The sequence below is a fragment of the Flavobacterium kochi genome (genome assembly GCF_048286715.1).
In the GTDB taxonomy this organism is placed as follows: Bacteria; Bacteroidota; Bacteroidia; order Flavobacteriales; family Flavobacteriaceae; genus Flavobacterium.
This window is the reverse complement of sequence record NZ_JBLVPW010000029.1, coordinates 1-47,434: the sequence shown is the minus strand read 5'-3', so window position 1 is coordinate 47,434 and position 47,434 is coordinate 1. Positions and strand designations below refer to the sequence as shown.

The 47,434-nt window shown below is 39.2% G+C and carries 24 protein-coding genes; 2 read left to right on the top strand and 22 right to left on the bottom strand.

Translation table 11 applies throughout. From position 1 onward, the window contains the following. The 15 genes from ACNQGH_RS18975 to ACNQGH_RS18905 all read right to left on the bottom strand — a co-directional run. Window positions 1-517, bottom strand: a 517-nt coding sequence (locus ACNQGH_RS18975; protein WP_417957595.1) for a glycoside hydrolase family 20 zincin-like fold domain-containing protein, incomplete at its 3' end; no start/stop codon positions are given. Between the two features lie 85 nt (window positions 518-602). After that, window positions 603-1,940 carry a vanadium-dependent haloperoxidase gene (locus ACNQGH_RS18970; protein WP_417957594.1) on the bottom strand — a complete coding sequence of 446 codons (1,338 nt, stop codon included), beginning with the start codon at window positions 1,938-1,940 and terminating at the stop codon, window positions 603-605. 10 nt (window positions 1,941-1,950) lie between these two features. Further along, a complete protein-coding gene (locus ACNQGH_RS18965; protein WP_417957593.1) occupies window positions 1,951-5,244 on the bottom strand; it encodes a VCBS repeat-containing protein in 3,294 nt (1,097 codons plus the stop codon). 111 nt (window positions 5,245-5,355) lie between these two features. Continuing rightward, the gene (locus ACNQGH_RS18960; protein WP_417957592.1) at window positions 5,356-6,228 is read right to left on the bottom strand and encodes a sialidase family protein; all 873 of its coding nucleotides are present in this window, start codon (window positions 6,226-6,228) and stop codon (window positions 5,356-5,358) included. 289 nt (window positions 6,229-6,517) lie between these two features. Continuing rightward, entirely contained in the window at window positions 6,518-7,849 is a 1,332-nt protein-coding gene (locus tag ACNQGH_RS18955) for a sugar MFS transporter (protein WP_417957591.1), read from the bottom strand. A 414-nt stretch (window positions 7,850-8,263) separates the two neighbouring features. After that, the gene (locus tag ACNQGH_RS18950; RefSeq protein ID WP_417957590.1) at window positions 8,264-9,859 is read right to left on the bottom strand and encodes a SusD/RagB family nutrient-binding outer membrane lipoprotein; all 1,596 of its coding nucleotides are present in this window, start codon (window positions 9,857-9,859) and stop codon (window positions 8,264-8,266) included. A 2-nt stretch (window positions 9,860-9,861) separates the two neighbouring features. After that, window positions 9,862-12,921, bottom strand: a complete 3,060-nt coding sequence (locus tag ACNQGH_RS18945) for a SusC/RagA family TonB-linked outer membrane protein (RefSeq protein WP_417957589.1) — start codon at window positions 12,919-12,921, stop codon at window positions 9,862-9,864. Between the two features lie 203 nt (window positions 12,922-13,124). Then, window positions 13,125-15,785 (bottom strand): glycoside hydrolase family 3 N-terminal domain-containing protein, encoded by a 2,661-nt coding sequence (locus tag ACNQGH_RS18940; protein ID WP_417957588.1) that lies wholly within the window; start codon window positions 15,783-15,785, stop codon window positions 13,125-13,127. Window positions 15,786-15,798: 13 nt separating this feature from the next. Beyond that, the gene (locus ACNQGH_RS18935; protein WP_417957587.1) at window positions 15,799-18,045 is read right to left on the bottom strand and encodes a GH92 family glycosyl hydrolase; all 2,247 of its coding nucleotides are present in this window, start codon (window positions 18,043-18,045) and stop codon (window positions 15,799-15,801) included. Between the two features lie 14 nt (window positions 18,046-18,059). Next, window positions 18,060-19,544, bottom strand: coding sequence for an alpha-L-fucosidase (locus ACNQGH_RS18930; RefSeq protein WP_417957586.1), 1,485 nt, complete (start codon window positions 19,542-19,544; stop codon window positions 18,060-18,062). A 111-nt stretch (window positions 19,545-19,655) separates the two neighbouring features. Continuing rightward, a complete protein-coding gene (locus tag ACNQGH_RS18925) occupies window positions 19,656-20,771 on the bottom strand; it encodes a family 10 glycosylhydrolase (RefSeq protein WP_417957585.1) in 1,116 nt (371 codons plus the stop codon). A gap of 7 nt (window positions 20,772-20,778) precedes the next feature. After that, on the bottom strand, window positions 20,779-21,846 hold the full coding sequence (locus ACNQGH_RS18920; protein ID WP_417957584.1) for a carbohydrate-binding family 9-like protein: 1,068 nt from the start codon (window positions 21,844-21,846) through the stop codon (window positions 20,779-20,781). 7 nt (window positions 21,847-21,853) lie between these two features. Beyond that, a complete protein-coding gene (locus ACNQGH_RS18915; protein ID WP_417957583.1) occupies window positions 21,854-22,819 on the bottom strand; it encodes a glycoside hydrolase family 130 protein in 966 nt (321 codons plus the stop codon). Window positions 22,820-22,891: 72 nt separating this feature from the next. Then, window positions 22,892-24,769, bottom strand: a complete 1,878-nt coding sequence (locus ACNQGH_RS18910; protein ID WP_417957582.1) for a sodium:solute symporter family protein — start codon at window positions 24,767-24,769, stop codon at window positions 22,892-22,894. 33 nt (window positions 24,770-24,802) lie between these two features. Then, a complete protein-coding gene (locus ACNQGH_RS18905; RefSeq protein WP_417957581.1) occupies window positions 24,803-27,046 on the bottom strand; it encodes a GH92 family glycosyl hydrolase in 2,244 nt (747 codons plus the stop codon). A gap of 384 nt (window positions 27,047-27,430) precedes the next feature. Between ACNQGH_RS18905 and ACNQGH_RS18900 the strand changes: the two genes are divergently transcribed. After that, entirely contained in the window at window positions 27,431-28,231 is an 801-nt protein-coding gene (locus tag ACNQGH_RS18900) for a sensor histidine kinase (protein ID WP_417957580.1), read from the top strand. Window positions 28,232-28,297: 66 nt separating this feature from the next. Continuing rightward, window positions 28,298-29,011, top strand: a complete 714-nt coding sequence (locus tag ACNQGH_RS18895) for a LytR/AlgR family response regulator transcription factor (protein ID WP_417957579.1) — start codon at window positions 28,298-28,300, stop codon at window positions 29,009-29,011. Window positions 29,012-29,262: 251 nt separating this feature from the next. On the opposite strand, the gene nagB is transcribed toward ACNQGH_RS18895, so the two are convergent. The 7 genes from nagB to ACNQGH_RS18860 form a co-directional block, all read right to left on the bottom strand. After that, the gene (gene nagB, locus ACNQGH_RS18890) at window positions 29,263-31,176 is read right to left on the bottom strand and encodes a glucosamine-6-phosphate deaminase (protein WP_417957596.1); all 1,914 of its coding nucleotides are present in this window, start codon (window positions 31,174-31,176) and stop codon (window positions 29,263-29,265) included. Between the two features lie 369 nt (window positions 31,177-31,545). After that, window positions 31,546-32,454, bottom strand: a complete 909-nt coding sequence (locus ACNQGH_RS18885) for a PorP/SprF family type IX secretion system membrane protein (protein ID WP_417957578.1) — start codon at window positions 32,452-32,454, stop codon at window positions 31,546-31,548. Window positions 32,455-32,473: 19 nt separating this feature from the next. Next, the gene (locus ACNQGH_RS18880) at window positions 32,474-33,232 is read right to left on the bottom strand and encodes a gliding motility-associated C-terminal domain-containing protein (RefSeq protein ID WP_417957577.1); all 759 of its coding nucleotides are present in this window, start codon (window positions 33,230-33,232) and stop codon (window positions 32,474-32,476) included. Window positions 33,233-33,372: 140 nt separating this feature from the next. Next, window positions 33,373-34,845, bottom strand: a complete 1,473-nt coding sequence (locus ACNQGH_RS18875) for a TlpA family protein disulfide reductase (RefSeq protein WP_417957576.1) — start codon at window positions 34,843-34,845, stop codon at window positions 33,373-33,375. Between the two features lie 41 nt (window positions 34,846-34,886). After that, on the bottom strand, window positions 34,887-35,648 hold the full coding sequence (locus ACNQGH_RS18870) for a fibrobacter succinogenes major paralogous domain-containing protein (protein ID WP_417957575.1): 762 nt from the start codon (window positions 35,646-35,648) through the stop codon (window positions 34,887-34,889). Next, a complete protein-coding gene (locus tag ACNQGH_RS18865; protein WP_417957574.1) occupies window positions 35,582-44,596 on the bottom strand; it encodes a beta strand repeat-containing protein in 9,015 nt (3,004 codons plus the stop codon). The genes ACNQGH_RS18870 and ACNQGH_RS18865 overlap by 67 nt, the downstream gene beginning before the upstream one ends. Before the next feature lie 152 nt (window positions 44,597-44,748). Then, window positions 44,749-47,434 (bottom strand): tail fiber domain-containing protein (locus ACNQGH_RS18860; protein ID WP_417957573.1); only part of this gene is annotated, 2,686 nt, incomplete at its 5' end.

The window sequence follows — 47,434 nt, the reverse complement described above, 5'->3', positions numbered from 1 at the left end:
CGATGTATTTTTTAACGAATGAAACCGGAAAGAAATGACGCCCGACATCCAGCATCGCTCCTCTATAAGCAAAACGAGGCTCATCCTTTACCGCAACCGATGCAATTTTAAGACTGGCACTTCTTGCTGTTGGAAGCAATTGAATAAGGGTCTGCATGCCGTAAAAAGTTCCAATAGCAGAATTTCCTATTATTAAAACACCGTCTTTCGCTGATTTTAAACTGTATCCTTCGCTTTTAAGTCCGTCAATTTTTTCAAGGCTTTTGAAGGTAATGCTGTTTTTCGTTGCTTTTTTAACGATTGGCAATGCGAACCCATAGTAATCCAATAAATATTTATTTAAAAAAGTAACAGTGGCGTCATCCTGCTTATTGGCAACCACCAAACTTGTTTTAGGGCTAATGACAAAACTGCCCGTATTTGTAATGACCTGCACCGGCTGTGGAATAATCTGCACCTGCTGCGCAAAGGATAATGCGCTGCATAAAAGAAGAGAAAAGAAAAATGATCGTATCATATTTTACGTTTTTAATTATTTATTGTTTTTTTTATTTCAAAATTACAGACCGATTATTGGCACCGCCAGGTAAATGGTAGGCGCACTAATTTTTAAAAGTAAAATTACCTTCATTAGATTTTCCAATTTTTTTTCCAATGAACGTTCCAATTTGCGCTCCCTGTAACACACCATTATCAATAGCATCCCTGTAATGAATCCCACCATATAATCTAGAAATGGCAGCTTCCTGTGCAGCCTGCAAAAAGGATTTAAATTTTCTTTCAGGTAAACCAAATTCTAACTCCGTATTGTCTGTAAAAGAAAAATCATCGCCTAAAATTTGAGTGAGTACAGTAGCAGCTGCTGTTGATATAACACTGTGCCCGGAAGTATATTCCGGGAAGGGAGGCGTTTGCAATAATGATCTCCATCGCTTATCAATACATTTATTGATTGCCGTTTCGGGCCTAATCCTGTTACTTCTATACTTTTCATCCCAACATGAAACAAAAGCATCAGACAATGTAATGGCAACCGCTGCATGAATGAAAACAGTTTGTTGTAAAGTTGTTTCTTTTTTTAAACAAGCAATACCAGTAATCCCTATCCAATGCCCACCGGGAGAAATTTTTTTCAAACCAAATTCAACATGTCCAATCTGTTGCAAAGTGAAAGGGTTGCAATCCCAAAAACTGGCAATTGCTTTTTCTTTTTTTGTTAACTTGTTCCCAATGGTATAAACCTCAACCATTTGTTTGTAAAAGGCTGACGTTTTGGTAGTATCAAAAGAGGTGGGTGCTTTTGGCTTAAATTGCTGTGCCGAATCAAGCAAAAAAGTTCTTACCCGATACCATTGCGGTTCCAGCGCCTGCATATATCCGGGCCCGGTTGGTTGCCAATATCCATCGCCGTCCAAGGGAGTATACTTCTTATAACTACTGAGCTTACTAAAACCATCCGCTTTTACGTACTGCATTATTTGATTTACTGCAACTTGAACCAACCTGGATGTATTTCTGACCTGTTCTTCAGGGATTCCTTTTTTTATCGCTAAATCCGTTAGAGAATCAGCTTTGGCTGCAACCTTGTAACCAGATGGTAAAAGTTTTTCTGCCATTTTAAAAACGGTAAATACGGTGGCAAAAGAAGCATCACTTTTTGCAATTAATGTATCGGATACCTGTACCTTTCCAAAATGCCTCAGCGATTGGGAAAAAGAATTTACAGGCACTTGAAATAATGACGCTACTTCATTTGAAGCAAGAGTAACATAAGCATAATACCTGGCCGCTGCCACTGGTGAGGCAACATCACTTACCATCACATCGGTTACTTTTTTTAAAGCGGAGACATAGTCTTTTGAAGAGAATTTTTCTGAATTTTGGGAATAGCATTTACCCCCTATAAAAAGTACACACAGAACGATATAGATTTTTCTCATAGTGATTGTGTTAATAGTTGTACATGACAGGTCGCTGATTATTTACAGAAAAAACAACTCTTTTTTTACCCTTAAGTGGTAAAGAAATGATATCCTTTACACAGCCGTTAATATTCAGACCAGAATTTAACTGTGGCATATAACTAAAATCCCCTTTCCCGTCTCCGGTCAATAAAACGCCATAACTAGCATCTATCTTGCCAATTTTTATTCTTGTTTTCTCTATATTACCACCCAATAAAATATCAACTTTGCCATCATTATTGTAATCATTTATTCCAATGGCATATACAGGAGTATAATTAGCCTGAATAGGTAAACTGTGTTTAATAAAGACCCCATTCTTATTTTCAAACCAAACGGTTTCAAAAGTACTGGCCTTTAATTGCTTTGCTGACTGCAATTGATCTGCCGATAAAATCTCATTAATGGTTACTTCTGAATACGATTCATAGTTGGGAAATCGTTGCCTAAAACTAACAATCTGGTCTGTTAATTCATCTCTGCTGGCCATTGGATATGATTTTCCCTGAATGTAGCAGGAAACAAATGGATCTGTGGAACCATTCTTGTCAAAATCACCATAGCAAAGTGTTACCGGTTCTGTCTCGTTAGCATGAATTTGACTATTAGTGCCCCAATTGGCTGCAACCAAATCAAGATCTCCATCACTATCCAAATCAGCTGTAGCCAATCGGTTCCACCACCCTTCCAAGGAATCTGGAAAATATTTTTGAGTGGCATCGGAAAGCTTTCCGTTTTTATTTTCAAAACAACTGACTTTCATCCATTCACCACAAACAATCAATTCGGGTTGGCCATCTTTGTTGATATCCAGCCACAAAGCATCGGTAACCATTCCGATTTGTTGCAAGGCCGGAGCCAATGAGGCAATTTGATTGGTAAATATTCCTTTACCGTTATTTATTAACAACAAACTCTCAGGAGTTTCAGGATAAAGGCCCGGAACTACACGACTTCCTATAAATAAGTCAAGATTTCCATCACCATTGCTATCTGCTGCCCTTACGCAGGAACCGCTTTTTGTTTCTATGGGCAAAGCATCCAGACTTTTTTCAAATAATCCGCCGTTATTTATATAAAGCCTGTCTTGTAATGCAGCGTCTTTTTCGCCAAAAGCATAGCCTCCACTTACAACATACAAATCCATATCTCCATCATTGTCTGCGTCAAAAAACAAAGCATCGACATCTTCTGATGCACGGTCCTGATCAAATCCTTTTTGGACAGAAGGCACAAAGTCACCGTTGGGCTGCTGCAATAAAAGCTGACCTACCTGCCCTCTGGACCCACCAATAAAAATATCTTCCAATCCATCTTTGTTAACATCTGCTTTTGCGATATGTGGTCCGCTATAGGAAAGCATAGTAGTCATCAGCGGCTGTACCTTGAAATCATTCGTTTCTTCTTCTATATGCCGGAAAGGAATAGCAGTCGCAGCCGAAGAAAAAACGGTTTTCTTACTTACCTCCGGAACAACTAAACTAAGATTGGCTTTTTCGTATATCACTTTACTATATTTATTGACCGCGATATCCTTTTTTATCGTCTCCATTTTTCCATCTGGCCAATAGACTGCAATCGAATCTATGGTCGCTGAAGGCAAACCAAAATGCATTGGTTGCTGCATGGAACTTTGAAAACCATGAACGGGATAATTTTCCTGGGTAACTGTACCATTAGGAGTAAACACTTTTACTTTAGCTCCCAAAGCATTTTTATTTTGTCCCGGCATTTGCAATTCCAAGTTAATATAATTGCCACCATTCCCTGTCTCAACAGCATTATTCTTATATACAGCTGCAACCTGATTCATTCGGTTTATTACCAAATCCAGATCTCCGTCATTGTCAAGATCCGCATAAACGGATCCATGCGAAAAATTTTCATCTTCGAGTCCCCATTCCATTGAACAGTCCTTAAACTGAAGATTTCCCTTATTTTCAAAAATATAATTATGAAGCGGTGTTGCTGGTATTCCCTGCAACATTTCAAACATTTTGTCTTGGGTTTCACCATGCAAATGCTTCAATCTCTCATTAGCATAAAATTTGACAAAATCTCGATTAATCATGTCCCTGCCATACCCATTCGAAACAAATAAATCTTTGTTGCCATCATTGTTAAAATCCGCAAATAAAGCAGACCAACTCCAATCAGTATTAGAGATACCACTTAACTGTCCGGTTTCACTAAAGGTATTGTTACCATTATTCACCTGTAACATATTACGCATTAACTGATGGTAAAATCCATTGTTTAAAGTATTATTATAGAGTTCATAGTTGTCCGGAGCATACAATAGTTTTTGCCTTTTATTATCCGCAGGAAGCATGTCAAGCGTATAAATATCAGGCCAGCCATCGTTATTAATATCTGCTATATCCGCTCCCATAGAAAAATTAGAAATATGGCCGATTTGATCTTTCAAATTATCTGTAAAAGTTCCATCTCCATTATTGATGTACAGATAATCTTCTTCTACATAATCATTGGACACATATAAATCTGCCCAACCATCATTATTTATGTCACTTACAATAACAGATAGTCCATATCCTAAAGGATTAGAAATAATACCTGCCTGCACAGTAACATCTGTAAAATGATTGTTATCATTGCGATAAAGACGGTCACCCGCACCGGGATCTACCATTTTTTTTACAAAAGAAGCATCAAAATTACGAAGTGCTTTGATATTGTGATTCAGCACAAAAAGATCCAAATCGCCATCCTTATCATAATCAAAAAAAGCGGATTGTGTGGAGTACCCTTCATCAGCAACTCCCATTTCCAGCGCTTTATCTTTGAATGTAATTTCCCCCGATGATGAAGGTCCATTATTGATAAACAATTGATTTCTTCTTTTTTCGGGTTCGAGGTCTCCAGAATAACTAACATAAATATCCAGCCAACCATCGCTATTTATATCCACAACACTTACCCCTGTTTTCCAACCTTTACACCCTTCTACACCTGATTTTCTCGTAACATCTTCAAAACTCAGATTTCCTTTATTGAGATACATTTTATTAGGCTGAAGGTTCGAAGTAAAATACAAATCGATCCATCCATCGTTATTAAAATCACCAGTCGCCACTCCACCACCGTTATAAAAGTATTCATACGTAATAATATTAAGCTGAGGAGATTCCGGAAGGCGATTATTAAAAGTAATTCCAGTTTTTTCGGCAGAGAGTAAAGAAAATAATTTTGTCTGTTGCGAAAAAACAGAGGATAAAGCCAGTAAACTTGCCCCTATAAATAACCCAATTTTTTTCATGTTTTTTGTTTGTTAAAAATGAATTGTCATGACCGGTACGACTATCTTCTTACTTGTAAATCACAAAAAGTTAAACTTAAAAATTTAAACAAGCGTTACTTTGAGATTAATTTATATACTAAATGTCACATGCTTAATGTATTTTCGATTGTAAGTGTATACAATATGAATTTTTCCGTCTACAGTCTGAATTATAGCTGGATAGCTAAATTCTCCTTCACTTTGATTTTCAAGATCCAAAAGCTTTTCCCAATGTACCCCGTCATTGGAGTATGCTACCTCAAGGACATTGCGTCCATTAAACCAGTCTTTACCTTGTGGTAATGGATTATTGACCAATAAGAAGGATTTTTCAGATAAAGTTACCGCATCAATCCCTGAGTTTGAGTTTACGACTTGCAGGCTATCTGTATGATTCCATTTTTTACCTTTATCTTTAGACCAACTGCTAATGAGCTTACCATGCCTGCTTCTGGATAACATCTGAATCGTATTATTAGAATGAATAAGAAATGTGGGTTGAATAATATCAAATCCCTTTTTATTTTCAACAGCTGACTTCTCCCAACTGTCCGTTGCTTCTGTATACGCTTCTACATGTACTCGCCATTGCTTATTATCTGTACTTTCTGTACTGCTACCGCACAAAATCACACCGGGAGTTACCTCAATAGGCTTGTTTTTAATAGGGCCAAGTATTCCTTTAGGTAAGTATTTGGGATCACTCCATGTAGCTCCGTTATCTTTTGATACTATCATAGCTCCAAACCATTCTCTGGGATTTTTTCCAACCTTGTAAAACAAGTATAAACTTTGGCTTTTACTTTTGAATAATACTGGGTTCCAGCAAGGCAACGTATCCCTTGGAGTGATTACGGGTCTAATAAGATTATGAGGATCAGACCAGATTTTTCCATTATAAGTAGCTAAATAAATACCAACATCTTTAGCACCTTCATATTTTCCACCAAACCATGCTGACATCAGTTGGTTCGGCTTAAACTCTACTAGGGTTGCCGCGTGGCTATTGCCAGTTATTGGTTGATTAACTAAATAACTAGCAGTGATAGTACCTGTTTTTGGCTTCTTTGCTATCGAAGCACAGGAAAAACACATTAAAACCAATAAAATTCCAAGATAATTTAGTTTTAAATTCATGGCTTATTAGAAGCGTAAATAAAATTATTTAAATCGTTTTTGTCCTCCAACAGATTCCGGGCCTTAATAAAAAAATAAAAGCTGTATTGCGGGGCAAGCTTGATTTCAGCTACAATTAATTTTTCTTCAACCCTAACTTATGTCCTGCTATGGCATAGTAAAGTATAATGATATAACACGGTAATAAAATCCAATAGCCCTTTGTTGAAGCATTTGCTGTTGCCAATGCCTCTCCCATTCCCTGGGCAATAAAGTCTGTTTTATTTGAATCAACCAATTTCCCATATAAAGGAGGAATTATTGCTCCTCCAGAAATAGCCATAATCAACAATGCAGAAGCTGTCTTAGTAAATTTACCTAAACCTTTTAAAGTCAAAGGCCATATTGCTGGCCATACCAAAGCATTTGCCATCCCTAACACTGCTACAAATAAAATAGATGTAAATCCGGAAGAAAACACGATACAAAACGACAATACAATTCCTAAAACTGCACTTACTTTTAAAGCAAAAGCCTGGCTAATGTATTTTGGAATTAAAAATACCCCAAGACCATAGGTTGCTACCATAGCCATTAATGTAAATGTGGTAAAAAACTTAGCCTCTGCAACAGGAAAGTTTAGAGAAATACCATAAGCTATGATGGTATCTCCGGCAATAACCTCAACACCTACATACATAAAGAGAGTTACTACTCCTAACCATAAATGCGGAAATTGAAAAATACTCGTTTTTGTTGTTTCACCCTCTTTTGGTATTTCTATCGGCTCGGCTTCCACATCTGGCAAAGGCGCTTTTCGTATTAGAAGACCTAAAACAAATAAAACAATTGCCATTATTACATACGGCCACACTACACTATCAGCCATAGTATCTAATAATTGTGCCTTTTCTACAGCATCAACGGCATTTAATTTTTCTTTAATCTCATCGATTCCAGACAATAAAAGGGCTCCAAAAATAAGAGATCCTAAAGCTCCGGCTACCTTATTGGCAATACCCATAATCGCTATGCGTTTAGCAGCACTATCAATAGGTCCTAAAATCGTAATATAAGGATTTGAAGCGGTTTGCAATAAGGTCATTCCGGTACCTTGAATAAAAATACCAGTTAAAAACATCCAATAGGTTCTTGCCTCGGCGGCGGGTATAAAAACTAAAGCTCCTAATCCCATTATAAACAATCCTAAAGACATTCCTTTTTTAAAGCCAATCTGTGCCAAAATGTAAGAAGCCGGCAAGGCCATAACTACAAAAGAAATATAGGAAGCTGAAGCCACTAAAAGCGATTGAGCCGATGTCAATTCATTTATTGTTTTCATAAATGGAATTAAAGCTCCGTTAATCCAGGTTACAAACCCAAAAATGAAAAAGAGTCCCGCTATAATTATAATTGGAATTAATGTGTCGTTTTTTGTTTGAGTCAATGACGGGTTGCTAGTATTCATAATTTTTATTTTTTATGATTTGATTGTTATCTGCTAATCCAGATTAATCACATCAGTCGTAAAAGTTTAATTCCTAATAGTGGCAGCGATTAAAATTGCATTTTGATCCCTTTTAACGCTTAGTATTTAAACAAATACTGTTGATATAATAGATTTAATTTATTGTAATCGGAATGAACAATACTACGTTGATCTCGCATTGTTTGATATTATTATAAAAATGCTGTAACCGAACCTCTTTTCTTTATTAATACAAAATGTATCTATCCACAATGGTATATCAATTACCCTGGCAATAAGCGCAGTAACCCTATTCCTTTTTTCATTATAAATAGCGTGGGAATAATTCAGTTAAAAGGAGTGTTTCCGCTCCTTTTAACTGAATTATTAATCAAAGACTAAACCTTTAGGTTCCTATTTGTCCCACCAAACTTTAGTAATCCAGGTATCGCCGCCCATATTGGAAACAGCCTGAGTATAACTGGCAGTGTTAAGACTTCCCTCAGAAGAAGGGTATACTTGTCTTGTAGGGATTTTTCCTGAGCTAAAATTTCCGGTATAATTAACAGGAGTAAGTGCAGGATAATCCGATCTTTTCCAATTATTCCAAGCTTCAACCCAGTTACCAGTCAATCCGGTAGTAGCCCATATTTGCTCATTGATCATTTTTAATGCTGCTGCCGTAGAGCTTATATCTAAAGGATGGGCAGCTGCATAAATAGTTGCATCACCGGAAGCAATTTGAGTACCTCCAAATTTATTCAATGTAGTCATAGCGCCAATAAGTCCATTTTTATAGAATTGAGCTGCTGTACCTGATACAGCATAACCTCGTATTGCTGCTTCTGCCAGTAAAAATTGTACCTGAGCATACGTAAGAACAAAAACGGGTGTCGTTCTATTTCTATACATAGGTGTGGGTCTGGAATATTTACCAATTGCAGCTACATCTGATCCTGATCCTGAAGCCCCTGGATAATTCGGCTCTAAGCTAACATCAGTTGCTCCTCCTTTGGTATCATAACCATTAGGAAATCCTATTTGATTGGCTGGATTTGTATTCCCTCCTGTATACAATTTATTGGCAGCAAGCCCATCTCCAGGAACCTCCGCAATAACAGGAAGGCGCAAATCATTAGTAGCTTTTAAATAATCAATCAAGACTTTTGACCAGCGTACTTCATACACATCTGCTGCAACCGTGAACGAAGCTCCATTACCATTATCAAAACCGGTAGCGTCTTGGGTTGGAGAAATTGCCTCATCAGCAACAGAAGCAAATACGCCACCTGCGGCAGCTTTTTCTACATATGATTTTGCAGTAACAGCATCGGCTGCTGTCAATCTCATTGCCATTTTCAGCATTAATGAATACCCAAAAGAACGCCATTTAGCGATATCACCGTTGTAATAAATATCGCTGGAGGGTTTATCACCCGAGACATCCAGGGATTTTACAGCCGCATCTAATTCAGCTAACATTGCAGGATAAAGATCCTGTTGCTTGTCATACTTTGGTTGAGAAATATTCGCATCCAACAACAGTGCCTCACTGTAAGGAACATCTCCGTACACATCAGAGATGTAGGAAACACACATTATTTTCACTATAGTACCGATCGCAGCTAAATTAGGCAGCTGTTTTTTAGTGGCTAATTTAGACATTTGATTAGCCGTTGATGCCGCTGTATAGACACCATTCCAAATTCTTTGGACATAATCAAAAGTACCTCCGGTGGTAACATATTTATCCCCGCCATCATAATAATTAGCTCCGCCTGTTGAAGGAGAGGCTAAAAGCTGTACCCACATACTTTGAAATAAGATGGGACCTTCATAACCGACCGTTCGCTGTCCATAGTCATAAAGAGCTCTAGGTAAAAGAAGATTGGGATCAAATGTAGCTTCACCTGATTTATTTGGATCGGTATTAATCTCTTCGAAATCACCATCGCATGAAGTTAGAAAACAACTAACAACAACAAACAATATTTTTATATATTTAGTCATAATTATTTTATTTTAAAGTTAACATTTAGACCAAAAGACCTGGTTGAAGGCAAACTGGTCCCTTCAATACCATAATATCTTATATTAGAACCAAAACTACTTTCCGGATCAATATTATCTGCTTTACGCATTAATATGGCAAGATTTCTTGCAACAAAAGAAACATCGATTCCTTCCAAAAATGAAATTTTGCCCATTAGGTTTTTTGGAAATGAATAACCGAAAGATAATTGTCTAAATTTTATAAAATCACCATCAACAACACTGGTACTGGTAATGTTTCGTGCTTCAGCCTGATAGTAGCTCTCTGCTGTGGCTGTAACTCCTCCATTAGCAACTCCCGATTCTCTGCCTACTAATGTTGCTTGATTTAATCCTCGCAAACGAGAATAGTATTCTGTTGCAGAAAGCACTTTGTTACCATAATTAAAATCAATTAAAAATGAAAGATTAAAGTTTTTATACGAAAACTCATTATTCCATCCCCCATAAAAAGTCGGCATTACAGAACCAAAATTTTTAAATTCTCCTTTTACCGGCAAACCTGCCGCATCCACTTGAATACTTCCATCTGAATTATACGCATAATCATACGCCCTAATTTGCGGACCAGCTTCACCTACGACAAAAGCAGTAACCGCATTTCCTAATGTTCCCCGATTGCTTCCTAAGGAAATTGGAGTACCTTCTTCATTAGTAGCCAATACTTTGTTTTTAATGGAACTCATATTCAATGAAGATGTCCATGAAAAATTATTTGTTTTAATCGGTACACCCGTTAGTAAGATCTCTAAACCTTTGTTCTCTATGGAAGAGGTTGCAACAACTCCTTCAGAAAATCCACTAGCCCTGGTATAACTTGCTTTTTGAATTTCATCATGAGTAGTTTTCTTAAAGTAAGCGATATCTAAACCTAATCTATTTTTGAAAAACTTAAGATCTAAACCAAATTCTAACTCATCAGTAGTAAATGGTTTTAAAAATAAATTCGGAAGCGACCCTGGAATAGAACCTGTAGTATACCCATTTAATGAATTTCCGGAATCGTAATAAAAACTAGTTTGATATTCTTCAAAGGGTTCTCCACTTGTTACAGCATATGACATACGGAATTTTCCAAAATCTAATGCATCTACCTTTAAGAAATCATCAAAAATAAATGCTGCTGAAACTGATGGTGAAAAAATATCATTATTATTTATTGGCAAGGTAGAGTACACATCGTAACGACCTGTAGTTGTTAATGTTAAAAAGTCCTTATAACTAAAATCTAAAGAATAAAATGCGGAATGACTCTCTCTTTCTTTAAATTCATAGTCTCTATTTATATTAGCGACATTTTTTGGAGAATATAAATAAGGCAATACAAATGGGCCTCCGCCAATTTTTACTTTTTCATACTGATTTTTTCTTAAATTGGCACCTGCCAATGCATCTACATCAATGTTTTTAGCAACAGTAAACTTAGCACCAAAAAGTCCGTCAAGGTTTAACTCAGAGCGTGTAGCTTGTGCTTTGCTATCCAAACTTCCATGCTTCGCTGTAGTATAATCAAGCCCCCAGGGATTTACACTAAATTCTGTATCATTGGAAGCATCATTCCCTAATCTTACCAAAGCATACATTTTATCTGTAAAGCTATATTTAGAAGAAAGTACAGAAATAGTTCTTTTTCTTGTAGGATCTTCCACTCCCTGATTTACTATGAAATAAGGATTGGTCACATAGTTATCGTCACTAAACACAAGTTCTGCACCGGTAACCGGATCGTAACCTGGGCTAAAAATATTGTGATCTACGTTAGGCGCCAATAATAAAAAGTTATTTGGGTTTTTAGGACCATCACTTAAAAAAGGTCTGTTATTAGACCGTTCATCTGTATAGTTTACAGAAGCGGCCACATTTAATTTACTGGTAATGTTTTGATCTGCACTTAAATTAAATGTGGTACGTTTAAGACCACTGTTTGGCACAATCGATTTAGAATCTAAATTAGATACAGACAAACGAAATGCGCCATCTCCTACCCCTTTGGAAACAGACAAACTATTTGTAAAGTTTGTCCCGGTATTATAAAAGTCGATATAACTTTCTTTTGCTTTACTGTATACATATTGTTTACCGTCAAAACCGATAACAGCACTACCATCTAATTTAGCACCCCACGCACTTCTGTTAGAACTTAACGCAGCACTGGTAGTTAAAGGTTTCGCTCCACCGGTACCCTGACCATATTGACTTTGAAAATCAGTATAATCAACCGGCGCATCAGCCATAAAGTTGGTATTGTAATTAATGGCATAATCTTGCCCTTTTTTGGCTTTTTTAGTGGTTATTATGATAACCCCATTAGAAGCTCTGGATCCATAAAGAGCAGATGCAGATTGCCCTTTAAGTACCGTCATTTTCTCAATATCGTCTGGATTAATATTACCAATCCCATCTCCCTGGTCAGATCCACCCCATTCTCCGGCAGAACCTCTTTGCGTATTATCAATTGGAATTCCATCAATAACAAACAATGGAGATCCCGAACCGCTAATACTAGGAATACCTCTTAAAAGAACTTTTGATGTCCCTCCCGGACCACTACTGGTTCCTTTAACCACCAGACCTGCAACTCTACCGGACAGCGAATTTGCTACATTGGTTTCTCTGGCTTTGTTCAATTGATCCCCACCAACTGTTGTTACAGAATATCCCACTTTACGCTGACTTTTTGTAACGCCTAAAGCGGTTACCACTACTTCACCTAATTCTTTGACATCTTCTGACAAAGAGATATTTATTGTACCTGATCCAGAAACAGCAACTTCTTTTGCTTTATACCCTACAAAAGAAAATACTAAAATTGCTGACCGATCTGAAACACTGATGCTATAGTTTCCATCAAAATTTGACAACACAGATTTTGTCGTCCCTTTAACAATAACAGTTGCCCCTGGTAGTGGAATTCCACTGATCGCATCTGTTATTGCTCCTGTTACTGTAGTTTGCGCTTGAACATTTTGAAAACCGAACAAACAAATTACAAACAGTAGTTTTAATACCTTTTGAATCATAAAATTATTTTTAGAGTTAATAACATGTTAAATTTATGAAGACCTTCTGTTATTAAATTATTATTTCGACAAATAACAATTTTGAAAAGGTGTTGGGGAAACTTTAACATTATAACGACTCAAAACAAGATATTTTATAGACAAAAGGGGTGTTTTTTACTGTATAAAAGCAGCTGTAAACTACTGTTTTGGCAGTAACAACCTCAATTTAAAACGGTGAAATTTACCTTAAGTAAATCAACAGAATTGCCTCCGACCATTACTTCAAACTCACCGGGTTCAACCACTCTTTTCATTTCCCGATTCCAGATTGCCAATTCATCAGGAGTCAATGTGAATTCGATGTGTTTTGTTTCGCTTTTCTTAATAAACACTCTTTTAAAACCCTTTAATGTTTTTAATGGTGTGGTGACACTACTATACACGTCATGAATGTATAATTGCACCACTTCATCACCATCATAATCTCCGGTATTTTTCACGTCCACACTAACTTTTACTGCTCCATCGGCATTAATTTCTTTGGCGCTTATTGAAAGATTAGAATATTCAAAGGTGGTATAACTTAAACCATGTCCAAAAGTGTACAATGGATTTTCACTTTCGGTCACATATCGGTGTATGGCGGAAGGTTTCTGATTGTAATAAATAGGCAACTGCCCAACCGATTTAGGAAAAGTAATGGGAAGCCTTCCTCCCGGATTGTAATCCCCAAATAAAACATCTGCAACCGCCTTTCCTCCTGCTTCTCCAGGAAACCAAGCCTCTACAATAGCAGGAATTTTTTCATTGATCCAATTTACGGAAAGCGGACGGCCATTTAACAATACGCAAACTACCGGAGTACCTGTTTGTTGAATGGCTTCAATAAGTTCTTGTTGCATACCATGTAAATCCAAAGTAGCCACATCTCTATTTTCTTCCACCAATTCATTGGATTCCCCTAAAACAACAATGGCTACATCGGCTTTTTTGGCAATATCAATCGCTGGCTGGAAATTTATTTTTTCTAAGTTCCAACGCAAATGAGCTCTGGCGCCCCAGCCGCCTTCCCACATTTCTATACGAACTTTGTATTGCTTACCTGCCTCAATCTGCTTTGGAGTAGTTACCATATTGGTACTGCCTTTTGTCCAATTATCTATAACCAATTGATCATCGACCCACATTCTGATCCCATCATCAGAACTTAAACCTAACCAACCATCAAATGCCTTTTCTGATTTTATATAACCGGTCCAACGAATAGAGAAATCATCATCAGTAACGCCATCACCCGGTGACCATGGCCAATCGAATTCCAATTGATTGTCAATACGTGTTAATGCAGGATTTCCTTCCAAATTTCTATTGTTAAAATATTCCCCTTTTAATCCGTTTTGTGATCCGTCGGGTGTAAATAAAAATTTTGATGGAATAACCTGCCCCTTAACAATTAAAGACACTCCTTCTTCATAAAGCACCTTTGTTTTGGTACCAACAGCTTGTTGAATCCCTTCTAAAACAGTAGTTCCGACTTTATTTTTTACGGAATACCCACCCAATCGTGAAGCGTTGGCATTGGGACCAATAACTGCAATTGTCTTTACATCCTTACTTAACGGCAAAATACTATTCTGATTTTTTAATAAAACAATAGATTTACGACCTGCTTCCAATGCTAAATCCTGATTTTCTTTCGAATGAAAACGTTCTTTTATCAGCTGCTTATCGGTGTATGGATTTTCAAATAATCCCAATAAAAACTTAAGCCTCAAAACACCGCCTGCAGCACGGTCTATCTGCGCCATCGTCAGTTTTTTTTCAGTAACAAGATCAATGATGGTTTGTTGCCAAAATTCATTTGTGAAATCATAAAATTGCATATCAACGCCTGCTGACACCGCTTGTCTAATACTTTCTTTTGGAGAATCCGCAACGTGGTGTGTGGTTTGAAGGTATTTGATAGCTCCTAAATCAGAAACCACAATCCCTTTAAAACCCCATTCTTTTCGAAGGACATCGGTCAACAACCAGTGATTTGCAGCACAGGGAATCCCGTCCAATTCTGAATAAGCACACATTGTTCCTAAGGCGCCTCCTTTTTTAAACGCTTTTTCAAATGAGGGTAAAAAATCTTCACGAGCACTACGCTCCCCTACCAATACCGGTGATGAATTTCCTCCAGCCTGCGGAATACCATGTACTGCAAAATGCTTTGGTTCTGCAATAATGGAATGGTCCGAAGCTAGGTCATCACCCTGCATTCCTTTTACCATAGCCAAGCCAATTTCGCCTGTCAAATAAACGTCTTCCCCAAAGGTCTCGGCAACCCTTCCCCAGCGTGGTTCGCGGCCTACATCAAGATTGGGTCCCAAACCAAAATGAACGCCATGGGCCCTGGCTTCCTTTCCAATTACGCTCCCGACTTTACCCATTAGATTCGTATCCCAAGTCGCTCCCAAACCGATACTCATCGGAAAAGCGGTGCTTCCTTCATCTAAATAGCCATGTAGCATTTCACACATAATAAGTGCCGGAACACCCCATCGACTGTATTTAATAACTTCTCTCTGAAGATCATTAATCATTTTTGCCGAACGCGGATAAATGTCATGAATAGCTCCTATTCCAAGATTTCCAATTTTAGCATCCGCTTTAGTTTTAGAAAAATCTTCCTTCTCTTTAAAGTATTCACCTTTGTACATATCCATTTGACGTACTTTTTCCTCCAGACTCATTCTGCTTAGCAAGTCGGTTAGCCTCTCTTCAACAGCTAATTTAGGATTTTGATACGGATATTTTTTTTGCGCAAAGCCCTGGTTAAAAAAACCTAAGGTCATGACGAAAATAAGGACTGTCTTTTTCATTCTTAATTGTAACATAAGGGTATGGTTTTTAATTTTGAATCACTTTTAGTGTTGTTCCGTTGACAAGATCATCATGAGAAATAAAATAACGATCATGCGTTTTCCCGTCCAGTTCTATTTTTTTAATGCTGCCATTATTGTTGGCTTCTCGTTCAATTACGATACTTTTATTTTTGTAGTATTTTGGGTCTAACTGAATCCTTATCTTATCAAACATGGGCGTGGTGATAGCATAAATTGGGTCACCGGGGGATACAGGATATATTCCCATCATAGCATACACGAGCCAGGCGGACATGGTTCCTGTGTCATCATTTCCAGGCAACCCATTTGGTTTATTTTGAAAATAGTGTTGCACCAGTTTTTTAACTAATTCCTGACTTTTCCATTCTTCTCCTTTTATATAATTAAACAAAAAAGGATAGGCAATATCTGGCTCATTTGCCATATCAAATTGCTTGGTATCGAATACTTTTTGCAATTGATTACTAAAAGAGGTATTGCCTCCCATGAGTTTTATAAGTCCCTTGATATCATGCGACACCATAAAGACATATTGCCAGGCGTTCCCTTCGATAAAACCAACATTTTCTTCAAAATTAGCTCCTGATTCGGGATCAAATGGTTCGTACCATTTCCCGTTGGCTGTCCTTGGTCGTAGCAATTTTAAATCTTTATCAAATAATTTACGATAGGAAAGGGAACGATCTTTAAAACGCTTGTAATCTGCGGTTTTACCCAATGCTTTCGCTAAAAGTGAAATGGAATAGTCCGCAGCATTGTATTCTTGTGTTGTAGCAACAGCTCCTCGATTCTTGGTTGTCAAAAATCCTTTTTCGATGTAATCCTGAAGTCCGGGGCGCAGCGGATTATTTTCAATTTGATCGGCTCCTTTCAGCATGGCTTTGTACGCTTTTTGCACATCAAAATCATGAATCCCTTTTAAGTACGTATCTGCAATCACAATACTTGCAGGATCGCCAACCATAGTGAAGGTCTCAGTTGAATTTAATTCCCATTTTGGTAACCAGCCATTTTCATCATACATTTCCAACATGCTCTTAATCACATTGGATTGTTGCTGCGGATAGGCCAATGCCATCAATTGATGTAAATTTCTGTAGGTGTCCCAAAGCGAAAATACCGTATATCGTGTCCCCGTTGTTGTACCAACTTTACCTCTTTTTATTTCAGGATATTCTCCATTAAAATCATTTAACGTATTGGGATGAATTAAGGTATGATACAAGGCAGTGTAAAAAACAGTCTTTTCGTCTTTGGAACCGCCTTCGACTAAAATTTTAGAAAGTAATTCATTCCACTGGTTATACGTCTCTTTATAAACGGCTTCAAAGGTTTTGTTACCGGTTTCTTTTTCTAAATTTTCACGCGCATTTTCGATACTTACATAAGAAACCCCGATTTTTACTTCAACCGTTTCTGTCTTATCGGATTGATAGGAAAAATAACTGCCGATGCTGTCCCCTACAACCATTTTGGTGGTATTATCCATCATTCTGGTTTTTCCATTATAGCCCATCCATTGAGCTTCGGTACCCTCCTGTTTTGATGGTTTTTTCCAAACTCCAAATGCAGTTGCCGGTTTTGAAAATTTGGCAACAAAATATACGGGATACGCTTCTTCCGGGCTATTATAACAAAAAGAGCCTACAGAACGCATTCCTTCAATTTCGGTTGAAGACACGACTTTTACCATTGCGCCTTCTTCATTGGTTAAACCCAAACCAAGGTTTATTAAAATATTGGATTGCCCTTTAGGAAAGGTAAATCTACTGACTCCTACTCTTTTGGATGCGGTAAACTCTGCTTTAATAGCATACTTATTAATTTTTGAACTGTAATAAGCCGTTTTTGCCACCTCATCAGAATAGGCAGAACCATACTTCAAATGATTGGTTTCAACAGCTCCGGTTGTTGGCATGACTAGAATTACGCCTAATTCCGGGCACCCTACACCGCTTAAATTTACCTGACTGAATCCCGTCAGAAAAGTATTTTCATTTACGTACGAATTCGACAACCAGCGGCTGTCTTTTTCTAATGGTAAATTTTGAGGTCCCGCCACGTTAAACGGGCTGATGCTTGCCATCCCTCTTGGTGCAACGGGACCGGGATAGACCGCTCCATAATTTGAAGTCCCAATAAATGGATTTACAAAATCTGCCGGCTGTTGTCCATAAATAATTCCACCACCAAAAACCAGCATCAAAGAAAAAAGCGCTGATGGTATTGTTATCCTGTTATTTAAAAACATACATTGTCATTTTTCTATCTGTTAATCGCTACAATTTTTAATGTCCATGCTTCTTTTGCCGGCAAATTATTTCGTAATTGTTCTGGAATTATGACTTTAAAACCTTCCTTTTCTTTTGCCCATTTCAATGGTGTATTAGAACCCAGCATCGAGATTTTTGTTCCTTTTTTTGGACTGATCGATTGTACAGCAACTTCGGAAGGAATTTTATTTTCTCCCTCTTTAGCCAAATAAAACAAGAAAACATTTCCTGCTTTATTTTGTGTCATACAGATATTATTTTCTTTGTAAGGAGCTATTGGTTTTGTATTGTAAATAGCACTACTATTTACTTTCATCCAGGCACCATATTCTGCCAGTAAATCATAAGCCCCTTGTTGCCATTCGCCGTCTGGCCCTGGAGCCACATTCAATAATAAGTTCCCTCCTTTGGCAACCACATCGATCAGCATATGAATTCCTTGTCTGCCGGTCAGGTATTTAGCATCCGGAGTATAAGACCACCCGCCACCTGAGGTAATACAAGATTCCCAAGGATAAGGCAATGTTTTTTCAGGAATACGGTTTTCCGGCGTTAAATAATTTTGATTTTTACCGTGAACTGCCCGATCCACCACAATTAATCCGGGTTGTTTTTGGCGTGCTTCCACAACCAGATCATCCATTTTAATGTCCTGATCAACTACTCTGTGTTTTAAAAATCCATTACCGGATTCGTTCTCTGTAAACTTCTCATTGTAGGCTGTTTTTATTTCTTTTGGACCTTTTTTTGCAACCCAGCCTCCATCTAACCATAAAATATCTACTTTACCATAGTCTGTCAGTAATTCTAAAATTTGGTTGTGTGTAAAGTTGACATACTTTTTCCATTTTTCCGGATAGGCAATCGGATCATAATTTACATTCCTGTCAAAAGCAGGAAAGTAAGGATTCCAATAATTTTCATTGTGCCAATCGGGTTTAGAAAAATAAGTACCAATCCATAATTTTTCATTTCTAAACGCACTAAAAACTTCTTTTGCAATGTTTGCTCTTGGATTCTTGCTAAAAGCACAGGCTGTATCTGTCACTTTATAATCCGTATATTTGGAATCGAACATCGAAAATCCATCATGGTGTTTTGTGGTAAATACCATGTATTTCATTCCTGCATTTTTAGCCGCTTTTGCCCATTTTTCAGGGTTAAATTTGACTGGATTGAATGATTTTTTCAACCCTTCATACTCCTTTACATACTGATTATAATTGGCCGGATCGCTTCCTCTTGTTCGCTCACACCAACCATAATCTTCAGGACATATTGACCAGGATTCAACAATTCCCCATTGACTGTAAGTACCCCAGTGCATTAACAAACCAAACTTTTTACCCTGCCATTCATCTAATTTTTTTAATACCAATGGATCTGTTTCCGGCACATAGCGTTCATCTTCATAAATGGCTTGAGAAAATAGTTGGACTGAAAATAAAATAGCGAGTATGAATATTCCTTTTTTCATTTTTAATTGGTTTATAATTTTTAATATAGTTGGTTTTTTTTACTAATTCTTATTTCATTACGTAAAGAATAGGGCACATTTTCTGGTTTGCTTCCAATACTGTTTTATTATTTATTTTAAACTTGCTTTGGTTTCTTTAATCGTTTGCAACTGATCCGCAGTTAACGCAGGGCCATCAAAAAAAGTAACACCTATAGCCCCGTTTTCTTTAGCTAATACAATTGCTTCCTTCAATTCCTTTCCAGATTTAAATGCGGGTACATACACTCCTGTATTCAACTTTGTTGGTTTCCCTTTTAAGTCGCTGACTCCTTGTTTGGTCGCATAGCCAACCCAGTCCACTTCTTCGTTATAAAAACCATGATAAATCATGGGATATACTTCATCTATATCCCATTTGTCCCAACGCTGACGAACCATATGATCTGCCATTTCCGGATAAGGAAATACAGCTGCCGTTAAGTTTTTATGGTATTTGTGTACAATTTTATAGGCATCATCAACCACTGCTTTTATAGCATTCAATCTGAAATTTTTCCATTCCATATCAATAGCTGTATTGTGACTCTCTTTTGGATTCTTATGATGTAATTTTTCAAAAGCTTTGATACAGATATCACAATAACAAAAATCATACTGAGGTAACTCTTCGTCCTGAACTAAATTATATTTAGGAAGCATGCCTATTGGTAAGAAAATGTCAGAAAAACGAATGTAGTCTAAATGCACGCTTTCGATGCCCTCTACTTTCGCCAATTCTTCCACCAAACCTAAGACGTGATTTCTGGATGCTGTTCGTATTGGACACAACCACTGGTAGTAGTCTACATACGGACGCGTAGTAAAACAAGATTTCCCTTCTTTACTGACTGCATACCAGTCCGGGTGTTGAAGCGCTATTGAGTCGCCCGGTCTGTTCATTGCCATGATCCAGGCATGTACTTTTAATCCTTTTTGTCTGGCTATAGGCACTAATCGTTTTAAAAGTTTTGGGTCTGTTCCTGTATTTATTAAAACCTCATCAATACCGGCACTTTTGTATTTTTCAAATTCCAAGGCATAGTTTTCATTTGATCTTTTGGCATCGGCGGTAATCCAGACCCCAAATTTGAAAGGCATTTTTGCTACTGTTGTAGCAGTGTGATACTCCGTTTTATTTTCCTCTTTGCTTACCCATGAAATGAAAGTCAGTGCCAGTACAACACCAAATAGTTTTGTTAGTTTCATTGCTATTTTAGTTTGATATAATTTTGCCATCTTGTCTAATAATTAATGTTTTATTTGAAAAAGGACTTTTTACCGAAATATTAAATCCTGTTGCATGATTTTCTAAAACAGGTACTACCGTATTGCGATCAACACTAATAGGCTGCTTAACTAAACTCTTTAAGGATTTGGCCCATTCTTTGTGTTTTTGAAAATACTCTTTTTGTGCTCTGTATAAAGTATACAGCTCCCATTTTAGATTTTCTTCCTGCGGAATTATAAAACTGTCCATTACTTCTTTGGATGAGAAATAAACATAACCCCATTTTTCAGGTTCGTGCATGTTTATAACACCCATAGGAGACCACACCCAATTGTACTCTGGCAAAAATTTTCCTTCAGGGTTTTTCTTGCGCTGGTAACGGTCATTTTTTACCGTATGTTGCCAATTTACCCGCGAAAAATTTACTCTCCAAAAGTTATCTGCCGGCACATTATTCTCAGAATAGGACTTTTTATAAGCTGCCCAGGGAATTGCCATTTCCAGCACCCAACCTTCATCAGTATCCTTTGGATTATTAAGCGTTCCATTAATTTTAACAGCTGATTGTAAACCTGTAATGTTCCAATCGTTTAAAATAACATTATCATTTTCCCTATATGGTTTTGACAAAAACAGGTCCCAGACCGTATTTAAAGCATTTATTTCCAATTCGGTATAATTAAAGGTATCCCCGTCGGGATCAATAAAAACTTCAAAATCATTGTTGTTAAAAATAATGGTGTCGCGTTGCCTCAGGTTTGCCCAAACATGTGGCTCATCCAGCTTCGCTAAGATATAAAAGTTAGTTTTATCCCAAAGCATTTTTACTTTTGTTGCATACTTTGGTTTTTCAACACCTTCTATATCAATAAAAGGGTCAGACCAATCCACTTTAGCCCATGAAGCATCAGACTCGTCTCCATCGATTACAATTTTATCTGCCGTTTTATACGCCACATAGGTTTTGGGTGTAATTTCTTTTTTGGATTGTGCATAACCCATAATGGAAAGAAAACCTAAAGCTACCGATACCCATTTTAATTTTTCACGCATGCTTTTTTTATAAACTATTATCTTTTGTATACTGAACTACTTCACTTAATTTACCAAATGCCATCGCAACCACAGTATCTGCTGCCCCATAATATACCGCTAATTTATCTGCTGCTGTATCGTGTAAAGCAGCACAGGGAAATACCACATTAGACACATCTCCCACTTGCTCATAAATCTCAGCTGGCCCTAATAAATAAGGTTGTGTTCTATACTTTACATTTTCCGGCGCAGCTGTTTCTAAAATCGCTGCTCCCATCGCATAGCGGAATCCGTTACAAGTATTGATAACTCCATGATACAACATCAGCCACCCCTCATCAGTAAGAATAGGAATGGGTCCTGCTCCAATTTTGGTACACTGCCAGGCACTGTCTTCAAAAGGAGTTGCTTTCATGACGCAACGGTGTTCTCCCCAATATTTCATATCTGGACTGTAGCTGATGTAAATATCGCCAAAAGGAGTATGTCCATTATCACTCGGTCGACTTAACATCGCATATTTTCCATTTATTTTTTGTGGAAACAATACACCATTTCTATTAAAAGGTAAAAAAGCATTTTCACATTGGAAAAATTCTTTAAAATCGAACGTATAACCAATACCAATTGTTGGCCCATGATACCCATTACACCACGTAATCCAATAACGGTCTTCAATAAAAACAACACGTGGATCATATTTATAATCTGATGCTATCATTTCGGTGTTACCCGCCTGCATTACAATAGGGTCATGATTGATATCCCAATCGATACCATTTTTACTGAACCCCGCAAAAATATTCATTTGTACGGCTTTGTTATCACATCTAAAAACACCTGCAAATCCGTCACCAAAAGAGACAACCGCACTGTTAAAAATACTATTGGAAGAGGGTATCGCATACCGGTCTATAATTGGATTGTCTGAATATCTCCAAATTACTTCATTGCTGTTTTCTGGTCTATCTTGCCAAGGAATTGTACTCACTTTTTATCTTTATTAAAAGTTAAACTCTATTTTAATTTTCTTTATTCTTGTTTAAAAAATGCTCCTTTAGTATTAATCTGTAATTTTTTTTACTTTGTCCAGCCACGTAAATTTTAAAATGGTTGAAGTCACCAAAAACACTACCAATGAAACTATTGCTTTTGGATAATCTCTAATTATAAAAAATATAGGAAGTACAATCATGCTCGATTGCCAAACTATTCCAATAAGACAGTTCAGCATGTCTCTTGTAAAATCATTATTTTTTTCAAAAGTCTGGTCTTCACTTTTTAATACTTTGTAAACCGGTTTCCACCAACCCCAAGGTCGTACATTGGTATAAAACGATTTTAGCACTTCAATATCGGTTGGCTTACTGAGGAAAGTTCCTAAAATACACCCCAAACTGGAAAAAACAAGAATGATTGGAAACAGGTATATCGCTTGTACTCTTGATAAATCACAGAGTACTGTTCCTTCGGTAAAGTGCGCTTTATTTTGGTCCAGAACGAACTGTAAAGAGGCCACTATAAGTCCTGAAAACATTCCCCAAAAATAGCCCCAGCCATTAAAACGCCACCAAACCCATTTTAAAAAGTTGGCTGCTACATAACCTCCAAACAAAGCACTTGTTATCCATAAGGTTAAGGAATTAATAGAATCTGCGAAGAATCCCATGAAAACACCTAAGCCCACCACTAAAAAGGAAGCCATCTGACTTATTTTAATATAGTGCGCATTAGTAGCGTTTGGTTTAAAATATTTTTTATAAATGTCATTCACAATATAAGCAGGACCTGCATTGACAAATGCTGAAAAAGTTGACATGAATGCCGCTAACAAACCTGCCAACAATAAACCTTTAATTCCTACCGGAATATGAAGATTAATAACGTTCGGCATTAATACTTCGAAATCAGCTCCACTCAGATTAGGGTCAGCATTCATTTGAGGCGCTAAAGTGACCAGGCCTATCACCACAATTCCTGTTATTAATAAATACCTGGGAATAAATAAAATTAAATTAGTAAAACCACTCATGTAAGCAGCCTCTTTTACCGATTTAGTGGAAAGAATTCGTTGTAAATCGTAACTTGGTGTGGGACCCGCTATACTTGCAAAAAAACCTTTAAATAAAGTCATTCCTATTAAGGCACCAAACATTTTATAGCCTTCAGAATCTATTAAATTATTAAAAGCCTGATATTTATCGCTCCATTGCGGACCCAGTTCCCATCCAAAAAACACATTCTTCCATTCTTCCGTAATTACTGAAGTTATTTGAATATCCGTATAATTCACAAAAGTATAACCTGCAACCAGTACACTTGCGAAAATCATAATCAGGTATTGCAATACTTCTGTGGCCACTACAGAAAACATTCCTCCTTTAATGGTATAAATTGTGGTTAAAAAGATAACCAGTAAAGAGTAGGATTGCTCAGAATCCAACAGTATTGTATTTCCAAATTGAAGCGTTAGGTCCCAGGGTAAAATGATGGTGATGAATTTACCAATGCCTTCAAAAAAATAAGCTATAAAACCTATAGTAGAAATAATAGCAAAAATAGCGACAATAATATGTGATGCTTTTCCTGACCTATCGTTTCCAAAACGTGTTAAAATCCATTCGGAACCGGTCATTACTTTTGATTTCCTGATCCAGACCGCTAAAAACATCATAACAAAAATTTGGTTCCAAATGGGCCATAGCCACATAAACATGAAACTTTTAACGCCATATAAAAATAAGATCCCCACCATCCATGCCGTTCCGGAAACATCAAACATCCCTGAGCCGTTACTTAAACCTAAGAAATACCACTTAATGGATTTTCCTCCCAGAAAATATTCATCTAAACCTTTTGAAGCTTTTCTGGAACTCCAGATACCAACGCTTATGGTTAGCAGTACGTAAAACACAACTATTGAGACATCAATACTATTCATTATTTTATTTATTATTATGTATTAGTTAATTGGTTAGTTGGTTAAACCCCAGTTTTTATTTGGTTCAGGTCCCATAACAAAATGTAAAATGCCGCCCTGCATGATTTGTTGATGTGAGATTGCTGTTTTATTAAATGCAATACCGTTAAGAGTTGCCGATTGGATATAAAAATTTTTGTCTGAAACGTTTTCTGCTTCAATTACAAAAGATTTTTTATCTTGAAGATGGATCGTTGCTTTTTCGAAAATAGGACTTCCGATTTCGTACTCTCCCGAAGCAGGATTCATAGGATACAAGCCCATTGAACTAAATATATACCAGGCAGACATTTGTCCGCAATCTTCGTTACCGCTTAATCCATTGGGTGTTGTATTGTATTGTGTATTTAAAATATGACGTACCCAATACTGTGTTCTCCATGGTTTAGCGGCATGATTAAACAGATAAGCAATATGATGACTTGGCTCGTTACCATGAGCATATTGCCCTACCAATCCTGAAATATCGGAGGAAACATTAGTTCCTGTAATTTCTGAACTTTCGGTAAACAGCTGCTCTAAACGATTCGTAAAAATGCTATTGCTTCCGTGTAACGAAATAAAACCTTCAACATTTTGTGGTACAAACCAGCTGTGTTGCCATGCATTGCCTTCGGTATAATCGGTATGTTCCCTGTGATTGGAATGTTTGGCATCAAAAGGTACATTCCACGATTTTTTATCTTGTGATTTCCCTCTCATAAATCCTGTTGCAGGATCAAATAAATAGTGATACGCTTTAGAACGATTTAGAAAAAACGTATAATCATCCTCTTTCCCTAAAGCTTTAGCCATCTGTGCCACGCACCAATCATCGTAAGCATATTCTAAAGTAATGGTAACCGATTCGTCTAATAAGTCATAGGGGATATACCCGTATTTTTTGTACAAATTCAGTCCACGTTCGTCCTGCATCATGGTTGTTTTCATAGCACTATATGCTTTTTCGGCATCAAAACCTTTAATGCCTTTTTGGTAAGCATCTACAATTACAGGAATCGAGTGATAACCTGTCATGGTATTTGTCTCGTTGGCGTAAAGTGTCCAGACCGGTAATATTTTTTTAGTATCGAAATAGGCTAACATAGTATTCACAATATCCGAAACCCTGTCTGGAGCCAGTAAGGTCAATAAAGGGTTCTCGGCTCTAAAAGTATCCCAAAGTGATAAAGTTGAATACGCTGTATAATTAGTTGCCCTAACAATGCTATCGTTCTCTTTTCTAAATTGTCCATTTTTATCACTATAGGTTACAGGCGCGATTTGAGCATGATACATAGCAGTATAAAAAATTGTTTTAAGTGAATCTACCGGTGTTTCTACCTCAATTTTGTTTAGGGTAGTATTCCAGGTAGTTGCAGCTTCCGATTTTACACCTTCAAAATTAAATTTTCCAGTATCTAAATTATCTTTTGCGTTGGCCACACTAACAGAAGACAAAGCCACTTTAACCAGTAACTCATTGCTGTTATTAGAATTAAAAAACAATTGTGCTGCACTGTGTTCCCCTTCCGCTGTACTACCTTCCACTACTTTTCCGTCAGCAGTCAACAGCTGTTCTGAAATAGGTTTAGAAAATTTTGCGACAAAAAATACTTTTTGATTTTTTGCCCATCCGGTACTAAAACGAGAACCACTAATGGTATACCTGTCTTCAATTGTGATGGCTGTTTTTAAAGCTTTATCCCAATTAATAGCAAAACCAAGATCAATAACTACAGATTGTCTGTCATTTTTAGCAAATGTATATTTATGGAATGCAGTGCGTTGCGACGAGGTTAACTCTACATTAATTCTGGGAGTTTCAAGATAAACCTGATAATACCCTGGTTTTGCTTTTTCATTAGCATGACTATAGGATGACGTATAAGGAAGTAAATCACGAGAAGTTGCTTTTGCAGTTAAATCAACTTTTTTATTTACAGGCATAAATAATAGGTCGGACAAATCACCAATACCCGTTCCGCTTAGATGCAAATGACTGAAACCAGCCACAATAGAGTCTGAATAATGATAACCGGAACACCAATCCCAGCTTGACACACCATTATCCGGACTTAGCTGCAGCATCCCAAAAGGAACGGTTGCTCCAGGATACGTATGACCATGACCGCCAGTGCCTATAAAAGGATTTACATGTTCAATAAAAATAGCTTCCTGGCCGTGATTTTTGTCTATCTTTATTTTACAACCAGTAATTAAAATCACAAACAAAAAAAGGAAAATAATGTTCTTCATATGAAACAATCTAAATTTAAAATTAAATTTATATAAATTTAACCGCGATTAAAATTAATTTAGACGGACAACATATAAACAGAGTTAAACATCAAAAAAACAACAACAAAACATACTTTATCCATTATGATTTTCAACTCCAGCAAACTTTGTAGAATACCATTGCACTATCACATCCTTTTTTGGTTAGCGTACTTTTTATTGAACACCTTACGCTGGGGCAGCTATTTCAATAACTATCTGTATTCATTCAAATCAAATTTATTAGGCTTTCCAATTCACATGACACTATGTTATCTGAATATATTAGTTCTGATGCCTTACCTGGTATACCGCAAAAAATATATGCTCTATATACTTTCTGTTTTCTCTGCTATATTTGTCATGGTTATTATTAAATACAACCTCACTTACCTTCTAATAAATCATAATGTCTGGCCTGAGGGACCTGAAAATATAGATAAATTATCGCTTAACTATACTATTGATATGATGATTGGCGAACTTTATGTCATTACGTTTGTTACGGCAATTAAGATTACGTTGGACTTTTTAAAAGAACAAAAAAGAGTGACTGATCTTGAGAAATCTCAATTAGAAACAGAGTTGCTTTTCTTAAAATCTCAAATTTCTCCACACTTTTTTTTCAATACGCTGAATAACATTTATTCTTTATCGGTAGAAAAATCTAATAAAACGCCAAAAATAATTTTAAAACTTTCTGAGTTGATGCGCTATATGCTTTACGAAACCAAAAGCAAGAGACAAACCCTGGAAAACGAAATACTATGTATTCAAAACTACTTGGATTTAGAGCGAATCAGAAATGATGAGCGGTTGGAGGTAAACATAGCTATTTCCGGTGATATTCACGATAAAACCATCGCTCCTATTTTATTGCTGACCTTTGTTGAAAATGCATTCAAACATGGCGTAAATAAAAACATAGGAAAAGTAAAAATTGATATAAAATTTAACATTAAAGAAGATTTTCTTCATTTCACAATTTCAAACCCAATGCCTGCGATTACAAAACACAAAGACAATCTAAAAATAGCTAGTGGTATCGGTATTGAAAACGTAAAAAAAAGAATTGCATTAGGTTATAATAAAAATGACTATACGCTTTCTTTTAAAAATAAAAAGAATATTTTTGTCGTGAAGCTTGTAATTAAAGTATGTTAATACAGCTTCTCTTTTTTTAAAATTATCCCCGCTCAATTATTTCGACATACAACTAATAATACAGAAATGAAAATAAAGTGCTTGATTATAGATGATGAGCCGTTGGCAATTAATGTTATTAAAAATTACCTGGAGCAAATTGAAGATATAGAATTAATAAACACCTTTAGTAATTCAATTGAAGGTCTGAATTTTTTAAAGAACAATAGAATTGACGTCATTTTTCTGGACATTAATATGCCTGTTTTGGATGGTATCAATTTTATAAAAAGTTTAGAAAACCCGCCTTTGCTAATTATTACCAGTGCCTATGATCAATTTGCTATAGAAACGTACGAATTAGATGTTTTAGATTTCTTAGTAAAACCTATTGAGTTTCCCAGGCTGATGAAAGCGGTAAACAAGATTCACAAAAGACTTAACAATACTACTAAAGCTCCTCAGGATACTAGTAAAGAAAACCCATTCATTTTTGTTAAAATAGATAAAAAGAGAATGAAGAAGATTTTTTTAAATGAAATTTTGGTTATTGAAAGCTTAAAAGATTACTTAAAAATAAACACTTTAACAGGGAAATACATCATCCACAGTACACTATCCGATTTTACCAGCTTATTACCTGAAAGAGATTTTATAAGAATACACAGATCGTATACCATAGCCATTGATAAAATTGATGCTGTTGAAGGAAATAGTATAGAAATTGAGGGTCTTAGATACGTAATGGGAAGATCTTATATTGATGATGTAAAACAAAAAATTTTAAATTCTTCTATTTAAAAATTTTTGTTTTAATGGATCTATCGTACCAGTTAGTCCTTCCATTAAATTCTGATTGACGAATTGGTGGGATGGATACCTCACTAACACTTCCCGATCAACGCGGCGTGCATAACGCTCCCACGCTGCCAGAAAATGACCCTGCCCGACACACCAAAAAAAAGACTGTCTTTAGACAGCCTTTTTCAACAAACCAGGTAACTAACCAAAACAAACTATAGTAATAATTTTATTATTTTATAAACAACAGACTAAAAATGATATCGTTTAAATGCTTCAATAGCTGAGTAATCTGCCAATCCTAAATCATGATATTTTTTCGCTGTTAATCGATTTCTATCTTCCACACGAACCCAAAACTCTCTGTTATCATCACCCTGAAACATAACTCCGTCTTTTTGAGATTGGTGATAAAAAATAGCATGGCGTTTTTTAAGAACCTGATCCGGACTCATCGGAACTGCCATCTCGATTTGGTACGATTCCCACTCATGCCAGGCGCCACGATATAACCACACCCAACAATCATCCATATAACTATTATGCTTTACTCTTTTTAAAGCTTCAAACAAACTATCCAAACAAACTTTATGGGTCCCGTGCGGATCCGCTAAATCTCCGGCAGCGTAAATTTGATGCGGTTTTATCCTTTCAATAATAGCACACATACTATCTATATCGGCTTCAGATAAATTATTTTTCCTCACAGTACCTGTTTCATAGAAAGGCAGATCCAGAAAATTAACATTTGAATCCGGCAAACCTAAATATCTGGTCGCAGCCAAAGACTCACTTCTTCGAATCAATCCTTTTAATTTTCTGACTGCTAATGAATCAATATCATTATCCAATTTACTCTTTAAAAAGTGTATGATACTTTCAGATTCACTGGAATTGGTATTTAATCCCACCGAAATTTCAGCAAACTTTAAAGCTTCTTCATTCGAAACAGCAATATTTCCTGAGGTTTGGTACGCTATATGCACATCATGTCCCTGCTCTACCAGTCGATCAAAAGTTCCTCCCATTGAAATAACATCATCATCAGGGTGTGGACTAAAAATAATAATTCTCTTTCTTTCCGGAATTGCACGCTCCGGTCGATACGTATCATCAGCATTAGGTTTTCCTCCTGGCCAGCCTGTGATGGTTTGCTGCATTTTATTAAACATTTTAATATTTAAATCATATGCAGTTCCCTCTTCCGTTAAAAGACTGGACATACCGTTATCGTTATAGTCTTTATCTGTTAATTTAAGAAAAGGTTTTTGGGTTAATTCACTCAACCATGCAACAGCCTTAAGTTTTAATTCATCTGTCCATACGCATGATCTAACGAGCCAGGGAGTTTTTACTCTTGTCAACTCCGACGAAGCTTCAGCGTCCAAAACAAAGGTTGTGTTACTATGTTCTTGTAAATACGTCGCAGGTACTCGGGAAGAAATTTCTCCTTCAATTGTTTTTTTTATGATTCCCGCTTTACTGATTCCCCAACCAAGAAGTACAATTCTTTTGGCATTTCTTACCGTACCAATACCCATTGTAATTGCTTTCCTAGGCACATTATCAATCTGTAAAAATGAAGATGCCGCATCTATACGTGTCAAATGATCAAGGGTAATACTTCTTGTACCAGAATTAATATGAGATCCAGGTTCATTAAACCCTATATGTCCTGTTCTACCGATACCTAAAAGCTGAAAATCTAATCCGCCAAAAGATTTAATTGCCATTTCATAATCGATACAGTATTGGTATAATTCTTCACTACTTACTTTTCCATCTGGAATATGAATATTTTCAGGAGAAATATTTATATGATTAAAGAGATGCTCGTGCATAAAGTGATAATAACTCTGAATATTATTCTTATCCATAGGATAATATTCATCTAAGTTAAAGGTCACCACATTCGCAAAACTTAGCCCTTCTTCTTTATGCATCCTAACCAGTTCTTCGTAAACTTTTATTGGAGAAGATCCTGTTGCTAATCCCAAAACGCATGGTTCATTTAATTCTTCTTTTCTCTGAATTAAATTTGCTATTTCTTGTGCTACTAAGACAGAAGCCTCTTGAGATGAATCGAAAATAACATTGTGAATTTTCTCAAAGCGTGTTTCTTCAAACTTTCCTGCTTCTTTAAAACTTATACCTTCTTTAATCATTTGCCAGTTATTCATTTAATTAATAAGATAAAATTAGATATTTATTAATTTCTACTACTGAAAATTCGACTAACAGCAAGTGGTCTTCGGCAAAAGACATAATTGTAACCATTATTGTCCGATAAAAAAGTAGCCAAACTAATGGCTTCTTTGGAAATATCGTATTTTAGTTTAAAAAAGACGATGGACCAAAATAAATATTTTTCGACTAAACGGTTTTTAGGAAATTAGATATGATTTTAATAAAAGCAACGTCCAAATTTTTCATACTGTTCTTTGCTGTCAATTAGGCTATCTTGATGGTACCTCAAAAAGCAGCTGTACAGGTATCGATTAGCTTCCAGATTTTTTGCTTTGCTCCTTAACTTTTTAATAACCCAAAAGGTTTATTTTTAAATTAATCTCAAAATCTCCTCCAAAATTCTGACCTCCATTTGTTTGTTGGCTGGTGTAAAAGAACTGGATAAAGAACTTGTCATAGTTTACCCCCAGACCCAGAGTAGCGCTCTTGTCGCTATGGTACATCGCCATAAAAGAAAGCATATCATTTTTTAGCTTCAGATTGGAGCCAATATCTAAAATATTGTCAATGCCTTTGGCTCCCCTAAGACTAATTTTTGGCTCAATGGATAACACATCCAAGTTGGTTCCTATTTTATACGACATTGCTGCAAAATAAACATATCCATTTATCGTATTTTGCTCGTTCTTATGAAAGAATAATTCTCCTAAATTGGGCATTGCGGCCTGTAAGGTTAGTCTCTCAGTGGTATAGACAATCCCAAAATCGCCATCCACATAGCTTTTGCGCTGATTAAACTGATCTACCAGTACATCACCGGATTCTGCAATTATATTTGGGTCATCCAGATTCTGCTGCATAATTCCCAAAGACACGCCAAAATGCAAATCCCTGTGATCGCCATATAGTGGCAAGTGATAGGCATAAGTACCCTTGATCTGGGTTTTCCCGAGTAATCCTGCCTTATCCTTATAAACATTGAGGCCAACCCCTACACTTTCAAAGCGGTAATCTCCACTTATGGACGTAGTAACGGGAGAACCGGCTACAGACTTCCATTGATTGCGATAGTTTAGATTCAAATTAAGACCGTAATCCAGACCGGCGAAAGCCGGATTGCTCAGGTACTGATTTTCATAGAACTGGGCACCCAATGGTCTGCTGCTTTGCGCGGAAACCTTTTGCAAGCCTATTAGTGCACTAATTGCGATCAGGATTGTAATCACGGGCTTTTCAATTATAATTTTTAGCATCATCAATTCTTTTTTATTCTTTTTATTCTTTCACTATAGATACAAATCCGGTCTTTTTAGCTTTACCGGAATCAATGGATAACATATAATAATAGGTACCCTCCGGCAGCGGGTTACCATTAGACATTCCGTTCCATGAATTATCGTAACCATTCATCGTAAAAACCACACGCCCATCCCGATCTAAGATATTCAGCTCATTATTGGGGTACAGCTGCATGTTTTTTACAATCCAGAAGTCATTTATTCCATCCCCATTAGGCGTTATTAAATTATTGGCTTCCAGTTCCGTATAAGAGGATATAAGGGAAGACTCCATGGTTACAGCGGTTACATCGGAAAAATTAACCGCAGTCCCAAACAGCTTGCTTATGTACGCCTTGCTGGGATTGACAATAGTTCCTTCCATAAGGTTAAAATCCTTGTAGTTATTGCTGGTCGCTTTTGTATAGGCCAAGACTAAATTCTTTTCCTCATTGCCATTCAGCTCTATCTCCTTATAATTAAAACCCACTTCACCCGTAAAGGTCATCGGTCTGCTAAACCGATACATGCGCTGGATACTGCTGAACTTAGGCCAAATGACTGCCGCAGTGTGCAGGGTAATACCCAGATTATTTATTTTCAAATCATTGGAAGGAACCAGGGTCATCCCTTCCGTATAAAAGAGGGTTTCTTTTTTGATAAAAACACCTTCCGACTCAATGGCTAGCTGTGCCCTTAGGGAGGGGCATAGCAACAGGGAGATTCCCATAAAAATCGACGTTATTATTTTTTTCATTTTTCCTATTGGCATTTTTATACTTTCTAAATAAGGTATCAGCTTCATCCAAAAACAGTTAAAAAATTGCTGCGGTATGGGTATTTCAGCAATTGACAAAACAACTGCTTCTTAATCTTAATTTCAACGAACAGCACCAATCAATCTGCACCATTCCTCGATAAAAAACGATGCAACTGCGCCTCTGTCTCGGGCAGGTCCACAATTTTATTGGTTTTAGTATCTACAAGAATCATTGTCGGTGTAGCAAGCACAAAATATGCGCTGGCTTCCGGACTCCTGACTCCCCCTTCTGCCCTTTTATGCTTAAAGGCAGCAAGCATAGTCTTCTCTTTTTCCCATACCGGGATTTCAGTCTGCGTTTCGTCCAGACTAATCGCAAAAACATCCATCAACTCCCTGTTAGCCGCCTCCAGGTACCAGGGATAAAATTTTTCTATCATCTCCTTGCAATGCGGACAGTCGGCTGACCAAAACAGTACCAGTTTATATTTCGCTTCCGTTTTATAGTCATGGAATCCGATCGTCTCACCCGAGTCCAGCTTCCAGGGAAAATCAGGCGCAATCGACCCCACAACCAACGTTTCCATTCCTTTCAGTCTTTCTTCTATGGCCCTTCTCTTGCTAGTCAGACAAAGCGGATCACTCAGGTAAGGCTCCAGCATTTTTATACCTGTGGTTATGTTAAAACTCTCAAACCCATTGTAGAAATAGTCTACCATCCAGCCATATACCAAAGGGTGCCCCAACCGGGCTTTGGCTATCGCCCGCTTTCCCGCCAGTGTGAATAATGAATCGCGAAGCGCCACTGTGGTACACATCGTTCCATAAAGGTTTACATATTTATTCATCCACTCTTTGATATCGGTGGTTTTGATGAGCAGTGGGTTTTTAAAATCCATCCCGTCAAAATAACGATCAATGGCAATGTTCGTCCTATCGCGCTCCGTACCTTTCCATACCATGGGAGGAATGTGTTGGAACACAAACCCACTGCTTACAAAGGCAGCTTGGTGCTGATCGGCTTCTGTGGCGATCCATTTGTTATAAACCAGACGCCGCTGCTCGTATTCTTCCGCAGTCAATAAAAAGAATTTTGATTCCTGTTGGTCGTAGTTCATTAGAAAATTCTGCAACAAACCCAATGGCTCTCTTTGCTTTCCATTGGCTACCGAAAAACGGGCAAACAAGGTATTTTCCTTTTCACCCTTTTGAAAATAGGTACTGTCGGGCTCATTCAGGGCTTTGGGTCGTGCCCAAAGTTCCAAATCCTGTTTGCCTACAAAAATGTGTTTTTCAGCAATATAAGGATTGCTGCCTTGCTTTTCCTGATAGTCAAAACGCAGCACAAACTCTGCCGGGAGTACCGCTTCAGAGATTTTCAACACGGCTGTTTCTCCATTATTTATTCCTGGATTTTCAGCAATGGTTTTCATCGAAGATCCTGCTAAGGACAATAGCGCAATGTCACTTTTGGAGACGCCCGACAAATGTATTTTTAAACTGATGTTCTGTACCTGTCCTTCCATAGGTAGTGCCAGCAAGTATATAATTACCAGGCAAGAAAGCCTGAATGCATTTATAAATGATGAATCTGTCCGCTCTATATTCATTAGTATTTTATTCAATTTTGCCATTTAATCGATGATTAGTATTATTTCACACAACGGACAGAAAGCCCCGAATTTTTATTAGCGTTATTACCCATAGTGCTACTGACACTACCCGTATAATAAAACGAGGCAGTGGTGGTGGTGCTATTAATACCGCTGACCCAGTAATTTCCTGATGCTCCGGCACTCGCACCACGCTGGCTCAGCGCACCGGTAGCGGTTGACAGGATTCCTCCATTGTGCAGCTTCAGCACAGAGGCAAACGCCTCCGCATTTGTGGTCCAGTTTTGGGGAGGCCCATCTGCAGCAATAAATTCAGAATTGCTAGCAACCAGCCATGGGGAGCCCAACATATAACCGCATGGATCAAAGCTATAGCTACCGGTACCACTGCCAGCAACAGTTACCCATCCTGTAGCGGGGGTGCGGGAAGTCCCGTCATGCATATAACCCGTCGTGCCAGAAAACTGCCAATACCAACCTGCCGCAGCCTCCGACGCATCAGTAGCCGAGTCGGCCTCGCGGTCGGCTCCAAGGTTTTGCGTCATCCAGCACATTGGATTACCTGTATAATTGACAGCCACTGTTTTATAGGTTACCGTTTTAGTTACCGGGGCCTTGTTAGTCCCTGCCCCTGCTATGTGGGTAACCGTAAGAGGAGCACATAACTTAAATCTGGTTTGTGCACTGTATGCCGTACCCGCACTATTGGTCGCATACGCCCGTACATAAATCATTATACCCTCTGGCGCACCGCTAATCGTAGTTGCGATAGCTCCGGCACCCGCCCCACTGTCCAGCACGTTAGATGCCAGGGTTGGCGAACCCACCGTACCCCACACCAAACCGTGGGCAGATAAGGTCCCCCAGCCGCGGTTATCGTTGCTGAACCGTCTACCGAAACAGTGGTTTGGTTTGAAATTGTCACATTACCCACGATCGGAAGTACCGCCAATGTGGTAAAAGTTAATTCATCACCATAAGCCGTGCCCGAACTATTGGTAGCGTAGGCCCTGTAATAATACGTGGTCCCCGATGCTAATGCGCTGATCGCACTATTGTATACACCTAGTCCGGAACTATTGGTCGTTTTAGTTCCCAGTATCGTTGGACCAGTCGTTGTACCATAGCAAACTCCACGGGAAGTTACTGCCGAACCACCTATACTGGTAACATTACTCCCTACGCATGTTGCCGCGGCACTCGTAATGGGAGTCACGCTGGTCGCAGTAGTCACACTCGCAGTAGCTGGAGTGCTAAAAGTCACGTTGGCTCCATAACTGGTACCCATACTGTTTGTGGCATACGCCCGCACATAATACAGCGTTCCCTTTGTTAAGCCTGACAGGTTACTGGCAAAAGTACCGGTAACGAGGGGACCATCGCTCGTTTTAGTAGGCAGGCCAATAGTCGGATCCGTTACAGTACTCCAGCAAATTCCACTAGCCAGTATAGACACTCCCGCTCCTCCGGTATTAGTGATCGTACCTCCACTAGTGGCAGAAACATCGGTAATGGCACTAACTACCGCAGTAGTACTAACTACTGGCAGTTTGTTAGTGGTAAAGGTGGTATAGGCTGCACTATGAGTCGTTCCTATTGCGTTGGTGCCAAACGCCCAAACATAATACGCCGTTCCGGACAAGAGGCCAGTAAGGGTTCCTGAAATTGACGTTCCGCTGGCTGCGACAGAAAAACTGTTACTTCCTGTTCTGACCGGATATGCAGAAGTAGTATTCCAGATCAGACCCAGATCAGTCATTGTTGCCCCTCCGTCAGCGGTAAGGGTAGCGTTTCCTACTGCAGTGTTCATTAGAATAGAAGAGATGGACACATTGCCCAGGGTAGGAGCTACCGCCAATGTGGTAAAGCTTGATTCACTACCATAAGCAGTGCCCGCAGCATTGGTCGCATAGGCTCTGAAATAATAGGTGGTAGCCGCTGTCAAAGAGCTAAGCGAAACAGTGAATGAACCGGTACCTATACCATTACTTATTTTGGATCCCAGAATGGTTGGAATATGCGTCGTACTCCAGCAAACTCCACGAGAAGTTACTGATGCGCCTCCGTCGCTAGCAACACTGCCTGAGCAACTGGCCGTGCCAGCCGTAACGGAAGCTGCAACAGCAGTAGTGGTTACACTTGGGGTATCAACAGTGGAAAAACTCTGCTGGTTACCATAACTGGTACCCATAGCGGTTATGGCATATGCCCGCACATAATATAGGGTTCCTTTTGTTAAGCCTGAAAGCGTACTGCCAAATGTACCGCTGCCGAGGCCGTCGCTCGTTTTGGTAGGCAGACCAACCGTTGGATTTGGTGCTGTATCCCAGCAAACGCCCCTATCCAATACGGACACTCCTACTCCTCCGCTATTAGTGATCGTACCGCCGCCAATGGCTGAAGTGCTCGTAATTGTATTAGGATTCGTGGTCGTAAGGGTGGCCAGATCCAGCGTGGTAAAAGTCTTAGGAGATACACTATACCCCGTTCCCACTTCATTGGTCCCAAATGCCCAAATATAATACACAGTACCAGGCAAGAGACCCGTAAGGGTAGCTGAAATTGCCGTGCCCACAGCTCCGACAGAAAGGCTGTTACTCGGTGTTGCAACGGGAATCGTAGCTGTTGTATTCCAGATTAGACCAAGATCGGTGATTGCTGCTCCACCATCAGAGTCGAGGCTGGCGGTTCCTATTGCACTTGTCAATTGGATAGTAGAGAGGGTCACATTGCTCAAGCTAGGAGTTAATGCTAATGTTTTAAAGACCACTTCATCACCATAAGCAGTACCCATAATATTGGTGGCATAAGCCCGTAAATAGTAAAAAGTACCGGAAATTAAACCGGAGAAAAAGTCGTTAAACGGACCCGTTGCTGTGGTACCATTTACAATTTTGGTTGACAAGCCTATGGTTGGCAGGGTGCTGGTACTCCATACAAATCCTCGTGTCGTTATCGGCATTCCCCCATCATCAAGTACGTCTGCGTGCCCATTTGCCGAATATTCGGCAATATCGGTAACGGTAGTTGCCGATAAGACCGGGAGCGTTACCGCGCCTGTTTTAAATACCATCTCGCTACCATACGTAATACCAACGATATTGGTCGCATAGGCTCGTACATAGTACGTCGTATTTGGCAGTAAACCGGTAAGATCCGAGCTAAAAATACCGGTGCCCAGAGTCCCCTTATCAACTGTTTTAGTGCTCAGTGCAACAGTAGGATTACTGTAAGTATCCCATACAATTCCACGGCTGAGTATTGGGGTACGCCCATCATCGGTAATCCACCCTCCACTCGTAGCCATAGTGGCCCTGATGCCTGTTGCCGAGGTAGTAGCTGTTAAAGTGGGTGCGGCAAGCGTGATAAATGATTCTTCAAAGCCATAAGCGACCCCAATTCCATTTTTGGCATAAGCCCTCACATAATACAGTGTATTAGGCAATAAGCCCGTCATCAGGCTGGTAAAACTTCCGTCTCCTAAATCAGCATCACTGGTTTTAGTGATTAGTGTAATGGTCGGATTCTGTTTGGTACTCCAGCATATTCCGCGTTGGGTTACCACCGCTCCACCATCGCTTGTTATCAGCCCGCCGCCAATGGCTGTTGTAGCTGTAATCGAACTCGCTTTATTGGTGTCCAGAATCGGTGAAGTCGCAAATATGACAACTGTGAGTTGATTGCCATAAGCGGTTCCTGCACTATTGGTTGCATAGGCACGTACATAATACGTGATGCTCTTCACTAAATCCTTAAGCTCACTTATGAAGCCGCCTACACCTGATCCGTCTGTTGTTCTGTTCACAATAATAGTATCTGGATCGAAATTTTCGTCACTGCTCCAAACAATACCACGGGCAGTAATCGGGGCACCTCCGGTAGAACTGATAAGTCCCCCGCTATTGGCGGTGGTACTGGAGGTGACCTCAGGATCGACCGTAGTTAAACTGGCTCGAATCGGATTGGTGACAAAGAAAACCTCATTTCCATAAGAAGTACCTATTTTGTTGGTGGCATAGGCCCGCACATAATACATGGTACCAGGTACTAAATCGCTGAGATTGCTGGTAAAGAACTCTGCTCCCGAATCTACTGTTCTAGTTGCGAATCCTACAGTTGGATTATGGCCGGTGCTCCAGCACACGCCTTGTTTAATCACCGGTGCTCCACCATCGGAAAGGACTAGACCTCCACTTACTGCAGCGGTTCCAGTGTTTTCAGTAATACTATATGTGAATAAAGTGGGGGTACTCTGCGTGGTAAAGCTAAGCTCGTCCCCATAAGCCGTCCCTTTTATATTTGTAGCATAGCTGCGTACATAATAAGTGGTACCTCTATTCAGTCCGGTAATTGCGCTGGTAAAAACACCAGTCCCTCCCCCAATCTGTACGGTTTTATTCACTGTTACCGTAACGGGATCAAAATCAGGTACAGTGCTCCATAGTACCCCACGGCTATCAACAGCTACACCTCCTTCATCAGCGATATTTCCACCACTATCCGCTGTTGTGTCAGTAATATTGGTTGGAACAACAGTGGTTAATACAGCTCGGGTAGGTGGATACGTAAAAAAACTAACCAGTTGCCCATAAGAAATACCTGCGGCAGTAATTGCGTAAGCCTTTACATAATACCTTGTATCTGGTGTGAGGTCTTTGAGCATACTATCAAAACTACCGATACCCGTTCCTTCATCGGTCTGATCTGGCGATAAAATATCAGGAATAAACCCACCGGCAGTACTCCAGAATATTCCTCTTTTAAGTATAGCTGAACCACCGGAACTGCTAATTGTTCCTCCGATAACTGCTGTGGTATTGGTCACTATACCCGGTGAATTAGTGGTAATGATGGCCAGGGAGGGAGTAGTAAAACTAATTTTATCCCCATAAGAGATTCCAGCGGTATTTACCGCATAGGCACACACATAGTAGGTAATACCCGGATTCAAGTTGATCAGTGTGCTGGCAAAAGTCCCTGTTCCTGCTCCACTCTCCCTGGTCTTATTTGCCAGTACTGTAGCAGGATCAAAATCAGGTAGCGTACTCCATAGTACTCCACGGATATGCGTTGTTTCCCCGCCTTCATCAGTAATATCACCTCCACTATTAGCCGTTGAGCCTGTAATGTCGATTGCCGGAATTGTAGTCAATGTTGCTAAAGTGGTTGGAGATGTCTTGAAACTAACCTGTCCCCCGTAAGAAATACCGGCAGTTGTAACTGCATAAGCCTTTACATAATACGTGGTATTAGATGTGAGTTTTTTGAGATAGCTGTAAAAATTACTGGTGCCGGTACCGTCTTCGGTTTTGTCTGTTGATGCAATATCAGGAATAAAACCCTTAACTGTACTCCAGAAAACCCCTTTATTAAGCACAGTTGATCCACCGGAATCCATTATCGTACCGCCCAAAACAGCCTTGGAACTAGTCACTAAATCAGCCGTATTAGTTATAATAGTTGCCATTACTGGAATGGGATCGGTTACGGAAGTAGTAAAACTACGCCCATTCCCATAAGTCGTCCCTGCCTCATTGGAAGCATAGGCACGTACATAATACGTGGCACCCCGAATCAGTCCGGTAATCGCACTGCTAAAAACCCCTTTCCCAGCTCCAATCTGTACCGTTCTGTTCACTGTTTCTGCAACAGGATCAAAATTAGGCAGGGTGCTCCAAACTACCCCGCGAATATTAGTGGTCGCCCCTCCTTCGTCTGTAATTTCTCCGCCACTTTTCACAGTTGTGCTGGTAATTTCAGTTGTCGAAACCGTAGTTAACCTGGCTTTGGTAGGTAGAGATGTCGTAAAACTGACCTGTCCACCGTATGAAATACCCGTAATCGTAATCGCGTAAGCCCTTACATAATAGGTTGTATTGGCTGTGAGATCCTTGAGTACACTATCGAACTTCCCTATACCCGTACCATCATTGGTTTGGTCGGCTGATAAAGCATCGGGAACAAAATCCTTCACAATAGTCCAGAATACGCCTCTTTTGAGCACAGCTGAACCTCCGGAATTTGTTATAGTACCACCCGTGACAGCAGTAGTAGCAGTCAGGAAACCCGGTAAATTAGTGGTAATGGTAGCCATCGTGGGAGTGGTGAAGCTAACCGTATTTCCATAAGAGGTACCCGCAACACTTACCGCATAAGCACGTACATAGTAGGTGGTTCCTTTTGTTAACGTTTTCATGTAACTGACGAAAATTCCTTTCTCATAACCCGTCTCCCCTGTTCTATTTATTACAACAGCATCGGGATCGAAAAGTGGATCGATGCTCCAAACTATCCCCCTGCTACTTACAATTGCACCTCCATTACTGGTAATATCCCCTCCACTGGTAGCCGTTTCTCCTGTAATTTCACTTGCAGCTGTGGTCACAATGGTAACAAGAACTGGCGGCCGGGTTATAAAACTTATTTGGTTACCATAAGCGATACCAGCAGCATTGACAGCAAAAGAACGTACATAATACGTTGTTGAGCCCATCAGATCTTTAAGGTCTGCCATGAAATCACTAGAGCCGGAACCCCCTTCACTGATACTATCTGCAATAGTTGGATTGTTTGTGATACTCCAGCAGATTCCTTTTCTGCTAATAAAGGATCCGCCATTTGCGATGATTTTGCCTCCACTGGTCGCAGAAGTACTGGTAATCGAAGGACTACCAGGTGCTATGGTTGTTAGTACAGCCAGCAAGGCAGTTTTAAAAACTACAACAGGACCAAATCTTGTACCGGCAAGATTAGACGCATAGGCACATATATAATAGGTAGTCCCGGGAACTAAATCATTTATATCGCTCGTGAAACTGCCCGAGGCTGGTAGGATTGTTTGTACTGTTTTTTGGCTTGTGGTCGTACTTGGGGTGAATCCTGACACGGTACTCCAAACAATCCCGAATTCAGTAATAACTCCTCCGCCATCACTAATTACACGTCCGCCACCCAGGGCTGTGTTCCCTGTAATTTTAGTGGGATCCACTGTTTCTATATCCGGAAGGGTTGGGGCTTTTGTAGTGAAATTTATTTCATTACCATACGCCGTACCTGCTCTATTAATAGCATAGGCACGAACATAATAAGTAGTGCTTCCCATTAATCCATTGATATCGTTAATAAATTCCCCGATACCAATTCCCCCTGTTGTTTTCGTGGCTAATGCAGCGGTTGGATTGATCGATGTACTCCAGACTATTCCGCTGCTGGTTACTGTATCTCCCCCGTCACTATAAATATCACCACCACTTACGGCGGCAGTAGCACTTATACTGCTGATCGCTACGGCTTTTGTGGTTAAAGAAGGTAACGTATATGTTTTGAAATGTATTATATTTCCATACGCTACACCCGCACTATTTACGGCATAAGCTACAACATAGTACGTCCTCTTCGATACAAGACCCACAATGGTGCAGTTAAACGTAGCGCTACCATCACTATTTTCTATTTTGTTCGGCGAAAGTAAATCAGGGACAAAATCAGGTGTAAAACTCCAGATTATACCACGGGAACTAATATCTGCACCACCATCTCCTGTAATATTCCCGCCGGCGATGGCTGTAGCATCGGAGGTGTCAAGAACCTCAGTTGTGGTGATTGTGGCCTTTTCAGGCGAAGCAGTTGTAAAATTAAGTATACTACCATAACTTACTCCTACAGTATTAATGGCATAAGCCCTAATATAATAGGTAGTTCCTCCTTTTAAATCTTTTAGATTAATGATAAAATTACCATCCCCTGTTCCATTACCAACATGTGCCCCACTAATCGAGGGAGTACCGGTTAGACTCCAGCACAGTCCTCGTTCCGTTACCGACAAACCGCCATCAGTTGCAATATTCCCGCCACTGCTGGCAGTGGTATTGGTAATCAACGAAGCACTTGTAGTTGTCAATACCGGCTGTTGTGGTGTTTTAAAACTCACCCCATTACCATAGGCTATCCCATTACTATTGATCGCATAAGCCCTCACATAATAGGTAGTAGCCGGAGTTAATCCAGCGAAGCTTTTGTAAAAAAGTCCGGTACCCTTTCCGCTTATATTCTCTTCTATTTTAGTGACTAAAGCAACTGTAGGATTAGGGCTCGTACTCCAGCAGATTCCACGTTTGGTAATTAATGAAATCCCAGTACTGGTGATATCCCCGCCACTAGCAGCCCGGGTACCGTCCATGCTTGGGAAAAAACCATCTCTATAAGTGGCAACATCGTAATTGTAAGGTATAATGGTGGTTAATGTAGGTAAAGAGGTAGTAATAAAACTTGACTCACTAGTATAGCTTATACCTATACTGTTCTTGGCGTAACCCCGAACAAAATAAGTTGTTCCCGTTACTAAACCAGTTATATTGCAAACAAATACGCCGATATCGATGGGACCAACGGTTGTCGAAGGACCATAAATAATATTTACCCGGTCTGTACTCCAGCACATTCCCCGTTCGGTTACCACCTCACCCCCATTATCTATGATGGTAACTTCACTTACCGCCGAGGTATCTGTAATATCTTTAATTTTGATATTTGGTAAACTGAGTACCGGCGTGGTGGCGGGAGCCGTTACAAGTTCTAATAGATTACCATAAGCCCTGCCTGCTTCATTGTCTGCATAGGCGCGAACATAGTAATTTGTATTTCTAACCAGACTAGTGATCTGACTCGGAAAGGGACCAACCCCTGAACCATCTAAACTTTTGGTTGCTGGGTGGCTTATAGGATCCCCTATGATGCTCCAGGTAATTCCCCGGAGGTAGATTGCTCCTCCTCCATCGCTATTGATTATCCCCCCGCTATTGGCACTAATCAGAGATAAACTAGCATCAATCGGTATAGTAATGAGAGAAGCCAAATCGGCCATAGCTGTCCTGAATGTTACATCATCACTGTACACAATCCCAGAGCTGTTAACCGCATAGGCACGCACATGATAAACCGTATCTGCCTTTAAACTGGCAATGGTGCTCGGAAAAAGTCCTGTATCGGTACCAAATACCGGGTTACTGGTTTTAGTGGCTAGTGAAATATCCGGATTAACATTTGTACTCCAGCAGATTCCCTGAAGGGTTACTCTTGATCCGCCGTTATTGATGATATTAACACCACTAAGAGCGGAAATACTGGAAATGGAAGTTGGCGGAATAAGCGAGATTACGGGCAAGCAAGTTATGTCTACCCATAGTGCCCCGTTGTAATACCGGATGGCTTTTGAAACCGTATTAATGTAAATACCCCCCATTCTTAATGGTATCGGATCACTTTTTAAAACAGGCAGTTTGGAAACTTTCAACCCGCTGTCAGTAGAAAAATCACTATACTCGACAAAATTACCCTTACCGGCTATCGCAGCTACCGATCCCCAATTGTCCTTATCATGAAGCATCATGGCTTTTCCCGTTTTCGACAAGTAAACTGCACCAGATCTAATTATTCCTGCAGGTACAGCACTCAAAGAAGGTAAAAATGGAATCCCGGTTTTTATTTCCAGATAATCATTAACCGGTGCTGTATCGATGTTACTGCTGCATAGCGTTTCCCAAGAAGATCCATTGTATATAAACGGTTGATTCTCCGTAGTGCTGTATATAAGCATTCCGGATACAGGGGTACTAACAGATGAAGGGTCAACTGCCGGAAGATATGGAATACCGCCAATGACCTGAAAATAATCTTGTGCCGCAACTGTACTAGTTCCGAAAAACAATAAGAAAAAAACAATCTTAAAAATAGCAAATAATGTCTTCAAAATAACGTGTGTCTTTTTGTTCGGAAACGTGTGTGTCTCACTCTTTTGATATTCTTTCAGTCAATTGCGTTGCTATTATGCTGATATTCGATAAACTCTATTCGAAACCCAGAATAAAAACCTCCCGTCAATTTTTGGAACCCTAATTTATATTAATTCATTTTTTTTAAGATCCTTTCGATTTGTTGCTGCTGATGATCCATCTGGGCTTTTAAGGCATCAATTTCTTTCTGCTGCTCTTTTATCGCCTGGATAACAATACCTGTAAGTTGGGTATAATCCACTTTTAAAAAACCATCCTTGCCTTGTGTTACCATTTCAGGATAAACCCTTTGCAGCTCCTGCGCAATAACACCCACTTTTGATCCTGTAGCATATTTATGCTGATCCCTATATTCAAAACGTATCCCTCTGATCTGTTCTATTTTTTGTAATACGTTATCCAGAGTTTCGATATGGGTTTTTAATCTGCTGTCTGAAGGGGTGTAGAAATTCCCATTCACGGTTACATCCTGCCCGAAACTTGCATCACCCCGTGTAGCAAAACTTAATCCTTTACCGTTCTGACCGTCATTATTTATGGAATTAACCGAAAGCTTAATATTCTGTGTTGCTGTGTGATTCCCCAGATTATCGGCACCGGAAGCTATACTGCTAACCTTGGTATCCACATAGTTTTTTGTTGCAGCATCCGCAGCCATTGTAGGCTCGGCAAGGTTTACAATTTTTTGGCTTCCTAAATCAATATTCGTCGCCGCCGCCGCAAAACCACTTAACACAATAGTGCTTTTGGCTGTTGAAACGGCAACACCAGAAGCGTCACCCGTGTATAATTCTCCGCTAGCTAATTTATTATCCATTGGTAACCAACCAGTTCCATTATAGACATATAAGTGACTATCTCCCGTATTGTAATACATATCGCCGGCAACCGCACTACCTGGAGCTGATGCAGCAGACAACATGCTTGAAGAATGTGAATCCACATAGTTTTTTGTCGCAGCATCCTTAGCCATTGTTGGCTCGGCAAGGTTTACGATTTTTTTGGTCCCTAAATCAATATCTGCTGTCGGGGCTCCTAAATCACTCAATAGAATGGCACTCTTTGGCACCGCAGCGGCCTTATTTGATGAATTTCCAACCAGCACATAATCCTGTGTCAAGTCCAAATTACCCGGTGTTGCCGTTCTGGCATCTACATAGTTTTTTGTTGCAGCATCCGCAGCCATTGTAGGCTCGGCAAGGTTTACAATTTTTTGGCTTCCTAAATCAATATTTACTAATGCTGCCGCAAAACCACTTAGCGCGATGGTGTTTTTGGCCGTTGAAACGGCAACACCAGAAGCGTCACCCGTGTATAATTCTCCGCTAGCTAATTTATTATCCATTGGTAACCAACCAGTTCCATTATAGACATATAAGTGACTATCTCCCGTATTGTAATACATATCGCCGGCAACCGCACTACCTGGAGCTGATGCAGCAGACAACATGCTTGAAGAATGTGAATCCACATAGTTTTTTGTCGCAGCATCCTTAGCCATTGTTGGCTCGGCAAGGTTTACGATTTTTTTGGTCCCTAAATCAATGTCTGCTGTCGGGGCTCCTAAATCACTCAATAGAATGGCACTCTTTGGCACCGCAGCGGCCTTATTTGATGAATTTCCAACCAGCACATAATCCTGCGTCAAGTCCATATTAGCGGGCGTTGCCGTTCTGGTATCTACATAATATTTTGTTGCCGCATCTGTGGAGATTGTTGGCTCAGAAAGGTTTAATATTTTTTTGGTTCCTAAATCAATATCTGCTGCCGCGGCTCCTAAATCACTCAACAGAATGACACTCTTTGGCACCGAAGCGGCCTTATTTGATGAATTTCCAACCAGTACATAATCCTGTGTCAAGTCCAAATTACCCGGTGTTGCCGTTCTGGCATCTACATAGTTTTTTGTTGCAGCATCCGCAGCCATTGTAGGCTCGGCAAGGTTTACAATTTTTTGGCTTCCTAAATCAATATTTACTAATGCTGCCGCAAAACCACTTAGCGCGATGGTGTTTTTGGCCGTTGAAACGGCAACACCAGAAGCGTCACCCGTGTATAATTCTCCGCTAGCTAATTTATTATCCATTGGTACCCAACCAGTTCCATTATAGACATATAAGTGACTATCTCCCGTATTGTAATACATATCGCCGGCAACCGCACTACCTGGAGCTGATGCAGCAGACAACATGCTTGAAGAATGTGAATCCACATAGTTTTTTGTCGCAGCATCCTTAGCCATTGTTGGCTCGGCAAGGTTTACGATTTTTTTGGTACCTAAATCAATATCCGCTGTAGCGGTACCTAAATCACTCAATAGAATGGCACTCTTTGGCACCGCAGCGGCCTTATTTGATGAATTTCCAACCAGCACATAATCCTGCGTCAAGTCCATGTTAGCCGGCGTTGCCGTTCTGGTATCCACATAATATTTTGTTGCCGCTTCCTGTGCTGTTGTGGGATCAGCAAGGTTTACGATTTTTTTGGTTCCTAAATCAATGTTAGCTGTCGCGGCACCTAAATCACTCAACAGAATGGCACTCTTTGGCACCGAAGCGGCCTTATTTGATGAATTTCCAACCAGCACATAATCCTGTGTCAGGTCCATATTAGCCGGCGTTGCCGTTCTGGTATCCACATAATATTTTGTTGCCGCTTCCTGCGCTGCTGTTGGATCGGCAAGGTTTACGATTTTTTTGGTTCCTAAATCAATGTTAGCTGTCGCGGCACCTAAATCACTCAACAGAATGGCACTCTTTGGCACCGAAGCGGCCTTATTTGATGAATTTCCAACC

What these genes read in the sequence shown, in the direction of transcription:
- ACNQGH_RS18970 (WP_417957594.1), bottom strand. Translation starts at nt 1,940, where the DNA reads ATGAGAAAAATCTATATCGTTCTGTGTGTACTTTTTATAGGGGGTAAA.
- ACNQGH_RS18965 (WP_417957593.1), bottom strand. Translation starts at nt 5,244, where the DNA reads ATGAAAAAAATTGGGTTATTTATAGGGGCAAGTTTACTGGCTTTATCC.
- ACNQGH_RS18960 (WP_417957592.1), bottom strand. Translation starts at nt 6,228, where the DNA reads ATGTCAGCATGGTTTGGTGGAAAATATGAAGGTGCTAAAGATGTTGGT.
- ACNQGH_RS18955 (WP_417957591.1), bottom strand. Translation starts at nt 7,849, where the DNA reads ATGAATACTAGCAACCCGTCATTGACTCAAACAAAAAACGACACATTA.
- ACNQGH_RS18950 (WP_417957590.1), bottom strand. Translation starts at nt 9,859, where the DNA reads ATGACTAAATATATAAAAATATTGTTTGTTGTTGTTAGTTGTTTTCTA.
- ACNQGH_RS18945 (WP_417957589.1), bottom strand. Translation starts at nt 12,921, where the DNA reads ATGATTCAAAAGGTATTAAAACTACTGTTTGTAATTTGTTTGTTCGGT.
- ACNQGH_RS18940 (WP_417957588.1), bottom strand. Translation starts at nt 15,785, where the DNA reads ATGTTACAATTAAGAATGAAAAAGACAGTCCTTATTTTCGTCATGACC.
- ACNQGH_RS18935 (WP_417957587.1), bottom strand. Translation starts at nt 18,045, where the DNA reads ATGTTTTTAAATAACAGGATAACAATACCATCAGCGCTTTTTTCTTTG.
- ACNQGH_RS18930 (WP_417957586.1), bottom strand. Translation starts at nt 19,544, where the DNA reads ATGAAAAAAGGAATATTCATACTCGCTATTTTATTTTCAGTCCAACTA.
- ACNQGH_RS18925 (WP_417957585.1), bottom strand. Translation starts at nt 20,771, where the DNA reads ATGAAACTAACAAAACTATTTGGTGTTGTACTGGCACTGACTTTCATT.
- ACNQGH_RS18920 (WP_417957584.1), bottom strand. Translation starts at nt 21,846, where the DNA reads ATGCGTGAAAAATTAAAATGGGTATCGGTAGCTTTAGGTTTTCTTTCC.
- ACNQGH_RS18910 (WP_417957582.1), bottom strand. Translation starts at nt 24,769, where the DNA reads ATGAATAGTATTGATGTCTCAATAGTTGTGTTTTACGTACTGCTAACC.
- ACNQGH_RS18905 (WP_417957581.1), bottom strand. Translation starts at nt 27,046, where the DNA reads ATGAAGAACATTATTTTCCTTTTTTTGTTTGTGATTTTAATTACTGGT.
- ACNQGH_RS18900 (WP_417957580.1), top strand. Translation starts at nt 27,431, where the DNA reads ATGGTTATTATTAAATACAACCTCACTTACCTTCTAATAAATCATAAT.
- ACNQGH_RS18895 (WP_417957579.1), top strand. Translation starts at nt 28,298, where the DNA reads ATGAAAATAAAGTGCTTGATTATAGATGATGAGCCGTTGGCAATTAAT.
- nagB (WP_417957596.1), bottom strand. Translation starts at nt 31,176, where the DNA reads ATGATTAAAGAAGGTATAAGTTTTAAAGAAGCAGGAAAGTTTGAAGAA.
- ACNQGH_RS18885 (WP_417957578.1), bottom strand. Translation starts at nt 32,454, where the DNA reads ATGATGCTAAAAATTATAATTGAAAAGCCCGTGATTACAATCCTGATC.
- ACNQGH_RS18880 (WP_417957577.1), bottom strand. Translation starts at nt 33,232, where the DNA reads ATGAAAAAAATAATAACGTCGATTTTTATGGGAATCTCCCTGTTGCTA.
- ACNQGH_RS18875 (WP_417957576.1), bottom strand. Translation starts at nt 34,845, where the DNA reads ATGAATATAGAGCGGACAGATTCATCATTTATAAATGCATTCAGGCTT.